At 71.3% G+C, this 57,247-nt stretch carries 44 protein-coding genes (2 of these 44 only partly in view); 21 read left to right on the forward strand and 23 right to left on the reverse strand.

The features are described from left to right. A protein-coding gene (locus G5B56_RS10475) for a magnesium and cobalt transport protein CorA (protein WP_009856803.1) crosses the window boundary here: on the reverse strand, positions 1-940 show its 5' portion. 29 nt of this gene lie to the left of the window's left edge; 940 of the gene's 969 nt are visible here — the first part of the coding sequence; the start codon lies at positions 938-940; its stop codon lies off the left edge, out of view. Positions 941-1,117: 177 nt separating this feature from the next. On the opposite strand from G5B56_RS10475, the gene G5B56_RS10480 reads away from it, so the two are divergent. Both G5B56_RS10480 and G5B56_RS10485 read left to right on the forward strand, forming a co-directional pair. Next, positions 1,118-1,453, forward strand: coding sequence for a ferrous iron transport protein A (locus G5B56_RS10480; protein ID WP_404947958.1), 336 nt, complete (start codon positions 1,118-1,120; stop codon positions 1,451-1,453). Further along, positions 1,450-3,333 (forward strand): ferrous iron transporter B, encoded by a 1,884-nt coding sequence (locus tag G5B56_RS10485; protein WP_009856801.1) that lies wholly within the window; start codon positions 1,450-1,452, stop codon positions 3,331-3,333. The genes G5B56_RS10480 and G5B56_RS10485 overlap by 4 nt, the downstream gene beginning before the upstream one ends. Before the next feature lie 156 nt (positions 3,334-3,489). On the opposite strand, the gene ureG is transcribed toward G5B56_RS10485, so the two are convergent. The 8 genes from ureG to G5B56_RS10525 form a co-directional block, all read right to left on the reverse strand. Further along, positions 3,490-4,137 carry an urease accessory protein UreG gene (gene ureG / locus G5B56_RS10490; protein ID WP_009856800.1) on the reverse strand — a complete coding sequence of 216 codons (648 nt, stop codon included), beginning with the start codon at positions 4,135-4,137 and terminating at the stop codon, positions 3,490-3,492. 31 nt (positions 4,138-4,168) lie between these two features. Beyond that, positions 4,169-4,933 (reverse strand): urease accessory protein UreF, encoded by a 765-nt coding sequence (locus G5B56_RS10495; RefSeq protein WP_240920691.1) that lies wholly within the window; start codon positions 4,931-4,933, stop codon positions 4,169-4,171. Next, on the reverse strand, positions 4,854-5,609 hold the full coding sequence (ureE, locus tag G5B56_RS10500) for an urease accessory protein UreE (protein WP_164963156.1): 756 nt from the start codon (positions 5,607-5,609) through the stop codon (positions 4,854-4,856). Before ureE ends, G5B56_RS10495 begins: the two co-directional genes overlap by 80 nt. Before the next feature lie 65 nt (positions 5,610-5,674). Next, complete coding sequence (locus G5B56_RS10505; protein ID WP_029718505.1) at positions 5,675-7,402, reverse strand: ATP-binding protein; 1,728 nt, start codon at positions 7,400-7,402, stop codon at positions 5,675-5,677. Between the two features lie 145 nt (positions 7,403-7,547). Then, positions 7,548-9,461, reverse strand: a complete 1,914-nt coding sequence (gene pabB / locus G5B56_RS10510) for an aminodeoxychorismate synthase component I (RefSeq protein WP_240920692.1) — start codon at positions 9,459-9,461, stop codon at positions 7,548-7,550. Positions 9,462-9,582: 121 nt separating this feature from the next. Further along, a complete protein-coding gene (locus G5B56_RS10515) occupies positions 9,583-9,972 on the reverse strand; it encodes a 4a-hydroxytetrahydrobiopterin dehydratase (protein ID WP_164963157.1) in 390 nt (129 codons plus the stop codon). 79 nt (positions 9,973-10,051) lie between these two features. Next, the gene (locus tag G5B56_RS10520; RefSeq protein ID WP_164963158.1) at positions 10,052-10,885 is read right to left on the reverse strand and encodes a phosphoenolpyruvate hydrolase family protein; all 834 of its coding nucleotides are present in this window, start codon (positions 10,883-10,885) and stop codon (positions 10,052-10,054) included. Positions 10,886-10,905: 20 nt separating this feature from the next. Continuing rightward, complete coding sequence (locus tag G5B56_RS10525; RefSeq protein WP_164963159.1) at positions 10,906-12,111, reverse strand: Tm-1-like ATP-binding domain-containing protein; 1,206 nt, start codon at positions 12,109-12,111, stop codon at positions 10,906-10,908. 93 nt (positions 12,112-12,204) lie between these two features. Here G5B56_RS10525 and G5B56_RS10530 point away from each other — a divergent pair, with 93 nt between their 5' ends. The 4 genes from G5B56_RS10530 to G5B56_RS10545 all read left to right on the forward strand — a co-directional run bounded on the left by G5B56_RS10530 (position 12,205) and on the right by G5B56_RS10545 (position 15,041). After that, positions 12,205-12,888, forward strand: a complete 684-nt coding sequence (locus G5B56_RS10530; RefSeq protein WP_164963160.1) for a TetR/AcrR family transcriptional regulator — start codon at positions 12,205-12,207, stop codon at positions 12,886-12,888. Beyond that, on the forward strand, positions 12,885-13,118 hold the full coding sequence (locus G5B56_RS10535) for a DUF1653 domain-containing protein (RefSeq protein ID WP_164963161.1): 234 nt from the start codon (positions 12,885-12,887) through the stop codon (positions 13,116-13,118). Before G5B56_RS10530 ends, G5B56_RS10535 begins: the two co-directional genes overlap by 4 nt. A gap of 67 nt (positions 13,119-13,185) precedes the next feature. After that, complete coding sequence (locus G5B56_RS10540; protein WP_009856792.1) at positions 13,186-14,265, forward strand: tartrate dehydrogenase; 1,080 nt, start codon at positions 13,186-13,188, stop codon at positions 14,263-14,265. A 176-nt stretch (positions 14,266-14,441) separates the two neighbouring features. Then, a complete protein-coding gene (locus G5B56_RS10545; protein WP_164963162.1) occupies positions 14,442-15,041 on the forward strand; it encodes an ORF6N domain-containing protein in 600 nt (199 codons plus the stop codon). Between the two features lie 179 nt (positions 15,042-15,220). Here G5B56_RS10545 and G5B56_RS10550 read toward each other — a convergent pair whose 3' ends face one another. Next, on the reverse strand, positions 15,221-15,694 hold the full coding sequence (locus G5B56_RS10550) for a DUF1854 domain-containing protein (RefSeq protein ID WP_164963163.1): 474 nt from the start codon (positions 15,692-15,694) through the stop codon (positions 15,221-15,223). Positions 15,695-15,703: 9 nt separating this feature from the next. Further along, positions 15,704-17,947: an ABC transporter ATP-binding protein gene (locus G5B56_RS10555; RefSeq protein ID WP_404947959.1), complete on the reverse strand. Its 2,244-nt coding sequence runs from the start codon at positions 17,945-17,947 to the stop codon at positions 15,704-15,706. A 119-nt stretch (positions 17,948-18,066) separates the two neighbouring features. On the opposite strand from G5B56_RS10555, the gene cphA (G5B56_RS10560) reads away from it, so the two are divergent. Both cphA (G5B56_RS10560) and cphA (G5B56_RS10565) read left to right on the forward strand, forming a co-directional pair. Continuing rightward, positions 18,067-20,220, forward strand: coding sequence for a cyanophycin synthetase (cphA, locus tag G5B56_RS10560; protein ID WP_164963164.1), 2,154 nt, complete (start codon positions 18,067-18,069; stop codon positions 20,218-20,220). Between the two features lie 7 nt (positions 20,221-20,227). Continuing rightward, positions 20,228-22,813, forward strand: a complete 2,586-nt coding sequence (gene cphA, locus G5B56_RS10565) for a cyanophycin synthetase (protein ID WP_164963165.1) — start codon at positions 20,228-20,230, stop codon at positions 22,811-22,813. A gap of 217 nt (positions 22,814-23,030) precedes the next feature. Here cphA (G5B56_RS10565) and ureC read toward each other — a convergent pair whose 3' ends face one another. From ureC to G5B56_RS10580, 3 genes are read right to left on the reverse strand one after another with little or no spacing between them, the layout of a single operon-like run. Then, positions 23,031-24,761, reverse strand: coding sequence for an urease subunit alpha (gene ureC, locus G5B56_RS10570; RefSeq protein ID WP_164963166.1), 1,731 nt, complete (start codon positions 24,759-24,761; stop codon positions 23,031-23,033). After that, on the reverse strand, positions 24,761-25,066 hold the full coding sequence (locus tag G5B56_RS10575; RefSeq protein ID WP_164963167.1) for an urease subunit beta: 306 nt from the start codon (positions 25,064-25,066) through the stop codon (positions 24,761-24,763). The genes ureC and G5B56_RS10575 overlap by 1 nt, the downstream gene beginning before the upstream one ends. Positions 25,067-25,074: 8 nt before the next feature. Continuing rightward, on the reverse strand, positions 25,075-25,377 hold the full coding sequence (locus G5B56_RS10580; RefSeq protein ID WP_009856784.1) for an urease subunit gamma: 303 nt from the start codon (positions 25,375-25,377) through the stop codon (positions 25,075-25,077). Positions 25,378-25,442: 65 nt separating this feature from the next. Between G5B56_RS10580 and G5B56_RS10585 the strand changes: the two genes are divergently transcribed. The 4 genes from G5B56_RS10585 (at position 25,443) to G5B56_RS10600 (ending at position 33,355) form a co-directional block, all read left to right on the forward strand. Further along, on the forward strand, positions 25,443-29,048 hold the full coding sequence (locus tag G5B56_RS10585) for an ATP-binding protein (protein WP_164963168.1): 3,606 nt from the start codon (positions 25,443-25,445) through the stop codon (positions 29,046-29,048). After that, positions 29,029-30,009 (forward strand): response regulator, encoded by a 981-nt coding sequence (locus G5B56_RS10590; protein ID WP_164963169.1) that lies wholly within the window; start codon positions 29,029-29,031, stop codon positions 30,007-30,009. Before G5B56_RS10585 ends, G5B56_RS10590 begins: the two co-directional genes overlap by 20 nt. Positions 30,010-30,157: 148 nt before the next feature. Further along, positions 30,158-32,059: an oligoendopeptidase F gene (gene pepF, locus G5B56_RS10595; protein ID WP_240920795.1), complete on the forward strand. Its 1,902-nt coding sequence runs from the start codon at positions 30,158-30,160 to the stop codon at positions 32,057-32,059. Positions 32,060-32,314: 255 nt separating this feature from the next. After that, a complete protein-coding gene (locus G5B56_RS10600; RefSeq protein WP_164963170.1) occupies positions 32,315-33,355 on the forward strand; it encodes a porin in 1,041 nt (346 codons plus the stop codon). 319 nt (positions 33,356-33,674) lie between these two features. Here G5B56_RS10600 and G5B56_RS10605 read toward each other — a convergent pair whose 3' ends face one another. Genes G5B56_RS10605 through guaD form a run of 5 tightly spaced genes read right to left on the reverse strand, consistent with a single transcriptional unit; the run spans position 33,675 to position 39,836 of the window. Next, on the reverse strand, positions 33,675-34,841 hold the full coding sequence (locus G5B56_RS10605; protein ID WP_009856045.1) for a BMP family ABC transporter substrate-binding protein: 1,167 nt from the start codon (positions 34,839-34,841) through the stop codon (positions 33,675-33,677). A gap of 47 nt (positions 34,842-34,888) precedes the next feature. Further along, positions 34,889-35,815: an ABC transporter permease gene (locus tag G5B56_RS10610; protein ID WP_164963171.1), complete on the reverse strand. Its 927-nt coding sequence runs from the start codon at positions 35,813-35,815 to the stop codon at positions 34,889-34,891. Positions 35,816-35,822: 7 nt separating this feature from the next. Continuing rightward, positions 35,823-36,902: an ABC transporter permease gene (locus tag G5B56_RS10615; RefSeq protein ID WP_029718500.1), complete on the reverse strand. Its 1,080-nt coding sequence runs from the start codon at positions 36,900-36,902 to the stop codon at positions 35,823-35,825. After that, positions 36,902-38,407, reverse strand: coding sequence for an ABC transporter ATP-binding protein (locus G5B56_RS10620; protein ID WP_164963172.1), 1,506 nt, complete (start codon positions 38,405-38,407; stop codon positions 36,902-36,904). Before G5B56_RS10620 ends, G5B56_RS10615 begins: the two co-directional genes overlap by 1 nt. Positions 38,408-38,411: 4 nt before the next feature. Then, positions 38,412-39,836 carry a guanine deaminase gene (guaD, locus tag G5B56_RS10625; RefSeq protein ID WP_164963173.1) on the reverse strand — a complete coding sequence of 475 codons (1,425 nt, stop codon included), beginning with the start codon at positions 39,834-39,836 and terminating at the stop codon, positions 38,412-38,414. Positions 39,837-40,092: 256 nt separating this feature from the next. Between guaD and xdhA the strand changes: the two genes are divergently transcribed. Genes xdhA through xdhC form a run of 3 tightly spaced genes read left to right on the forward strand, consistent with a single transcriptional unit; the run spans position 40,093 to position 44,680 of the window. Then, on the forward strand, positions 40,093-41,565 hold the full coding sequence (xdhA, locus tag G5B56_RS10630) for a xanthine dehydrogenase small subunit (protein WP_164963174.1): 1,473 nt from the start codon (positions 40,093-40,095) through the stop codon (positions 41,563-41,565). Between the two features lie 17 nt (positions 41,566-41,582). Beyond that, positions 41,583-43,898: a xanthine dehydrogenase molybdopterin binding subunit gene (gene xdhB / locus G5B56_RS10635; RefSeq protein ID WP_240920693.1), complete on the forward strand. Its 2,316-nt coding sequence runs from the start codon at positions 41,583-41,585 to the stop codon at positions 43,896-43,898. Beyond that, positions 43,895-44,680, forward strand: a complete 786-nt coding sequence (gene xdhC, locus G5B56_RS10640) for a xanthine dehydrogenase accessory protein XdhC (RefSeq protein ID WP_164963176.1) — start codon at positions 43,895-43,897, stop codon at positions 44,678-44,680. The genes xdhB and xdhC overlap by 4 nt, the downstream gene beginning before the upstream one ends. A gap of 63 nt (positions 44,681-44,743) precedes the next feature. Here the strand turns inward: xdhC and G5B56_RS10645 are convergent, their stop codons facing one another. Continuing rightward, positions 44,744-45,556 carry a Crp/Fnr family transcriptional regulator gene (locus G5B56_RS10645; RefSeq protein ID WP_230246335.1) on the reverse strand — a complete coding sequence of 271 codons (813 nt, stop codon included), beginning with the start codon at positions 45,554-45,556 and terminating at the stop codon, positions 44,744-44,746. Between the two features lie 295 nt (positions 45,557-45,851). On the opposite strand from G5B56_RS10645, the gene G5B56_RS10650 reads away from it, so the two are divergent. Further along, the gene (locus G5B56_RS10650) at positions 45,852-47,744 is read left to right on the forward strand and encodes an LTA synthase family protein (protein WP_081467586.1); all 1,893 of its coding nucleotides are present in this window, start codon (positions 45,852-45,854) and stop codon (positions 47,742-47,744) included. On the opposite strand, the gene G5B56_RS10655 is transcribed toward G5B56_RS10650, so the two are convergent. Next, positions 47,723-49,351, reverse strand: coding sequence for a 3-(methylthio)propionyl-CoA ligase (locus G5B56_RS10655; RefSeq protein ID WP_164963177.1), 1,629 nt, complete (start codon positions 49,349-49,351; stop codon positions 47,723-47,725). The two genes, G5B56_RS10650 and G5B56_RS10655, sit on opposite strands and share 22 nt — an antisense overlap. Positions 49,352-49,520: 169 nt before the next feature. Between G5B56_RS10655 and G5B56_RS10660 the strand changes: the two genes are divergently transcribed. Beyond that, a complete protein-coding gene (locus G5B56_RS10660; protein WP_240920694.1) occupies positions 49,521-51,053 on the forward strand; it encodes a hypothetical protein in 1,533 nt (510 codons plus the stop codon). After that, positions 51,050-51,976, forward strand: coding sequence for a hypothetical protein (locus tag G5B56_RS19860; RefSeq protein ID WP_230762780.1), 927 nt, complete (start codon positions 51,050-51,052; stop codon positions 51,974-51,976). The genes G5B56_RS10660 and G5B56_RS19860 overlap by 4 nt, the downstream gene beginning before the upstream one ends. A 113-nt stretch (positions 51,977-52,089) precedes the next feature. Here G5B56_RS19860 and G5B56_RS10670 read toward each other — a convergent pair whose 3' ends face one another. Then, positions 52,090-53,283 (reverse strand): urate hydroxylase PuuD, encoded by a 1,194-nt coding sequence (locus tag G5B56_RS10670; RefSeq protein ID WP_164963178.1) that lies wholly within the window; start codon positions 53,281-53,283, stop codon positions 52,090-52,092. A gap of 155 nt (positions 53,284-53,438) precedes the next feature. Beyond that, on the reverse strand, positions 53,439-53,792 hold the full coding sequence (uraH, locus tag G5B56_RS10675; protein ID WP_164963179.1) for a hydroxyisourate hydrolase: 354 nt from the start codon (positions 53,790-53,792) through the stop codon (positions 53,439-53,441). Between the two features lie 62 nt (positions 53,793-53,854). Between uraH and G5B56_RS10680 the strand changes: the two genes are divergently transcribed. The 3 genes in view from G5B56_RS10680 to uraD are tightly spaced (each overlapping or abutting the next) and all read left to right on the forward strand, a layout consistent with a single transcriptional unit that may run on beyond the window. After that, positions 53,855-54,586, forward strand: coding sequence for a GntR family transcriptional regulator (locus G5B56_RS10680; RefSeq protein WP_164963180.1), 732 nt, complete (start codon positions 53,855-53,857; stop codon positions 54,584-54,586). Further along, positions 54,583-55,548, forward strand: coding sequence for an allantoinase PuuE (puuE, locus tag G5B56_RS10685; protein WP_164963181.1), 966 nt, complete (start codon positions 54,583-54,585; stop codon positions 55,546-55,548). Before G5B56_RS10680 ends, puuE begins: the two co-directional genes overlap by 4 nt. Beyond that, positions 55,545-57,247 carry the 5' portion of a 2-oxo-4-hydroxy-4-carboxy-5-ureidoimidazoline decarboxylase gene (gene uraD, locus G5B56_RS10690; protein WP_164963182.1) on the forward strand. The gene runs 70 nt beyond the window's last position, so 1,703 of the gene's 1,773 nt are visible here — the first part of the coding sequence; it begins with the start codon at positions 55,545-55,547; its stop codon lies off the right edge, out of view. The genes puuE and uraD overlap by 4 nt, the downstream gene beginning before the upstream one ends.

A 57,247-nucleotide genomic window follows, 5' to 3' on the forward strand; every position in this document is an offset into this window, starting at 1 on the left:
GGTACATCAGGGCACAGACGCTGCCGATGACGGCGAGTGCCGCCGGATAACCCCAGCGCCAGTCGAGCTCGGGCATGTACCTGAAGTTCATGCCCCAGACACCGACGAAGGCGGTGGCCACGGCGAAGATGCCGGCCCAGGCCGCCAGGCGCTTGGTGGTCTCGCTCTCCTCGATCGTCACCATCGACAGGTTGACCTGGATGGCGGTGGCCACCGTCTCGCGCAGCGCGTCGAGCGTGCCGTTGATGCGCATGAGGTGGTCCGAGACGTCGCGGAAGTACTCCTGCGTGCCGACGCAGGCCGCCGGCGTGCGGCCGCCGTGCAGGCGCAGCACCGGGTCGATCAACGGCAGCACCGCGTGGCGCAGCACTGCCAGTCGGCGCTTGACGTCGTAGAGCTGCTCGATGCTGCGGCGCGCCGCGCCGGGCTCGAAGATCTGCGTCTCGATGCCGTCGACGAGGTTCTCCAGCTCCTCGACCAGCGGGAAGTAGCGGTCGACCGCCGCGTCCAGCAGCGCGTAGAAGACGAAGCCCGGCCCTTGTGCCAGCAGCGCCGGCGCCTGCTCGCAGCGTGCGCGCACGCCGACGAAGCCCTGGGTGCCGCGGTTGCGCACCGAGACCACGTAGTTCGGCCCGGCGAAGATCGCCAGCTCGCCGACCTGCAGCTCGTCGGTGGGGCCGTACTCGACGAGGTGCACGACGGTGAACAGCATGTCCCCGTATTCCTCGATCTTCGGCCGCTGGTGGCCGTGGCGCGCGTCCTCGACGGCCAGCTCGTGCAGGCCGAACTCGCGCTGCATCGCGGCCAGTTCGTCGTCGCTGGCGTCGCGCAGCGCCACCCAGACCAGGGTGCCGGGTTCGGCGAGGTGCTCGCTGATCGCCTCGACCGCGATGTCGGCGAGCTTGACGCCTTGGCGGTAGGCGACGCAGTTGATCAGCATGGACGCTCGGGGCAGGGCACGCGGAAGTGTCGCACGGCCCGCGGCGCCGTCGAGAGTTCACGCTGGCCGCTGCTGGCAGCGGCTGGCCTTGACAACAGTCAGGCCGGCAGACGGTTTTGCTTGTGTCAGGGTTTTGCCTGGGCTCATAATGAGAAATATTCGCATTTGATGCCGATCATGGGCTTTGGCAACTTCTTCCGCACCCCCTCGCCGGCGCTGATGCCGGTGGCGAGTTCGCCGGCGCCGGCGAACGGTCCCGGCGCGTCGCCTGCGGCCCAGTCGCTGGACGCCGCGGCCACCGGCCTGCCGTGCCGCGTGCTGTCGGTGACGCCGCCGGCGCTGGCGCCCGACTGGGCGCGCTGGCTCGCCGAGATCGGCTTCCTGCCCGGTGAACGTGTCACCGTGACCACGCGCAGCGTCTGGGGCGGCGACCCGCTGGTCGTGCGCGTCGGCCAGTCGACCTTCGCGCTGCGCCGCGCCGAGGCCGCCTGCGTGCGCGTGGAGCCGCTATGAGCGGCTGCCACGAGACCGTCGTCCACTTCCATCCCGGCGGCCAGCTGGTCGCCCTCGTGGGCAACCCGAACTGCGGCAAGACGGCGCTGTTCAACCTGCTGACCGGCAGCCGCCAGAAGGTGGCCAACTACGCCGGCGTCACCGTCGAGCGCAAGGAAGGCCTGCTGCGCACCGCCGCCGGCAAGACGCTGCGTGTGCTCGACCTGCCCGGCGCCTACAGCCTGCACCCGCGTTCGCCCGACGAACGCGTGACGGTCGACGTGCTCTACGGCCGCGCCAAGGGCGAACGCCGTCCGGACGTCGTCGTCTGCGTCGTCGACGCGACCAACCTGCGCCGCAACCTGCGCCTGGTGCTCGCGGTGCAGCGCCTGGGCCTGCCGTGCATCGTCGCGCTGAACATGGCCGACATGGCCGCGCGCCGCGGCATCACGGTCGACGCCGAGGCGCTGTCGCGCGAACTCGGCGTGCCGGTCGTGCCGACGGTCGGCATCAAGGCCGACGGCGATCGCGCGCTGCGCGCGCTGCTCGAGGACAAGAGCCTGTGGCGTGCGCCGCAGAAGGCGCACGACACGCTGCATCTCGACGGCGATCACCACACCGTGCAGGGCATCCTCGAGCGCCTGGACCTCGACAAGGCGATGCCCGAGACCGGCAGCGACCGCATCGACCGCGTCGTGCTGCATCCGGTGGCCGGCCCGGCGATCCTGGCCTTGCTGCTGTTCCTCGTCTTCCAGGCGGTGTTCGCCTGGGCCGAGGCGCCGATGGGCTGGATCGAGGAAGCCACGGCGGCCGCCGGCGAGGCCGTCGGCGGCTTCATCCCCGAGGGCGTGCTGCACAGCTTCGTCGTCGACGGCCTGATCGCCGGCCTGGGCGGCGTCGTCGTCTTCCTGCCGCAGATCCTGATCCTGTTCTTCTTCATCCTGCTGCTGGAGGAGTCGGGCTACCTGCCGCGTGCGGCCTTCCTGCTCGACCGCCTGATGGGCGGCGTCGGGCTGTCGGGGCGTTCGTTCATCCCGCTGCTGTCGAGCTTCGCCTGCGCGATCCCCGGCATCATGGCCACGCGCACCATTGCCGACCCGCGCGACCGCATCGTCACCATCCTGCTGGCGCCGATGATGACCTGCTCGGCGCGGCTGCCGGTCTACGCGCTGCTGATCGCGGCCTTCATCCCGGCGCGCCAGGTGGCCGGCGGGCTGGAGTTGCAGGGGCTGGTGCTGTTCGCGCTCTACATGGCGGGCATCGCGGGCGCCTTCGCGATCGCCTGGGTGCTCAAGCGTTTCGGCAGCGGCAAGAGCCAGGTGCGCACGCTGATGATGGAGCTGCCGGCCTACCACTGGCCGACGGTGCGCTCGGTGGCGCTGGGCCTGTGGCAGCGCGCGACGATCTTCCTGCGCCGCGTCGGCGGCGTGATCCTGGTGCTGACCATCGTGCTGTGGGCGCTGTCGAGCTTCCCGGCGCCGCCCGAAGGCGCGACGCAGCCGGCCATCGAGTACAGCCTCGCCGGCCGCATCGGCCAGGCGCTGGCCGTCGTCTTCGCGCCGATCGGCTTCAACTGGCAGATCAGCATCGCGCTGGTGCCGGCGATGGGCGCACGCGAAGTCGCGGTTGCGGCGCTGGCCACGGTCTACGCCGTCGGCGACGCCGGCGACGAAGCCGGCAGCGCGCTGGCGCCGCTGCTGGCGCAGGACTGGTCGATGGCCACCGCGCTGGCGCTGATGGCCTGGTTCGTCTTCGCGCCGCAGTGCCTGTCGACGCTGGCGACGATCAAGCGCGAGACTGGCGGCTGGAAGTGGCCGCTGGTCACGGCCGGCTACCTGTTCGTGCTGGCCTACGTGGCGGCCTTCGTCACCTACCGCGTGGCGCTGGCGTTCGGGCTCTGAGGTCTGCCGGCCTGGGGTCAGGTCTCTCGAGACCTGACCCCTTTTTGCGTGTGCAGCCTGGGCAGCCTGGGGTCAGGTCTCTCGAGACCTGACCCCGTTTTGCGCGTTGTGCGCGCCAGACCTGACCTCGTCGTTGTGCGTCCGCACGCCGCCGGCTCAGCCCTTCAGCATCCCCTTGCGCTCGATGAACTCGACGACCTCGGCCAGGCCGTCGAGCGTCTTCAGGTTCGTCATCACGAAGGGTTTCGTGCCGCGCATGCGGCGCGTGTCCTCGGCCATCACCTCCAGCGAGGCGCCGACGTGCGGCGCGAGGTCGGTCTTGTTGATGACGAAAAGGTCGCTCTTGGTGATGCCGGGGCCGCCCTTGCGCGGGATCTTCTCGCCGGCCGCGACGTCGATGACGTAGATCGTCAGGTCCGACAGCTCGGGGCTGAAGGTCGCGGCGAGGTTGTCGCCGCCGGACTCGATGAACACGATGTCGGCGTCGGGGAACTTCTCCAGCAGCCGGTCCACCGCTTCGAGGTTGATCGACGCGTCCTCGCGGATCGCGGTGTGCGGGCAGCCGCCGGTCTCGACGCCGACGATGCGCTCCGGGTCCAGCGCGCCGGCCACGGTCAGCAGGCGCTGGTCTTCCTTGGTGTAGATGTCGTTGGTGACGACGACGAGGTCCCAGCGCTCGCGCATCGTCTTGCAGAGCATCTCGAGCAGCGTCGTCTTGCCCGAGCCGACCGGCCCGCCGACGCCGACCCGCAGCGGCGGCAGCCGGCGCGTGCGGCCGGGGATGGAATGAAGCGTGTGGGTCATGCCGCAGATCATGCAGCAACCGTGCCCGCGCTCAGGACCTGAACAGCCGCGAGTACTGCGCCTCGTGCCGCGCCGACAGCACCGCCAGCATCGGCGCGAAGGCGACGCGGCCGGCGGCGTCGGCGGCCAGCGCACGGTCGGCGGCCGCCGGAAGCGCCGCGGCCAGCGCGGCGAGGATGCGCTGCGCCGCGGCCTGGCCCAGCGGCACGGCCTTCATCGCCGCCTGCACCAGGTTCTCGGCCCAGCCGAAGCCGAAGGCCAGCAGCGCCTCGCGTTCGGGCGCGTCGGCCAGCACCGCGGCGAGCGCGAAGCCGACCGGCCAGGTCGGTGCCGGCGGCAGCGCGGCCAGCGTGGCGATGCGTGCATCGCCGGCCTGTTCGCCGTTCTTCAGCCACTCGACCAGCGAGCGCCCCATCTGCTCGGCCTGCAGCCGGAACTCGGCGCTTTCGCGGCTGGCCTGCACCCAGTCGTTGAGCTCGCGCACACGCGCCGCGTCGCCGTCGCGCCACGCGCGCATCGCCTGCACCAGCGCGGGGCCGTCGGCACGCGCCAGCGTCAGCTCCAGCTGCGCCAGCAGCCAGTCGCGTGCACCGGCCTCGCCCTGCAGCCGGCCGGCGTCGACGGCCGCCTCCAGGCCTTCGGAGTAGCTGAAGCCGCCGACCGGCAGCGCCGGCGAGGCCAGCCAGATCAGCCGCAGCAGCGTCGGGGCCTGCACCTCAGCGGTGGCCGTGGTGGCCGCCGCCGCAGCCGCCGTGCCCGCCGCAACCGCCGTGGCCACCGCAGCCGCCGTGGGCATGCCCGTGGCCTGCCGCCGGCGCGTGTGCCGGGCCGTGGTCGTGCCCGTGATCGTGGCCGCAGCCGCTGCCATGATCGTGACCGTGGTCGTGCCCGCAGGCCGCCGCGTGCGCCGGCGCCGCGGCCTTGGCGTGGTGGTGCTCGTGGCCGTGATCGTGGCCGCAGCCGCCGGTCGCGTGGTCGTGGCCGCAGCCTTCGTGCGTGTGGCCGTGGGCGTGTTGATGGCCGTGCCCGTCCGCGGCATAGGCCCCGCCTTCGGGCTCGAACGGCTCGTGCGCCTCGGCGACGTCCAGCCCCATGCGGCGCAGCATCTCGGCGAGCACGTGGTCGGGTTCGAGCTTCAGGTGCTCGTGGCGCAGTTCCAGCGCGACGTGGCGGTTGCCCAGGTGGTAGGCGGCGCGCATCAGCTCGAACGGCGCGGCGGCGCGCACGACGAGCACCGGCTGCGCCGCCGCGCCCACGCGCACCAGCGAGCCGTCCTCGGCGACGAGCACGTCGCCGCCGCGCACCACGCTGCCGCGCGGCAGGAAGACACCGAGCATACGCCCGGCGCTGTCGGTGGCGTCGAAGCGGCTCTTCTGCCGCGTGTCCCAGTCCAGCTCGACGGCCGGGGCGCGTTTGAGCAGCGCACCGGCGAGGCCGCGGCCCTGGGGAATGATCTTGTTGACGGTGAGCATCGGGGGCAATCCAGTACGGGGCGGCCAGGCCGCCCGGAGACACGCAGTCTAGCCCCCGCCGGCCGTCAGGCCGGCTGCGCCAGCGTGCTGTCCTCGGGCTCGGGCAGCGTGAAGCGGAAGGCCGCGCCAGCGCCCGGCGCGCCGTCGGCCCAGACCCGCCCGCCGTGGCGCCGCACCACGCGCGCCACCGTCGCCAGGCCGACGCCGGTGCCCGGGAACTCGCGGCTGCTGTGCAGACGCTGGAAGGGCTGGAACAGGCGGTGCGCGTGCGCGGCGTCGAAGCCGGCGCCGTTGTCGCGCACGATGAAGATGCGCTCGCCGTTGAAGACCTCGGACGTCACCTCGACCACCGGCTCCTCGGCGCGCGAGCTGTACTTCCAGGCGTTGGCCAGCAGGTTGTGAAGCGCGATGCGCAGCAGCCCCGGGTCGCCGACGACGCTCATTTCCGGCTCGACACGCAGCTCGACGTGGTACTCCGGATCGGCGTCGGCGAGCTCGGCGGCGATCTCCCAGGCCATCGCGCTCAGGTCGACGGGCTGCGGCTCGAGCGTGCGCCGGCCGACGCCCGACAGCGTCAGCAGGTCCTCGGTCAGCCGCACCATGTTCGCGACGCTGTTCTCGGCGTGATGGAGGATGTCCAGCGCCGCCTCGGGCAGCGTCTTGCCGTGTTTGTGGCGCAGCAGCTGCATCACGCCGTGGATGCCGTGCAGCGGCCCGCGCAGGTCGTGCGAGGCCGAGTAGGTGAAGGCGCGCAGCTCCTCGTTGGCGTGCTCGAGCTCGGCGGTGCGCTCGCGCACCTTGTGCTCCAGCGTCTCGCGGTGCCGGCGCTCGGCCTCGGCGCTGCGGCGGATCTGCGCCAGCGCCGCCCACAGCAGCAACGTCAGCGCGGCGACGACGCCGGCCACGCCGAAGGCCAGCGTCAGCACCCGCTGGCGCCACGGCGCGAGCAGCGGATGCAGGTCCTGGCCGATGCCCACCAGCAGCGCCGGCTGCCCGATCTCGCGATAGGTCAGCAGGCGCTCGACACCGTCGATCGCGCTGGCCGCCTGCAAGGTCACCGGGCCGGCCAGCGGCCTGGGCGCGCTGAACACCGGCGACAGCGTGGACATGTCCAGCCCGGGGCGCATCGACGCGTACTGCGGGTAGCGCAGCAGCAGCAGGCCGTCGGCGCGTGTCAGCACCAGGCTGTGCGCCGGCGACAGCTCCAGCTCGCGGTAGAAGCGCTCGAAGTGTTCGCTGTCGAGCATCGCGACGGCGACCCCCAGCACCGTGCCGTCGCCGCCGACGATGCGCCGGGTCACCGGGATCACCGGTGCGGCGGCATCGCCCAGCGGCGGGCCGACGTGCAGGCGTTCGTCGCTGGCCCGCAGCGTGGCGGACAGCGTCGCGCGCAGCGCGGCCGCGTCACGCAGCACGTCGTCGTCGCCGCTGGCGCCCTGCAGCTCGAGTTCGGGGCCGTAGATCGCCAGCCAGCGCGCCTGCGGCAGCAGCGCCCGCTTGCGTGCCAGCTCGCGCGGCAGGCCGTCGATCTCACGCCGCGCCAGCGCGTCGGTCGCGATCGTCTGCAGGATCACGTCGACGGCGCCGACGCTGCGGCGGACATGCTCCTCGAGTGCGCGCGTCAGGGTCGCGGCCTGTTCGGTGGCGCTGTCGATGCGGTCCCGCCGCTCCTCGCGCCCGTAGAGGATGGCTGCCGTGCAGACCAGCAGCACCATCAGGAGAAAAGCCGCCATGAGGCTCTGTTCGAGCCGGCGGTGGAAGAGATCCCGCGCAGCGGCGGGGGAGTCGTTCATGGGCCTGCCTGTTCCGCGCGGTACTGCCTGGTCGCGCCGTCGATCTTCCCCGGCAGAGGGGTGCCATCAGCGGCCGGGATTCTGCCCGGCCGGCCGGAAGTCTAGCGAGCGCAAGGGGGGGTTGCCGAGCGGATCAGGCGGGATTTCAGCGGTCGAAGTTCACGCGCAGGCCGCTGGCCGCGGGCGAGGCCAGCGAGCCCGCTCCGGCCGGTGCCGCAGCGGGGTCGACGAAACCGGCCACCGGCAGCACGCCGCGCAGCGCGTTGCAGACGACGAGGGCTTCGGCGCGTTCGACGTCGGCGCGGGTCAGCGGCCGCTCGACGGCGTCCCAGGCCGGGTCGGCCAGCAGCGCGGCCCGCTGCACGCCGGCCAGCGCGCCGTCGGCCAGTGGCGGCGTGCACCAGCGGCCGTCGATCTTGGCGAACAGCGTGCAACGCCCGCCTTCGACGACGTGGCCGTCGGCGTTGCAGAACAGCGTGTCGAAGGCGCCGGCGGCTTCGGCGGCGCGCACGCCGGCGTCGTAGAGCGCACGCTCGGTGGTCTTGTGCGCGGCCAGCGGGCGCGGGCCGGGCAGCGGCGCCTCGGCCCAGCGCAGCCGCACCGGGCCGGGTGGCAACGGTGCCAGCGGCGCGCGCACGATCGTCAGGCGGCCGTCGTGCGCCAGCGTCAGCCGCAGGCGCTGCGGCCCGCCCGTGCCGGCGGCCGCGGCGGCCTGCAGCGCGCGCCGCGCCGCGGCGGCGTCGAGGGCGAAGCCCAGCGCGGCGGCGCTGGCCGACAGGCGCGCGAGGTGGCGCTCCAGCAGCGGCAAACGCCCGCCGGCTTCGGCGCGCACGGTCTCGATCAGCTCGAAACCCGGGTCCAGCCCGGTGAGGAAACGGGCCTTCAGCCGGCACTCGTCGTGTTCGTCGTCGGCGCGGCTGTCCTGCACGATGCCGGCGCCGACCCCCAGCGTCAGCGTGCGCGTGCCGTCGGCCGCGGGGGCCGCCAGCGTCAGCGTGCGGATCGCGACCGACCAGCACAGGTCACCGAGCACACGCCCGGGCGGTGGCGCGTCGACCCAGCCGATGGCGCCGCAGTACAGGCCGCGCGGCGTGCTCTCCAGCGCGGCGATCAGGTCCATCGTGTGCAGCTTGGGCGCGCCGGTGATCGAGCCGCAGGGGAAGATCGCACGCAGCAGCGCCGCCGGCCCGATGTCGGGCCGCAGCCGCGCCTGCACCGTCGAGGTCATCTGGAACACCGTCGCGTAGGGCTCGACCGAGAACAGCGCCGGCACCTGGACCGAGCCGATCTCGGCGACGCGGCCGAGGTCGTTGCGCAGCAGGTCGACGATCATCAGGTTCTCGGCGCGGTTCTTGACGTCCAGCGACAGCCGCCGCGCCGTGTCGCGGTCGCCTTCGGGCGCGCCGGTGCGCGGCGCCGTGCCCTTCATCGGCCGCGCGGTGACGACACCGGCCTCGTGGCGCACGAAGAGCTCGGGCGAACACGACAGCAGATGTGTCGCCGGCCCGCCCGGCGGCAGCACGACGTAGGCGCCGTAGGCCACCGGCTGGCGCTCGCGCAAGGCGCGGTACAGCGCCACCGGCGCGCCCCAGGCGCGGCCGTGCAGGCGCAAGCTGTAGTTGACCTGGTAGGTCTCGCCGGCGGCGATGGCCTCGTGGATGCGGGCGATCGCGGCGTGGAACTCGTCGCGCGTGACGCTGGGCTCGAGCGCACCGACGCCGGCCGCGTCGCCGGCGCCGGGCTGGGCCGTGAGCCAGGCGTCGGCCTGCTCGCGCGACAGGCGCTCCAGGCGGCGGAACATCAGCACCCGCAGGCTGGACCCGTCGTCGGCGGCCAGCCGCGCCGTGCCGGCACGCTGCAGCTTGGCGCCCCACTCGTAGTCGGCCAGCAGCAGCGCGTGCAGCCCGGCGCGCTGGTCGGCTGCGACGGCGTCCCAGGTCGTGTCCAGCGCCGCCGGGTCGGTGCAGCGGTGCTCGTGCACGAAGCCGGTGTAGAGCCGGCTCGTCGGCGACGCCGGCGTGGCGTCGCGGTCGTCGAGCAGGGCGCAGGGGAGGCTCATCGTGGGGGCAGGTACGGGCTCGGGTGTTCGTCGACCGACGGCGTGTCGTGACGCCCGCCGGCAGCGGCGACTCGTGGTCGCGTGGCGCGAGAGTGTGCCGTGCCCGGCACGCGGGCCGGCTTCAGTCGTGTTCGAGGTACTTGAAACGCGGGTCGTCGGGCGTGCCTTCGAACACCGGGTCGGCGTCGCGCCCGGGCTGCCACATCAGCACCTCGTCGATCTTCTTCGCCAGCGCGAAGTCCTTCTCGGTGATGCCCTGGGCGTCGTGCGTCTGCAGCTTCACCGTGACCGAGGCGTAGGACACCGTCAGGTCGGGGTGGTGCCAGGCGGCTTCGGCGAGGTGGCCGACGGTGTTGACGACCATCAGCGTGCCTTTCCAGCCGGCCGTCCTGTACGTGCGGCGGATCCAGCCGTCCTCGTGCTGCCAGACCGGCAGCTCGTCCTTCAGCCGGGCCTCGATCTCGTCGGCGGCGAAGGGCTCGTTCGCCGGTTTCCTGCGCCAGGTGCTCATCGTGCGTCCTCCCCGCCCCGGGGCAGGGCGGCCGGGCGCGACGATGGCACGAGGCCGGCGCCCGTGTGGGCGCCGAGGTTTATGCGCGCTGGATCGCCTTGAACTTCTTCGTCTGCTCGACGAGCGCACCTTCGACCGGCAGGCGTTCCATGCTGGAGGCGCCGTAGAAGCCGTTGACCTCGGGGCAGTGGTCGAGGATGAACTGCGCGTCCTCGGGCTGGGCGATCGGGCCGCCGTGGCAGAGCACGATGATGTCGGGCTTCACGCGCCGCGCGGCCTCGGCCCAGGCGTTGATGCGCGGCACGCAGTCGGCCAGCGTCAGCGCGGTTTCGGCGCCGATCGCGCCGCCGGTCGTCAGCCCCATGTGCGGCACGAGGATGTCGGCGCCGGCACGCGCCATGTCGGCGGCGCTGGTCTCGTCGAAGACGTAGGGCGTGGTCAGCAGGTCGAGCTCGGCCGCGGCGCGGATCATGTCGACCTCCAGGCCGTAGCCCATGCCGGTCTCTTCGAGGTTGGCGCGGAAGCTGCCGTCGATCAGGCCGACCGTCGGGAAGTTCTGCACGCCGGAGAAGCCGACGGCGATCAGCTGCTGCAGGAAGTGATCGCGCAGCATGAACGGGTCGGTGCCGTTGACGCCGGCCAGCACCGGCGTGCGGCGCACCATCGGCAGCACCTCCTTGGCCATGTCGAGCACGATCTCGTTGGCGTTGCCGTAGGCCAGCAGGCCGGCCAGCGAACCGCGCCCGGCCATGCGGTAGCGGCCCGAGTTGTAGATGACGATGAGGTCGATGCCGCCGGCCTCCTCGCCCTTGGCCGACAGGCCGGTGCCGGCGCCGCCGCCGATGATGGGTTCGCCGCGCGCGATCTTGGCGCGGAACGTGTCGAGGATCTGCTGGCGGGGAATGCGTGCCATCGTGTTCTCCTGCGCCGGCCTCAGCCGGCGATCTCCTTGAAGGCTTCGACCAGCAGGCGGGCGAAGCTCGGGTCGTTGATGTGCAGCGGGCTGCGGATCAGCCGGCGCTTGTCGGTGGCCTGGAACTCCTGCTCGATCGTGTCGAACAGCGCCGCGTCGGCGGCCGGGTCCCAGAACGGCAGGCCTTGCGCGTCGAGCATCGAGACGCCGCCTTCGGGCAGGAAGAAACGCACCGGCCCGTCCATGCGGTTGAGCTTGGCGGCGATGAAACGGCCCATCGCGACGTTCTCGTCGACGCTGGTGCGCATCAGCGTGACGTTGGCGTTGTGCTTGTAGAGATTGCGCTGGCGGTAGCGCTCGGGCACGGTGTCGATGGCGCCGAAGTTCACCATGTCCAGCGCGCCGCAGGAGCCGACGTAGGGCACGCGGCTGCGTGCGATGGCGTCGAAACGCTCGGGCCCGGCGCTGAAGACGCCGCCCATCAGCTCGTCGGCGACCTCGGTCGTCGTCGCGTCGATGACGCCGGCCAGCAGGTGCGAGTCGGCGAGCTTCTCCATCGACTGGCCGCCGGTGCCGGTGGCGTGGAACACCAGGCAGTCGTAGTCGGGCTCCAGCAGCGCGGTCATCGCCTGCACGCAGGGCGTCGTGACGCCGAACATCGTCAGCCCGATCGCCGGCTTCGTCGACGTGAACTCGGCGCGCTCGCGCACCATGCCACCCATCGCGTGCGCGGCGTTGGCCAGCACACGCTGGCTGATGCGGTTGAGGCCCTGCACGTCGGTGACCGAATACATCATGCAGATGTCGCTGGGGCCGACGTAGGGCCGCACGTCGCCCGAGGCGACGGTGCTGACCATCAGCTTGGGCACGCCGACCGGCAAGGCGCGCATCGCCGGCGTCGCCAGCGCGGTGGCGCCCGAGCCGCCGGCCGACAGCAGCCCGGCGACGTCGTCGCGGCCGCGCACCCAGTGCTCGAAGGCCTGCGCCATCGCGATCACCGCGCTGCCGCGGTCGCCGGTGAAGACTGCCGCCGCGCCTTGCGGGTGGCAGGCCGCCACCTCTTCGGCCGTGACGTCGACGCCGGCGCCGCGGCCCTGCGTCGAGAGATCCACGGTGCGCGTGGCCACGCCCATCGCGGCCAGGCAGTCGCGCAGGAAGACGAGTTCACGCGCCTTGGTGTCGAAAGTGCCGGCGACGACGGCGTAGCGGGGGGCGGTCGGGTCCATGCTGCTCCTCGGGAATGGAGACGTCAGGCTGAAAATGAGACGAGTGTCTCACCTCGCGACCTGTGTTGCAATCCGCGCCAACCCGAGCCCGAGATGCCCAAGACGACCCGCCCCGCGCTGCCCGCCCCGCCGCCCACCGTGGAGATCGAAGGTGGCATCCGCGGCGCGACGCGGCGCCTGCTGCTCGACGCGGCGATGGCGCTGATCCGCGAGGGCCAGGTGCCGACGCTGCCCGAGGTGGCGCGCCGCGCCGAGGTCTCGCGCGCGACGGCCTACCGCTACTTCCCCAGCCGCAGCGCGCTGATCACCGCGGTGATCGACGTCTCGCTCGGGCCGCTGCGCAGCTTCGATTCGGACGAGCCCGACGGCCGCCGCCGCGTCGCCGAACTGTTCGCCTCGACCTTCCCGCGTTTTCGCGAGTTCGAGCCGCAGATGCGGGCCGCGGTGCAGCTCTCGCTGGAGCACTGGGCGCTGGAACGCGCCGGCCGGCTGAAGGAGGAACCCTACCGCCGCGGCCACCGCGTCGGCATCCTCGCGCACGCGATCGAGCCGCTGGCCGCCGAACTGCCCGAGGCCTCGCTGGCGCGGCTGCACCGCGCGCTGTCGGTGCTCTACGGCATCGAGGCGCGGGTCGTGCTGAAGGACTTGTGGGGCGCGTCGGACGCCGAAGTCGACGCCACCGTCGGCTGGATGGCCGAGGCGCTGGTCGACGCCTCGCTGCGCGAGACCGCCGCCGCCGCGTCCAAGGCCGGCAAGACACGGAAGACCGCCCGATGAACGACGCACTGCCGCCGCTGCCGACGATCGCCCTCGGCCGCTGGCGCCACTACAAGGGCGGCGAGTACGAGGTGCTGGGCGTCGTGCGCCACAGCGAGACGCTGCAGCCGCTGGTGCTGTACCGGCCGATCTACACCAGCGCCGACACCTGGGTGCGGCCGTTCGAGATGTTCGCCGAGACCGTCGTCGTCGACGGCCGCGTACGCCCGCGTTTCGAGCGCGTCGGCTGAAACCCGCCCCGGCACACGCCGGCCGGCCGCCGATTAGCATGGCCGCCCCGACCGACGAGGCCCCCAGATGAGCCGCCCCTACCGCATCGCGCTGATCCCCGGAGACGGGATCGGCAAGGAAGTCGCCCCCGAAGGCCTGCGCGCCGTGCGCCGCGCGGCCGAACGTTTCGGCCTGGCGCTGGAGTTCACCGAGATCGGTTGGGCGAGCTGCGACTACTACCGGCAGCACGGCACGATGATGCCGGACGACTGGAAGCAGCAACTGGCCGGCATGGACGCGATCTATTTCGGCGCCGTCGGCTGGCCGGCGACGGTGCCGGACAACGTCTCGCTGTGGGGCAGCCTGCTGAAGTTCCGCCGCGAGTTCGACCAGTACGTCAACCTGCGCCCGGTGCGCCTGTTCGACGGCGTGCCCTGTCCGCTGGCCGGCCGCAAGCCGGGCGACCTGGACTACCTGATCGTGCGCGAGAACACCGAGGGCGAGTACACCAACCTCGGCGGCACGATGTTCGCCGGCACCGAGCGCGAGATCGTCATCCAGGAGTCGGTCTTCAGCCGCCACGGCACCGACCGCGTGCTGAAGTTCGCCTTCGAGCTGGCGGCCTCGCGCGCTCGCCGGCACCTGACGGTGGCGACGAAGAGCAACGGCGTCGCGATCAGCATGCCCTGGTGGGACTCGCGTGCCGACGAGATGGCGAAGGCCTACCCGCAGGTCGCCGTCGACAAGCAGCACATCGACATCCTGAGCGCGCGTTTCGTGCTGCAGCCGCAGCGTTTCGACGTCGTCGTCGCGAGCAACCTGTTCGGCGACATCCTGTCCGACCTGGGCCCGGCGACCGCCGGCACGATCGGCCTGGCGCCGTCGGCCAACCTGAACCCCGAGCGCCGTTTCCCGTCGCTGTTCGAGCCGGTGCACGGCTCGGCGCCCGACATCTACGGCCGCAACGTCGCCAACCCGATCGCGATGATCTGGTCGGGCGCGCTGATGCTGGACTTCCTGACCGGCGGCCAGGGCGCCGGCCGCGCCGCCCACGACGCCATCGTGCGCGCCATCGAAACCGTGCTGCGCGAAGGCCCGCGCACGCCCGACCTGGGCGGCAGCGCCAGCACCACCGAGCTCGGCGAGGCGGTGGCGGCGCTGATCTGAGCCGCTCCTTCGGGGGATCGTTTCCGCCTTGGCGGCGACCCCGGGCGCGCCGACAGTGCCGCCCAGGAGGATGGCATGGTGAAACTGTTCGACATGCGCCGGCCTCGGCCTCTGTTCACGTGCTGCGGCCAGGTCAAGGCCAAGGCCCATGACAGCCACGCCTGCGGCCCCCGCCCATGAGCACCCCGCTGCTGGCGACCGAGGCCATCGCGCTGCGCATCGCCACGGTTCGTGGCCGGCGCGTCCTGCTGGACGCTGACCTGGCGGCGCTCTACGAGGTCGAGACGAAGCGCTTCAACGAGGCGGTCCGCCGCAACCTGCCCAAGTTCCCGGCCGACTTCATGTTCCAGCTCACGACCGATGAGTGGGGAGCTCTAAGGTCGCAAATTGCGACCTTAGACGCGGTACACGGTGGCCGAGGCCGGCACCGCAAATACCTGCCGTACGCCTTCACCGAGCACGGAGCGATCATGGCCGCGAACCTGCTGAGCAGCCCGCGCGCCATCGAGGTGTCGGTCTACGTCGTGCGGGCCTTCGTCCGCATGCGTGAGCTGGCGGCGACGCACGGCGACTTGGCCAAACGTCTCTCGGAGCTGGAACAGAAGACCGAGGCGCTGGCGATCGGCCACGACAGCTTCAGCCGCAACACGCGCAACCAGCTCAGGCAGGTCTTCGATGCCCTGCGCGAATTGATGACGCCGCCCGACCCGCCGAAGCGGCCGATCGGGTTCGTGCACCCGGAGAACAAGAACGAGAAGGCGAGGGGAGCGGGGTAGCGCCGCCCGTCAAGGACGGCGGACGGCCCTGCAGGCCTCGCAGGCCGCGCAGCGATGTCAGCGAGCACCGGCAAAACAACTCGCGCTCCGCGATCAAGCTTCCCGCCACGGTCCGGCTCCGCCGGACCGTCGGCGGATGGCCCCCTCGGGGGGTAGCGAGCGCTAGCGAGCTTGGGGGCTCAGAGAAATCTCTCGAGCAGCCGCTTCGACCGCCGATCCAGCGCCTTCGCGTCGGCGATGCGGTAGCCGATGCCCTGGCTGTCGGTGATCAGCAGCGCGCTGCCGTTCAGGCGGCGGATGTCTTCCTCGCCCTTGAGCACCAGCGTCGTGCGGCCGCGGTCGGTGTCGACGGTCCAGGTGCTGGGCGTCGAGAAGGTCGAGACCTCCAGCAGGCGTTCGATGACCGGGGCGAACTCGCGCCGCGCCAGCTCTTCGTCGAGCACGGCCCGGGCCGCGGCCGGCAGTGCCTCGGGGCGATCGATCCACAGCCGTTCGCGGCCGTCGGTGCCGACCAGCGACACCGGGCCGCCGGGTTCGGACAGCGGGAAGGCGCGCACCGGCACGACGCCGACGTGTTCGACACCCTCGGTGTCGAGCAGCACCAGCCGGCCGTGGGCGTCGCGCAGCAGCGTGATGGACAGGGGAGCGTTCATCGCGTTTCCTCAGGCGGCACCGGCCGGATGCGCCGCCGGCGCGGGCGGCGGCAGCAGCGGGCGTTCGCTGTCGCTCTCGTCGACCTGGCGCAGCTGCGCCTCGTACAGCCGCCAGTACGCGCCTTCGCGCGCCAGCAGCTCGTCGTGCGTGCCGACCTCGACGATGCGGCCGCGGTCCATGACGACCAGCCGGTCGGCGCGGCGCAGCGTCGACAGGCGGTGGGCGATGGCGATCGTCGTGCGGCCCTGCACCAGGTTGTCCAGCGCCTTCTGGATCTCCTTCTCGGTCTCGGTGTCGACCGAGGACGTCGCTTCGTCGAGGATCAGGATGCGTGGGTCGATCAGCAGCGCGCGTGCGATCGAGATGCGCTGGCGCTCGCCGCCCGACAGCCCCTGGCCGCGCTCGCCGACCACCGAGTCGTAACCGTGCGGCAGGCGCAGGATGAACTCGTGGGCGTGTGCTGCGCGTGCCGCGGCGACGATCTCCTCGCGCGTCGCGTCGGGTTTGCCGTAGGCGATGTTCTCGGCGACTGTGCCGAAGAACAGAAAGGGCTCCTGCAGCACCAGGCCGATGTGGCGGCGGTAGTCGGCAACGCCGAAGCGGCGCAGGTCGATGCCGTCGACCTTGATCGCGCCGTCGGTGACGTCGTAGAAGCGGCAGATCAGGTTGACCAGCGTGCTCTTGCCCGAGCCGCTGTGGCCCACCAGGCCGATCATCTCGCCCGGGCGGATGTCCAGGTCCAGGCCGCGGATCACCGCGCGGCTGCCGTAGCGGAAGCCCACGCCCTGCAGCGACAGCCCGCCCTGCACGCGCTCGAGCTTCACCGGCTGCGCCGGTTCGGGCACGTTGCTGACGTGGTCGAGGATGTCGAAGATGCGCTTGGCGCCGGCGGCGGCCTTCTGCGTCACCGAGACGATGCGGCTCATCGAGTCCAGCCGGCCGTAGAAACGGCCGATGTAGGCGATGAAGGCGCTCAGCACGCCGACGGTGATGCTGTCGCGGCTGACCAGCCAGATGCCGAAGGCCCAGACGACGAGCAGGCCGATCTCGGTCAGCAGCGACACCGTCGGCGTGAACAGGCTCCAGGTCTTGTTCAGCTTGTCGTTGACTTCGAGGTTGGCGCGGTTGGCACGGCGGAAACGCTCGGCCTCGCGCTGCTCCTGGGCGAAGGCCTTGACGACGCGGATGCCGGGAATCGTGTCGGCGAGCACGCTGGTGACCTCGCCCCAGACGCGGTCGATCTTCTCGAAGCCGGTGCGCAGCCGGTCGCGCACCAGGTGGATCATCCAGGCGATGAAGGGCAGCGGCACCAGCGTGGCGAGTGCCAGCGACGGGTTGATGCTGAACAGGATCGCCGCCGTCATGCCGATCATCAGCACGTCGGTGGCGAAATCCAGTGCGTGCAGCGACAGGAAGACGCAGATGCGGTCGCTTTCGCTGCCGATGCGCGACATCAGGTCGCCGGTGCGTTTGCTGCCGAAGTAGTCCAGCGACAGCCGCAGCAGGTGCTCGAAGGTCGCGGTGCGCAGGTCCGCGCCGATGCGTTCGCTGACCAGCGCCAGCAGCCAGGTGCGCATCCAGCCGAGCGCCCAGGCGACGAGCGCCGAGGCCAGCAGCCCGGCCAGCAGCATCCAGACCAGGTGGGTGTCGATCTGCTGGCCGTTCTGGTACGGGATCAGCACCTCGTCCATCAGCGGGATCGTCAGGTACGGCGGCACCAGCGACGCGGCGGTGGAGGCCAGCGTCAGCACGAAACCGAGCAGCAGCTGCCACTGGTAGGGCTTGGCGAAGCGCCACAGCCGCAGCAGCACCCAGGTCGACGGCGGTGCCGCCGACTCGACGCCGAAATCGGTCTCCTCGGGCTCGGCGTCGTCGTCCGGGTCGGCTTCGCCGCTGGCCAGGCGGCGTTTCTGGCGCTCGAACAGTCCGAGCAGCTTCAGCGCCGCCGGGTCGCGGCCCAGCGTGTAGCGCCAGGCGGCCAGGCGGCCGTCGGCGTCGTGCAGCGAGAGCTGGCCGACGCCGCCGTGGTCGGCGTGCTGCAGCGTCAGCGACGGCGTCAGCGGCCAGGCGCGCCAGGTGTCGGTGCCCGCGTCGCGGGCCAGCAGCCGGCGATCGGTGAGAACTATTTCGCCGGACGCGAAGCGCTCCTTCGCGTCCAGGTCAACGTCCAGGCCGGCCAGCGCGTTCTCCCCTCGTTCGAGCGGTGCGGAGGGCACCGCGGCGAGCACAGGAGACGGATCGGTTGAAGGCATGAGAGGGTAGCGGCGAGCGCGGGATTGTCGCGTAACGCGCCAGCCCGGCTCCGCGCCGACCGGCCGCCGCCACGAATTCACGCCGCATGTCGCTCCGGAGCGAAAAACGCACGAACACGATGAAGATCTTCGACGACATCCGCCTGCTGCGCGTCACCTATCTGCGCGGCCCCAACCTCTGGACCTACCGCTCGGCGCTGGAGGTCTGGCTCGACCTGGGCGAGCTGGAACAGCATCCGTCGGACCAACTGCCCGGTTTCGTCGACCGATTGCTGGCGCTGCTGCCGGCGCTGGAGGAGCACCACTGCGGCGTCGGCGAGCGCGGCGGCTTCATCCAGCGCCTGCGCGGCGGCACCTGGATGGGCCACGTGCTCGAGCACGTCGTCATCGAGCTGCTGAACCTGGCCGGCATGCCCACCGGCTTCGGCCAGACGCGCAGCACGTCCAAGACCGGCATCTACCGCATGGTCTTCCGCGCCCGTGACGAAGCCGTCGCACGTTGTGCGCTGCAGCAAGGCCACGCGCTGCTGATGGCGGCGATCAACGGCCGCGAGTTCGAGGTCGCCGCCGCCGTGCAGGCCGTGCGCGACGCGATCGACCGCGCCTACCTGGGCCCGAGCACGGCGCACATCGTCGCCTCGGCCACCGAGCGCCGCATCCCGCACCTGCGCCTGAACGACGGCAACCTGGTGCAGCTCGGCCACGGCAAGCGCCAGCACCGCATCTGGACCGCCGAGACCGACCGCACCAGCGCCATCGCCGAAGGCATCGCGCGCGACAAGGACCTGACCAAGCGCCTGCTGGCCGCCGTCGGCGTGCCGGTGCCCGAGGGCCGCGTCGCCGCCAGCGCCGCCGACGCCTGGGACATCGCCGAGGACGTCGGCCTGCCGGTGGCCGTCAAGCCCAGCGACGGCAACCACGGCCGCGGCGTCACGCTGGACCTGCGCACGCGCGACCAGATCGAGGCCGCCTTCGCCGTCGCCGACGCCGAAGGCAGCGAGGTCATCGTCGAGCGCTACATCCCCGGCGACGAGCACCGCCTGCTCGTCGTCGCCGGCCGGATGGTCGCCGCCGCGCGCGGCGAGGCCGCCTGGGTCGTCGGCGACGGCCGCAGCACGGTCGTCGAGCTCGTCGAGGCCCAGCTCAACAGCGACCCGCGCCGCGGCGAGACCGAGGACCACCCGCTGGGCCGCATCCGCGTGCGCGAGGACGGCGCGATCCTCGTCGACCTGCGCCGCCAGAACCTCGACCCCGACGACGTGCCGGCCGCCGGCCGCCGCGTGCTGATCCAGCGCAACGGCAACGTCGCCATCGACTGCACCGACGAGGTCCACCCCGACTTCGCGCGCATCGCCTCGCTGGCGGCGCGCACCGTCGGCCTGGACATCGCCGGCATCGACCTCGTCGCGCAGGACATCACGCGCCCGCTGCGCGGCCAGCACGCCGCCGTCGTCGAGGTCAACGCCGGCCCCGGGCTGCTGGCGCACACCAAGCCGGCGGTCGGGTCGCCGCGCCCGGTGGGCCAGGCGATCATCGATCATCTGTTCCCGCCCGGCGACGACGGCCGCATCCCCATCGTCGGCATCGCCGGCGGTGACGCGGCGACGCCGGTCGCGCGCCTCGTCGCCTGGCTGCTGCAGCTGTCGGGCCACCACGTCGGCCTGGCCTGCCGCGACGGCCTGTTCCTCGACACGCGCCGCATCGACGAACGCGACGCGACACGCGGCGACATCTCCGAGCGCCTGCTGCTCAACCGCGAGGTCGACGCCGCCGTGTTCGAGAACGGCGCCGCGACGATCCTCGACGAAGGCCTGGTCTACGACCGCTGCCGCATCGGCGTCGTCACCGACCTCGACGGTGCCGCGGCGCTGGAGCGCCACGACATCCACGCCGCCGACGACCTGCCGCGGGTGCTGCGCACGCAGATGGACGTCGTGCTCGCCGACGGCATCGGCGTGCTCAACGCCGACGACGCCCGCATCGCGGCGCTGGCCGAACACTGCGACGGCGAGGTCACGCTCTACGCCACCGACGCCGCCGCGCTGGCCGATCACCGCGAACGCGGCGGCCATGCCGTGCTGCTGCGCGAAGGCCGCCTCTGGCTCTGCGAAGGCCACGCCGAGACGCCACTGAACGTGCGCGGCCGCTCGCCGCTGCCCGCCGCCGTGCTGCTGCCGGCCGTCGCCGCCGCCTGGGCCTTCGGCCTGGCGCCGGCGCTGCTGGCCGCCGGCCTGGACACCTTCGACCCGCAGACCCCTGCCGACATCCGCTGAGGACGCCATGGACGTCACCCGCATCCGCGCGCTGCGCGGTCCCAATCTCTGGAGCCGGCACACGGCGATCGAAGCCATCGTGCGCTGCACGGCCGAGGAGTCGGCGATCGAGGCCGGTTCGGCGCTCGAACGCCGGCTGCGCGAGGCCCTGCCCGAGGTCTCGCCGGTGCGTCCGGTCGGCACCCACGAGCCGGTGACGATGGCGCGCTGGCTCGAGCGTCTGGCGCTGGCGCTGCAGGCGCGCGCCGGCTGCCGCGTGTCGTTCTCGCGCACTGCCGCGGCGCCCGAGGCCGGCGTCTACCAGATCGTCGTCGAGTACACCGAGGAGAAGGTCGGCCGCCGCGCGCTGGAGCTCGCGCAGCAGCTGCTGGCCGCGGCCGTCGCCGGCGAGGCCTTCGACACCGAGGCTGCGGTGGCCGAGCTGCGTGCCATCGACGAAGACGTGCGCCTGGGCCCGAGCACCGGCTCCATCGTCGCCGCCGCGCTGGCGCGCGGCGTGCCGTACCGGCGCCTGACCGACGGCAGCCTGGTGCAGTTCGGCTGGGGCGCACGCATGCGCCGCATCTGGGCCGCCGAGGTCGATTCCACCGGCGCGGTGGCCGAGTCGATCGCCCAGGACAAGGATCTCAGCAAGCGCCTGCTGGCCTCGGCCGGCGTGCCGGTGCCGCGTGGCCGCCCGGTCACCGACCTCGAGGACGGCTGGGCCGCGGCGATGGAGATCGGCCTGCCGGTCGTCGTCAAGCCGCGTGACGGCAACCAGGGCAAGGGCGTGACGGTCAACGTCACCGACCGCGCCCAGTTCGAGGTCGCCTACCGCACCGCCGACGAGATCGGCGAGGTGATGGTCGAGCAGTTCCTGCCCGGCCACGACTTCCGCCTGCTGGTCGTCGGCGAGAAGCTGGTCGCCGCGTCGCGCCGCGATCCGCCCTACGTCATCGGCGACGGCGTGCACAGCGTGCGCGAACTCGTCGACGCGGTGAACGCCGACCCGCGTCGCGGCGACGGCCACGCCACCGCGCTGACGCGCATCCGCCTGGACGACGTCGCGCTGGCGCGGCTGGAGCTGCTGGGCCTGTCGCCCGAGGCGGTGCCCGCCAACGGCCAGAAGGTCGTGCTGCGCCACAACGCCAACCTCAGCACCGGCGGCAGCGCCACCGACGTCACCGACGACGTGCACCCCGAGGTCGCCGCGCGTGCGGTGGCCGCGGCGCGCATGGTCGGGCTGGAGATCTGCGGCGTCGACGTGGTCTGCGAGAGCGTCGGCGTGCCGCTGGAGCAGCAGCGCGGCGGCGTCGTCGAGGTCAACGCCGCGCCGGGCCTGCGCATGCACCTGGCGCCGAGCTTCGGCAAGCCGCGTGCGGTCGGCGAGGCGATCGTCGAGCGCCTGTTCCCGGCCGGCCAGGACGGCCGCATCCCGGTCGTCGCCGTCACCGGCACCAACGGCAAGACCACCGTCTCGCGCCTCATCGCGCACCTGTTCAACGCCGCCGGCTACAAGGTCGGCATGACCAACACCGACGGCGTCTGGGTCGACGGCCACCAGATCGACAGCGGCGACTGCAGCGGCCCGAAGAGCGCGCGCAACGTGCTCGCCCACCCGGACACCGAAGCCGCGGTGCTGGAGACCGCACGCGGCGGCATGCTGCGCGAAGGCCTGGGCTTCGACCGCTGCCAGGTCGCCGTCGTCACCAACGTCGGCGCAGGCGACCATCTCGGCCTGAACTACATCACGACGGTCGAGGACCTGGCGGTGCTCAAGCGCGTGATCGTGCAGAACGTCGCCGAGAGCGGCTACGCGGTGCTCAACGCCGCCGACCCGATCACGCTGCAGATGGCGCAGCACTGCCCGGGCGGCGTGATCCTGTTCGCCGTCGACGGCCACCTGCCGGCGATGGTCGCGCACCGCGCCCAGGGCGGGCGCACGGTGTTCGTCGACGGTGACGCGATCGTCGCCGTCAACGGCTCGGCACGCGCCCGCGTGCCGCTGCGCGAGGTGCCGCTCACCCGCAACGGCACGATCGGCTTCCAGGTCGAGAACGCGCTCGCCGCCGTGGCCGCCGCCTGGGGCTGCGGCCTCAGCTTCGACGCCGTCAGCGCCGGTCTGGCCAGCTTCGTCAACGACGCGCACAACGCGCCGGGGCGCTTCAACGTCATGGACTACCGCGGCGCGACGGTCATCGCCGACTACGGCCACAACGCCGACGCGATGCGCGCGCTGGTCGGCGCCGTCGAGGCGATGCCGGCTCAGCGCCGCTCGGTCGTCATCAGCGCCGCCGGCGACCGCCGCGACGAGGACATCCGCGAGCAGACGCAGATCCTCGGCGCCGCCTTCGACGAGGTGCTGCTGTACCAGGACGCCGCCCAGCGCGGCCGTGCCGACGGCGAGGTCATCGCGCTGCTGCGCGAAGGCCTGCGCGGCGCGCCGCGCACGCGCCGCGTCGAGGAGATCCACGGCGAGTTCGTCGCCATCGACCAGGCGCTCGCGAACCTGCAGCCCGGCGACCTGTGCCTGGTGCTCGTCGACCAGGTCGAGGAAGCGCTGGAGCACCTGGCGCGGCGCATCGCCGAAGCCTCGGAGCCGGTCGCGGCCTGAGACACTGGTCGGGGCCTGTCAGCGCGCACGCGTAGCCGCCGCTGCTTTGCCCATCAAGCTTCCCGCCACGGGCCGGCTTTGCCGGTCCGTCGGCGGACGGCCTTGCAGGCCGCGCCGGGCCAGTGGCCCGGCCCTTCGCCAGGCACGACCCGTCCACAGGACGGGTCGCGTCCGGGCTCAGCCCCCTGGGGGTAGCGAGCGCTAGCGAGCTTGGGGGCTAAAACAGGAAATAGCGCTGGGCCAGCGGCAGCACCGTCGCCGGCTCGCAGGTCAGCAACTGGCCGTCGGCCCGCACCTCGTAGGTCTGCGGGTCGATCTCCATCGTCGGCAGCCAGCCGTTGTGCACCATGTCGCCCTTCTTCACCTGGCGGCAGCCCTGCACCGCGGCCAGGCGCTTGGCCAGGCCGAGCTGCTCGCCGATCTCGGCCTGCAGCGCCGCCTGGCTGACGAAGGTCAGCGAGGTCGCGGCGCGGGCGCCGCCGAAGCTGCCGAACATCGGCCGGTAGTGCACCGGCTGCGGTGTCGGGATGCTGGCGTTGGGGTCGCCCATCGCCGCGACGGCGATGAAGCCGCCCTTGAGCACCAGGCTCGGCTTGACGCCGAAGAAGGCCGGCTTCCACAGCACCAGGTCGGCCCACTTGCCGATCTCGACCGAACCGACCTCGTGCGCGATGCCGTTGGCGATCGCCGGGTTGATCGTGTACTTGGCGACGTAGCGCTTGACGCGCTGGTTGTCGTTGCGGGCGTTGTCGCCTGACAGTGCGCCGCGCTGGACCTTCATCTTGTGCGCCGTCTGCCAGGTGCGGATGATGACCTCGCCGACGCGGCCCATGGCCTGGCTGTCGCTGCTCATCATGCTGATCGCGCCCAGGTCGTGCAGCACGTCCTCGGCGGCGATGGTCTCGCGGCGGATGCGGCTCTCGGCGAAGGCCAGGTCCTCGGCGATGCCGGCGTCGAGGTGGTGGCAGACCATCAGCATGTCCAGATGCTCGTCCACCGTGTTCGCGGTGTAGGGCATCGTCGGGTTGGTGCTGCTGGGCAGGAAGTTGGCTTCGCCGGCGACGCGCAGGATGTCCGGCGCGTGGCCGCCGCCGGCGCCTTCGGTGTGGAAGGCGCAGAGCGTGCGGCCCTTGGTCGCGGCGATCGTGTCCTCGACGAAACCCGACTCGTTGAGCGTGTCGCTGTGGATCGAGACCTGGGTGTCGGTCGCCTCGGCGATGTCCAGGCAGTTGTCGATCGCGCTGGGCGTCGTGCCCCAGTCCTCGTGCAGCTTCAGGCCGATGGCGCCGGCGGCGATCTGCTGGCTGAGCGCCTCGGGCCGGCTGGCGTTGCCCTTGCCGAGGAAGCCGAGGTTCATCGGGAACGCGTCGGCGGCCTGCAGCATGCGGTGCAGGTTCTCCGGCCCCGGCGTGCAGGTCGTCGCGAAGGTGCCGGTGGCCGGGCCGGTGCCGCCGCCGAGCATCGTCGTGACGCCCGAGTTCAGCGCCTCGTCGATCTGCTGCGGGCAGATGAAGTGGATGTGGCTGTCGATGCCGCCGGCGGTGACGATCATCCCCTCGCCGGCGATGATCTCGGTGCCCGGGCCGATGACGATGTCGACACCCGGCTGCACGTCGGGGTTGCCGGCCTTGCCGATGGCGGCGATGCGGCAGCCCTTCAGACCGATGTCGGCCTTGACGATGCCCCAGTGGTCGATGATCAGCGCGTTGGTGATGACGCAGTCGGCCGCCTCGTGGTGGCCGGGGCCGTTGACCGCCTGGCCCTGACCCATGCCGTCGCGGATGGTCTTGCCGCCGCCGAACTTCACTTCCTCGCCGTAACCGCCGGCGCGCAGCGTGTAGTCGGCCTCGACCTCGACGATCAGCTCGGTGTCGGCCAGGCGCACGCGGTCGCCCAGCGTCGGGCCGTACATCTCGGCGTAGGCGCGCCGTCCGATGCTCGTGCTCATCACAACGCTCCCTGGATTTCGGCCCGGAAGCCCCAGACGCGGCGCTCGCCGCCGTAGGGCACCAGCTGCACGGTGCGCTGCTGGCCGGGCTCGAAACGCACCGCGGTGCCGCTGGAGATGTCCAGCCGCAGGCCGCGCGCCGCGGCACGGTCGAAGCTGAGCGCCGGGTTGGTCTCGGCGAAGTGGTAGTGCGAGCCGACCTGGATCGGCCGGTCGCCGGTGTTCTCGACGACCAGCGTCAGCGCCGGGCGGGCGGGGTTGAGCGTGAGCTCGCCGTCGTCGATCAGCAGTTCTCCGGGGATCATCGCCGTCCTCATGCGATCGGTTGGTGCACGGTCACCAACTTGGTGCCGTCGGGGAAGGTCGCCTCGACCTGAATCTCCGGGATCAGCTCGGGCACGCCGTCCATCACCTCGTCGCGGCGCAGCACCTGCTTGCCTTCGCTCATCAGCTCGGCCACCGTGCGGCCGTCGCGTGCGCCTTCCAGGATGGCCGCGGTGATCAGCGCGATCGATTCCGGCACGTTGAGCTTCAGCCCACGCGCCTTGCGGCGCTCGGCCAGCAACGCGGCGGTGAAGATCAGCAGCTTGTCTTTTTCTCGGGGAGTCAGGTCCATGCGCGCCTCGCCTGCAAGTCCGGCGCCATGTTATGGCTGGTGCAGTTCTTGATTGCCAGTGCCCGATGAGTCCGCTGGCCGACACCGCCGCCACCCCTGCCGAAGCGCCGCAGCGTGTCGTCAAGACACGCCGCGACTACAACGCCTGGGTCGCGCGCGAGACGATCGAGGACTACGCGCTGCGTTTCACGCCGCGCTCGTTCCGCCGCTGGAGCGAGTGGCGTGTCGCCAACACGGCCTTCGGCGCCGCGTCCTTCCTGATCCTCGAAGCCGTCGGCGCGACGCTGCTGGTGCAGTACGGCTTCGTCAACGCGGCGCTGGCGATCCTGGCCACCGGCCTCGTGATCTTCCTCGCCGGCTGGCCGATCAGCGTCTACGCCGCACGCCACGGCGTCGACATGGACCTGCTGACACGCGGCGCCGGCTTCGGCTACATCGGCTCGACGATCACCTCGCTGATCTACGCGAGCTTCACCTTCATCTTCTTCGCCCTCGAGGCGGCGGTGATGGCCTACGCGCTGGAGCTGGCCCTCGACATCCCGCCGGCGCTGGGTTATCTGCTCTGCGCCTTGGTCGTCATCCCGCTGGTGACGCACGGCGTCACGGCGATCAGCCGGCTGCAGGTCTGGACCCAGCCGCTGTGGATCGCGATGCTGGTCGTGCCCTACGTCTTCGTCTTCCGTGCCGAGCCCGATCTGCTGGCCGGGCTCTCGGCCTATGGCGGCGAACATGGCATCACCGGCTTCGACGGCCTGGCCTTCGGCGCCGCGACCACGGTCGGCATCGCGCTGATCACGCAGATGGGCGAGCAGGCCGACTACCTGCGTTTCATGCCGGAGAAGGCGAACCGCGGTGGCTGGCGCTGGCATCTGGCGGTGCTGGCCGGCGGCCCGGGCTGGGTGCTGCCGGGCGTGCTGAAGATGCTCGGCGGCGCGCTGCTGGCCTATCTGGCGATCACGCGCATGGTGCCGCTGGAGCGTGCCGTCGACCCGAACCAGATGTACCTCGCGGCCTACGAGACGGTGTTCTCCGACTACGGCGTCGCGGTCGCGGTGACGGCGGCCTTCGTGCTCGTCTCGCAGCTGAAGATCAACGTCACCAACGCCTACGCCGGCTCGCTGGCCTGGAGCAACTTCTTCTCGCGGCTGACGCACGCCCACCCGGGGCGCGTCGTCTGGATGGTGTTCAACACCGGCATCGCGCTGGTGCTGATGGAGATGAACGTCTTCCAGGCGCTGTCGCACGTGCTCGGGCTGTACGCCAACGTGGCCATCGCCTGGATGATGGCGGTCGTCGCCGACCTCGTCGTCAACAAGCCGCTCGGCTGGTCGCCGCCGGGCATCGAGTTCAAGCGGGCCCACCTCTACGACATCAACCCGGTCGGTGTCGGCGCGATGGGCATCGCCTCGGCGCTGTCGGTGGCCGCGCACCTGGGCGCCTTCGGCGAGCTGGCGCAAGCCTATTCGGCGGCGATCGCGCTGGTCACGGCCTTCGTCTGCTCGCCGCTGATCGCCTGGGCGACGAAGGGCCGCTACTACCTCGCGCGCACCAGCACGCTGCCCACGCTGCCCACGCTGCCGGCCGGCGCGATCCCGATCGTGGCGGAGGACGCGCCGCGCCAGACCGGGGGCACGGAGTCTGCGAAGCCTGGGGTCAGGTCCCGCGCGGACCTGACCCCGGACTCCCGCGCGGACCTGACCCCGGACTCCGGCTTCGCGGCCGGCCGCTACGCCCGGCTGCGCCACCGCTGCACGGTCTGCGAACGCGAGTACGAGACCGAGGACATGGCCTTCTGCCCGGCCTACCAGGCGGCGATCTGCAGCCTGTGCTGCACGCTGGACGCACGCTGCCACGACCTCTGCAAACCGCGCGCGAAGCTGTTCGCGCAGTGGCGCGCGCTGCTCTCGCGGCTGCTGCCGGCGCGCATGGCGCCGCAGCTCGACGCCGGGCTGGCCGACTACCTGCTGCTGATGGGCCTCGTCACGCCGGCGCTGGCGCTGGTGCTGGGCATCGCCCACCGCCAGGCGCTGCGCCTGCTGGGCGATCAGGCCGCGGCGCTGGGGCCGACGCTGGCCCAGGGTTTCGTCAGCAGCTTCCTGCTGCTGTGGATCGCCGCCGGCGTCGGCGTCTGGTGGGGCGTGCTCGCGCACCGCAGCCGCGCCGCGGCGCAGGAGGAGTCCAACCGCCAGACGCTGGCGCTGCAGCGCGAGATCGAGTCGCACGCGCGCACCGACGCCGCGCTGCAGGCCGCACGCGAGGAAGCCGACCGTGCGCGCGGCCACGCCGAGGCCGCCAACCGCGCCAAGAGCCGCTACATCACGACCATCAGCCACGAGCTGCGCACGCCGCTCAACAGCATCCTCGGCTATGCCCAGCTGCTGGAGGAGGACGAGGCGATGCCGCCGCACCGCCGCCAGGCGGTGGCCGTGATCCGCCGCGGCGGCGACCACCTCTTGAGCTTGATCGAAGGCACGCTGGACATCGCACGCATCGAATCCGGCAAGCTGGCGCTGGACGTGCGGCCGATGCGTTTCGCCGACGGCCTGGCCGAGATCGCGCGGATGTTCGAGCTGCAGGCCGCCGGCCGCGGCCTGGCCTTCCGCTTCGCCGTCGACGGCCGCCTGCCGGCGGTCGTGCGTGCCGACGAGAAGCGGCTGCGCCAGATCCTCATCAACCTGCTGGGCAACGCGATCAAGTTCACCCAGGCCGGCCAGGTGACGCTGCGCGTGGCCCACCAGCGCGAGATGGCGCGTTTCGAGATCGAGGACACCGGCCCGGGCATGACGGCCGACGAGCTGGCGCGGGTCTTCGAGCCTTTCGAGCGCGGTTCGGCGGCCAGCGGCCAGTCGGTCGGCTCGACCGGGCTGGGGCTGACGATCGCACGCATGCTCTGCGAGCTGATGGGCGGCGAGATGACGGTGGCCAGCGAGCCCGGCCGCGGCACCACCTTCCGCATCCGCCTCTTCGTGCCCGAGGTCGCCGTCGCGGCGCCCGAGGTCGACGCGCTGCGCGCACGCCGCGTCGGCTACGAAGGCCGGCGCCGGCGCGTGCTGGCGGTCGACAACGAGGAGGCCGACCGCCGCCTCGTCGCCGACCTGCTGCAGCCGCTGGGTTTCGAGGTCGAGGGCGCCGCCACCGGCGAGGCCGCGCTCGCGCGCCTGGCCGCCGACGCGCCCTACGACGCCGTCTTCATGGACCTGGCGATGCCCGGCATCGACGGCTGGGAGACGATCCGCCGGCTGCGCGCCGCCGGCCACGTGATGCCGCTGGCGGTGGTCTCGGCCAACGCCTTCGACAAGAAGCTGGACAACGACGTCGGCCTGCCGGGCGAGGATTTCCTCGTCAAGCCGGTGCGGGTCGGCGAGCTGCTCGACTGGCTGGGGGTGCGCCTGGGGCTGGATTGGCGCTACGGCGCGCGTGGGCCCGAACCCGCGCCGCCGCCGCCACCGGCCGACGCACCGCTGCCGCCGCCCGAGCTGCTGCGCCCGCTGCGCGACGCGCTCGCCCTGGGCCACGTGCGCGGCGTCGCGCGCCAGCTCGCCGCCATCGAGGCCGCCGACCCGGCGCACGCCGGCTTCGCCGCCCGCATGCGGCTGCTGGCGCGCCAGTTCAACTACGAGACGATGAACGACATCCTGGACAAGGCTCTCGATGAACCCCGTGCCGCCTGACGCCTCGCCCCTCGACGAGCGCGACGCCGCCGACGTCGTGCTCGTCGTCGACGACGTGCCCGAGAACCTGGCGCTGCTCAACGACTCGCTCGACGAGGCCGGCTACACCGTGCTCGTCGCCACCTCGGGCGAGGCGGCGCTGACGCTGGCCGTGCGCGCCCAGCCCGACATCGTGCTGCTCGACGCGGTGATGCCGGGGCTGGACGGCTTCGAGACCGCGCGCCGGCTGAAGGCCGACCCGGAGACGGCGCCGATCCCGATCGTCTTCATGACCGGGCTCACCGAGACCGAACACGTCGTCGCCGCCTTCGGCGCCGGCGGCACCGACTACGTCACCAAGCCGATCCGCCCGCGCGAGGTGCTGGCGCGCATCGCCGCGCACCTGCACCAGGCGCGCAGCCAGCGCCAGGCGCGCAACGCGCTCGACGCCTTCGGCCACGCGACGATGGTCGTGCGCGAGCGCGACGGCCGGCGTCTTTGGCAGACGGCGCTGGCGCGGCGCATGCTGGCCGAACACTTCGGCGGCGAGGACACCGACACCCCGCCCGAGCTGATGGCCTGGGTCGCACGCGAGTCGCTGCGCCGCCGCGCCGGTGCCGAGCCGGCCGGGCTGACGGTGGCCCGCGGCGCGCGCCGCATCGCCTTCGCGCTGCACCCGATGCCCGACGACGGCGGCGAGCCGGTGCCGGGCGAATGGCTGGTCGTGATGCGCGAGAGCGACGACGCGGCGATCGTCGAGGCCATGTCGCTGGCGCTGGAGCTCACCGCGCGCGAGGCCGAGGTGCTGTACTGGGTGGTGCAGGGCAAGACCAACCGCGACATCGGCGACATCCTCGGCACCAGCCACCGCACCGTCACCAAGCACCTGGAGCACGTGTTCGAGAAGCTTGGCGTCGAGACGCGCACCGCCGCGGCGGCGCTGGCGATGGCCCGGGTCAAGCAGCTTGGTCGCGCCAACTGAGGCGTTCGTCGCACCACGCTTGACCTCCGTCGCGCCCGGCCCCAACACTTTGCAGTTCCGCCGGGCCGACCCTTGCCGCCGCCCCGGGTTCCGATCCACCGCAGAATCCCCGTGCGGCCGTCGAGGCCGCGCCCGCCACACCTTGAAGATGCACACCTTCGTCGCCGGCGCCGTCTGCGCCGCAGCCGTCTCGATGGCCGCCTCCGCGATGGCGGCCAAGCCCGCCAGCCGCGTGCGTGCCGACATCCCGGCGCAGTACCGCTGGGACTTCAGCCCGATCTACGCCAGCTGGGAGGCCTGGGAGGCCGGCATGCGCGAGATGGACCAGCGCATCGACGCCTTCGCCAAGCTGCAGGGCACGCTGAAGAACGGCCCCGATGCGGTGCTCGCCGCCTACAAGGCCTATGACGAGATCGGCCAGCTGCAGTACCGCATCTACCGCTACCCGCAACTGCAGCGCGACACCGACACGCGTGACCAGAACGTCGCCGGCCGCTTCCAGCGGGTCGGCGCGCTGTTCGCCAAGTTCGACGCCGCCAGCGCCTGGTTCACGCCCGAGCTGCTGACGGTGCCCGAGGCGACGATGCGCGAGTGGCTGGACAAGACGCCGGCGCTGAAGCCGTACCGTTTCCCGATCCTCGAGAACTTCCGCCGTCAGGCGCACGTGCTCGACGAGAAGGGCGAGCGCCTGATGGCGCTGGCCTCGCGCGCCAACCGCGCGCCGAACGCGATCTACAGCGAGCTCAGCACCTCGGACATCAAGTTCCCGACGATCCGCCTGTCCGACGGCAAGGAGCTGACGCTGTCGCCGGCCAACTACCAGGCCCTGCTGTCCGAGAGCACGGTGCAGGCCGACCGCGCCGCCGCCGCCGCCGCGCACGTCGGCACCTACGGCCAGACCGCGCACACCTACGCCGCGATCTACGAAGGCATCCTGCAGCGCGACTGGTTCGTCGCCCGTGCGCGCAACTTCCCGACGACGCTGGACGCGGCGCTCGACGAGAACGCGATCCCGCGCCAGGTCGTCGAGACGCTGATCGAGGTCGCGCGCCAGGGCACCGGCCCGCTGCAGCGTTACGCCAAGCTGCGCCAGCGCCTGCTGGGGCTGCCCAGCTACCACCTGTACGACCAGTTCGTGCCGGTGTTCCGCAGCGACAAGGCCTGGCCGTACGAGGAGGCGCGCCGCCAGGCCACGGCCTCGATCGCGCCGCTGGGCCAGGGCTACGTGCAGCGTTACCAGAAGGCCATCGCCCCGGGGCGTGTCGACGTCTACGAGAACGACGGCAAGCGCAGCGGCGCCTACAGCGCCGGCGTCTACGGCGTCGGCCCGTACATGCTGCTGAACTACAACGACACGCGCGACGCGATGTTCACCTTCGCCCACGAGGCGGGGCACGCGATGCACACGCTGCTGTCGACCGAGCACCAGCCGTACGCCACCGCTGACTACACGATCTTCGTCGCCGAGGTCGCGTCGACGACCAACGAACGTTTCCTGCTCGAGCACCTGCTCAAGCAGACCACCGACCCGAAGGAGCGTTTCCTGCTGCTGCAGGAGGCCGTCGACGCGATCGTCGGCACCTTCTACACGCAGGTGCTGTTCGCCGACTTCGAGCTGCGTGCGCACCAGCTCGTCGAGCGCGACGAGCCGGTGACCACCGAGGTGCTGAACAAGCTCTACGCCGGCCTGCTGAAGGAGTACTGGGGCGACGCGATCACCCACGACGAGTTCTACCAGTACACCTGGGCGCGCATCCCGCACTTCTTCAACTCGCCCTATTACGTCTACCAGTACGCCACCTGCTTCGCCTCGTCGGCGCAGCTGTTCAAGGCGATGACCGAGGGCCCGAAGGCCGGGCGCGAAGCCGCCGTCAAGCGCTACCTGGAGCTGCTGTCCTCGGGCGGCAACGACCAGCCGATGAAGCAGCTGCTCAAGGCCGGCGTCGACCTGACGCAGCGCCAGACCGTGCAGGCCGTCGTCGACCAGCTCGACGAACTGGTCACGCGCATGGAGGCCGAGGCCGCCAAGCTGCAACCGGCCGCCCGGTAAGCTGGCGCCGCATGGCTGAGCCGCCCCCCCCGGGGGCGGCTTTTTTCTTGGTTGTGCTTGTTCGGCCTGGTGCGCCCGCCCGGCTGTGGTGCCGCGCCCACGCCCATCGCGGTGCATTGCGGGAAAACCCCTGGAGCCGTCACCTCGCTGTCACACAATCACGCCGGACCGCAGACTTGTATACACCTGCGGCATAACGCTTGCTTCGTGACAAGTCGTTAGATCTTCCTGTTCACCACCCTCCCAGGAGTTTCCATGTCTCGTTCGCTGAAGGCGGTGGCCGGCGCTGCCGCCCTGCTGTGTGTCGGTCTGGCCCAGGCCCAGTCCAACGTCAACATCTACGGTCTGATGGACGCTGCCGTCGGCAGCTTCCAGATGGCCGGTGCCGACTCGACCACCAAGGTCCAGAGCGGCAACATGACCACGTCGTTCATCGGCTTCAACGGCAGCGAAGACCTGGGCAACGGCCTGAAGGTCACGTTCGCGATCGAGCACTTCCTGCAGGCCGACGCCGGCACCGCCGGCCGTTTCGTCGGTGACCGCTTCTGGGCGCGCAACGCCTACGTCGGCCTGGCCACGAACTACGGCGAGTACCAGTTCGGCCGCACGACGACGACGATGTTCGTCTCGACGCTGATGTTCAACGCGCTGGGTGACTCGTTCGCCTTCTCGCCGAGCATCCTGCAGGTGCTGACGCCGCAGACCGGCAACCGTCCGGCCGGCGCGCAGATGCTGTCCTGGTACGGCGACACGGGCTGGGCCAACTCGGTGCTGTTCAAGAGCAAGAGCTGGAACGGCCTGAGCGTCAACATCCAGGCCAACGCCGGTGAAGACGCGGCGAACTCCTTCGGCAACAACATCGGCGGCAACGTGCTGTACATGAACGGCCCGCTGGCCGCGACGGTGTCGTATTCGAAGGTCAAGAACGACGTCATCGGCGCCCCGGCCGGCTTCGAAGACCAGGAGACCAAGCAGGTCGGCGCCTGGTACGACTTCGGCGTCGTCAAGGTCTTCGGCCAGTACACCGCGGTCGACACCACCGCGACGGTCGACACCGGCACCGACATCTGGGGCCTGGGCGCCTCGATCCCGCTGGCCGGCGGCAAGGTCCTGGCCCAGTACGGCCACGCCAAGGAAGACGGCAACGCGGTCGAGAAGACCAACAAGACCTTCACGCTGGGCTACGACTACAACCTGTCCAAGCGCACCGACGTCTACGCGATCTACATGCAAGACAAGGTGACCGGCGCCGACACCGGCGACACCTTCGCCGTCGGCATCCGCCACAAGTTCTAAAACCCTGGCGGGGGCGCCCGCCACGGTACCTCAGCTTCAGCGGCACCCTCGGGTGCCGCTTTTTTTCGCCCGCGCGAACCTGAGTGGTCGTTGTGTTCGTCTCCCTCGGGGACAGACCGCCGAAGGCGGTCAGGGCAGCAGCCAAAGAAAAGACCACCGGGCGCGAACCACGGTGGTCTTCGTATTCGTCCCCCCTGGGGACAGACCGCCGAAGGCGGTCAGGGGAGCAGCGGTGTTAACGCGCCTGACCGGATCCGGGTCCCCCGGTCCGGTCAGGTTGCCCCCCTCGGGGGGGCGGCCGCCAGGCGGCCGGGGGCTCTCACTTCCCCGTCGGAACCTTACCCTCGACGCCCTTGACGAAGAAGTTGATGCCGCCCAGGAACTGGTCGTCGGCCACCTCGCCGGCCTTCAGCACTTCCTTGCCGGCGTTGGTGACGATCGGGCCCTTCCAGATCGCGAAGCTGCCGTCCTTCAGGCCGGCCTTGACTTCGTCGATCTTGGTCTTGGTCTCGGCCGGCACCTTGTCGCTGATCGAGACGATGTCGATCGCGCCTTCCTTGACGCCCCACCAGGTGGCGCTGCCGCCGGTCCAGGTGCCTTCCAGCGCTTCCTTGGTGGCCTTGATGTAGTACGGCGACCAGTCGATGATCGCCGAGGCCAGGTGCGCTTCCGGCGCGTAGGCCGTCATGTCGCTGTCCCAGCCGAAGGCGAACTTCTTGTTCTTCGCGGCGGTCTGCAGCACGGCCGACGAGTCGGTGTTCTGGAACAGGATGTCGGCGCCGCCGTTGATCAGGCTTTGCGCGGCTTCGGTTTCCTTGGGCGGGTTGAACCACTCGTTGACCCAGACCACCTTGGTCTTGATCTTCGGGTTCACGCTCTGCGCACCCAGCGTGAAGCTGTTGATGTTGCGGATGACCTCGGGGATGGGGATCGAGCCGACGACGCCCAGCGTGTTGCTCTTGGTCATCGAGCCGGCGATCACGCCGGCCATGTACGCGCCCTCGTAGGTGCGGCTGTCGTAGGTGCGGATGTTCTCGCCCTGCTTGTAGCCGGTGGCGTGCTCGAACTTCACGTCCTTGGCGTCGGCGGCGACCTTCTGGATCGGCTCCATGTAGCCGAAGGTCGTGCCGAAGACCAGCTTGTTGCCCTGGCCGATCAGGTCGCGGAACACACGCTCGGCGTCGGCGGCCTCGGGCACCTTCTCGACGAAGGTGGTGACGATCTTGTCGCCGAACTCGGCTTCGAGCTTCTTGCGCGCGTTGTCGTGGGCGAAGGTCCAGCCGCCGTCACCCACCGGGCCGACGTAGGCGAACGCGATCTTCAGCGGTTCGGGCTTGGCCGCAGCGGCCGAGGCCGGCGCCGACGCCGGTTCGGCCGTCGGTTGCGCCGCTTCTTCCTTCTTGCCGCAGCCGACGAGGGCGGCGGCCGCCGCGAGCGTGGACCAGCCGGCCAGCTTCAGCAGCGAGCGCTTCGATTCGAAAGACATCGGTCTTTTCTCCAGGGGGTGACGAAAGCAGAAATTATTGGCCCGGCTCACGAACCGGGGAAGAACGGTTTGCCGAGCGAGGCCGGCATGTTGATCCGGATCCACGCCGGATTGCGGGAAATCAGCACCAGCACGACGATCGTCGCGACGTAGGGCAGCATGCTGAGGAACTGGCTCGGGATCTCGACGCCCTGACTCTGCAGGTGGAACTGCAGCATCGTGACGCCGCCGAACAGGTAGGCCCCAAGCAGCACTCGTGCCGGGCGCCAGGTCGCGAAGGTCGTCAGCGCCAGCGCGATCCAGCCCTTGCCGGCGACCATGCCCTCGACCCACAGCGGCGTGTAGATCACCGACAGGTAGGCTCCGGCCAGCCCGCACAGCGCGCCGCCGGCGACCACGGCCGCCAGGCGGATCTTGCGCACCGGATAACCCAGCGCGTGCGCCGATTCGGGCGACTCGCCGACCGCACGCAGCACCAGACCGGCGCGCGAGCGGTAGAGGAACCAGGCCAGCGCCACGGCCAGCGCGATCGCCAGGTAGACCATCGGGTGCTGGCGGAAGAAGGCCGGGCCGAGGAACGGGATGTCCGACAGGAAGGGCACGGCGAACGACGGCCGCTCGCCGAGCTTGCCCTGCACGTAGCCGATGCCGACGAAAGCCGAGAAGCCGGCGCCGAACAGGCTCAGCGCCAGGCCGCTGGCGTACTGGTTGGTGTTCAGCCAGATGACCAGCAGGCCGAACAGCGCCGACAGCAGCGCCCCGGCGCCGATGCCGGCGGCGAAGCCCAGCCAGTCGCTGCCGGTGTGCATCGCGGTGGCGAAGCCGGCGATCGCGGCGACCAGCATCAGGCCTTCGGCGCCGAGGTTGACGATGCCGGCGCGTTCGTTGATCAGCAGGCCCAGCGCGGCGATGGCCAGCACCGTGCCGGCGTTCAGCGTCGCCGCGATCAGCAGGGGGAGGGTGGTGAAGTCCATCGCGGTCTCAGGCCTTGGCGCGCGCCGCGTGCCACCAGCGCACGCGGTAGTGGATCAGCGTGTCGCAGGCCAGCAGCGTGAACAGCAGCAGGCCCTGGAAGACGCCGGTCAGCGACTTGGGCAGGCCCAGGCGCGACTGCGCGAGTTCGCCGCCGATGTAGAACATGCTCATCAGGATCCCGGAGAAGACGATGCCCACCGGGTGCAGGCGGCCGACGAAGGCGACGATGATCGCGCCGAAGCCGTAGCCGGCCGGCACGTACGGCGTCAGCTGGCCCAGCGGCCCGGCCGCCTCCAGCCCGCCGGCCAGCCCCGCCATGCCGCCGGACAGCAGCAGCGAGGTCCACAGCGCGCTGCGCGACGAGAAGCCGGCGTAACGCGCCGCCGCCGGCGCCAGGCCGCCGACCTGCAGCTGGAAGCCCCGGTAGGTGCGGAACATGAACGCCCAGAAGCCGACCACCGCGACCAGCGCGATGACGACGCCGATGTTGGCGCGCAGGCCGTCGACGAGGCGCGGGATCTTGGTCAGCGCGTCGAAGGTGATGGTCTGCGGGAAGTTGTAGCCGTTCGGGTCCTTCCAGGGGCCGTAGACCAGCCAGCCGAGGATCATCTCGGCGACGTAGACCAGCATCAGGCTGACCAGGATCTCGTTGGCGTGGAAACGGTCGCGCAGCGCGGCGACGACGCCGGCCCAGACCATGCCGCCCAGCACGCCGGCGAACAGGATCACGACGACGATGCCGCGGCCCATCCAGGCCAGCGCCGGCGCCTGCATCGCCACCCAGCCGGCGGCCAGCGCGCCGATGACGAACTGGCCCTCGGCGCCGATGTTCCAGACGTTGGAGCGGTAGCAGACCGCCAGCCCCAGCGCGATCAGGATCAGCGGCGTCGCCTTGACGCTCAGCTCCGACAGCGCGTACAGGTTCTTCACCGGCTCGACGAAAAACACCTGCAGGCCGCGCACCGGGTCCTTGCCGAGCAGGACGAAGAGCACCACGCCGATCAGCACCGTGATCGCCAGCGCCAGCAGCGGCGAGGCGATCGACATCCACTTCGACGGCTCGGGCCGTGCCTCGAGCTTCAACATCAGGCCGTCTCCCGCGGCGCCCACAGGCCGCTCATCCATTCGCCGATCTTCTCGATCGTCGCCTCGGCGACGGGAATCGACGGCGACACGCGCCCCTGGGCGATGACGATCAGCCGGTCGCTGATCTCGAACAGTTCTTCCAGCTCCTCGCTGACGACGAGCAGCGCGCAGCCGGCGTCGCGCAGCTTCAGCAGCTCGCCGCGGATCAGCGCCGCGGCGCCGACGTCCACGCCCCAGGTCGGCTGGCTGACGATCAGCAGCTTCGGGTCGGCGTCGATCTCGCGGCCGACGATGAACTTCTGCAGGTTGCCGCCGGACAGGCTCTTGGCCGCCGCGCCCGGGCCGCCGGCCTTGACGTTGAAGCGCTGGATGATCGAGTCGGCCAGCGCCGTGACACGCGCGCTCGGGATCCAGCCGGCACGCGACACCGTCTCGGTGCGCGTCAGCAGCGTGTTCTGCGCCAGGCTCAGCGTCGGCACCGCGCCGCGGCCCAGGCGTTCCTCGGGCACGAAGTGCAGGCCCTCGTGGCGGCGCTTGCGCGCGCCGTGGTGGGCGATGTCGCGGCCGAACAGGCGGATGCTGCCGTGCGGCGCGCGCCGGTCCTCGCCGGACAGCGCGGCCATCAGCTCCTGCTGGCCGTTGCCCGAGACGCCGGCGACACCGACGATCTCGCCGGCGCGCACGTCGAAGCCGATGTCCTTCAGGTCGACGCCGAACTGGTCCTCGCGCGCCAGCGACAGGCCCTTCACCGCCAGCACCACGTCGCCCGCCGGGCGCGTGCCGTGCTGCAACTGCGGCGGCTCGGCGCCGATCATCAGCCGCGACAGGCTGGCGTTGCTCTCCAGCGTCGGGTCGACCTCGCCGGTGACCTTGCCGCCGCGCAGCACCGTGCAGTGGTGGCACAGCGAGCGGATCTCGTCGAGCTTGTGGCTGATGTAGAGGATGCTGGTGCCGCGCTCGGCCAGCTGGCGCAGCGTGACGAAGAGCTTGTCGACGGCCTGCGGCGTCAGCACCGAGGTCGGCTCGTCGAGGATCAGGAGCTGCGGGTCGGTCAGCAGCGCACGCACGATCTCCACGCGCTGGCGCTCGCCGACCGACAGCGTGTGCACCGGGCGCAGCGGGTCGACGTCCAGGCCGTAGGTGTGCGCGACCTCGGTGATGCGGCGCGTCACCTCGGGCAGCTTCATCGCCTTGTCCAGCCCGAGCCAGACGTTCTCGGCCGCGGTCAGCGTGTCGAACAGCGAGAAGTGCTGGTAGACCATGCTGATGCCCAGCGCACGCGCTTCGGCGGGGCTCTTCACCGTCACCGGCCGGCCGTTCCAGCGGATCGTGCCGGCGTCGGGCTGCACGGCGCCGTAGATCACCTTCATCAGCGTCGACTTGCCGGCGCCGTTCTCGCCGAGCACGGCGTGGATCTCGCCCGGCTTGACGCGCAGGCCGACGCCGTCGTTGGCGCGCACCGCGGGGTATTGCTTGGTGATGCCGTCGAGTTCGAGGCGGTACATGGACTCAGGAGTGCCGCGAACGGACGTCGGCGCCGTCGGCGTGTTGGGGGTCTCGTGGATCGGGACGGGTCGCAAGCGCCGTGCCAATGTCGACATTTTGAAGCATGCGGCCGCGTTCGAAACGCGGCACGCCGGCCACCCAGGCGGCGGCGACGTTGCGCTCGTCGGCCAGCGTCATCCAGGCGAAGACACGCGCGTGCAGGTCCTGCGCCGGCAGCGACGCCACCGCACCACGTGCCACGGCGTCGCGGTGCAGCGCGGCGGCGCCGTGCGCCCAGTCCCAGGCGACGACGTCGGCCGTGGCGCCGACGTCGAAGTGGCCGATCTCGGCGCCCAGGCCCAGCGCCTCGGCGGCGCCGCGTGTGGCGGCGTGCAGCGCGCACCAGGCGGTCAGCCGCGTGCCGCGCAGCGCCTGCACCTTGTAGCCCTCGGCCAGCGTGCGCTGCATCGACAGGCTGGTGCCGCCGCCGACGTCGGTGGCGATCGACACCTTGTGGCCGTGGGCCATCGCGGCCTGCCAGTCGAACAGGCCGCTGCCGAGGAACAGGTTGCTCGTCGGGCAGAACGCGATCTGCGCGCCGGTGGCGGCGAGCAGGCGGCGGTTCTCGTCGTCGAGCCAGATGCCGTGCGCCAGCACCGAGCGCGGCCCCAGCAGGCCGTGGCGGTGGTAGACGTCGAGGTAGCTGCGCGCCTCGGGGAACAGGCGCGCGACCTCGGCGACCTCGTCGCGGTTCTCGGCGACGTGGGTCTGCAGGTACAGGCCCTCGTGGCGTGCCAGCAGGCGGCCGGCCATCGCCAGCTGCTCCGGCGTGCTGGTGATCGCGAAACGCACCGTCACCGCGTAGGCGTTGCGGCCCTCGCCGTGCCAGCGTGCGATCAGCGTCTCGCAGTCGCGTTCGGCGCCGGCGACGTCGTCGGTCAGCGCCGGCGGCGCGCCGCGGTCCATCAGCACCTTGCCGGCAACGAGGCGCATGCCGCGTGCGCTGGCGGCGGCGAACAGCGCCTCGGCCGAAGCCGCGTGCACCGTCGGGAAGACGACGGCGCTGGTCGTGCCGTGCGCCAGCAGCGCGTCCAGGAACAGCCCGGCGCCGGCGGCGGCGACCTCGGGGTCGGCGAAACGCTGCTCGGCCGGGAAGGTGTAGGTGTCCAGCCAGTGCAGCAGCCCTGGGCTCCAGCTCGCGATGACGTCGAGCTGCGGGCAGTGCACGTGGGTGTCGATGAAGCCGGGCATCAGCAGCCGGCCGCTGTGCTCCTCGCGCCGCCAGTCCTCGCCGGGCGGCTCGCGGCCGGGCAGGGTGCCGGCGATGCGGCCGTCCTCGATCAGCAGCCAGTGGTCGGGGCGCCAGCGCACGCCGTGCAGCGCCGGGTCGCCCCAGGCCGGCGTGGCCTCGAAGTCCAGCAGGTCGCCGTGCAGCGCGAGTTTGTTCACCGGGCACTCCGTTCCGTGCTGGTGCACCGGGGCAGGCCCGCGGATTGCATGCAAAACAGCGCGCAAGCAGGCACGCGCATGCCGAGGGCAGCGCGCAGGTCGACCTCGGGGGCGCTGCGTTCGGGCTTCACGGTGGTGGTGATCTCGCGCGGGCCCTGTGCACCGGGCCGCGTCGCGGGTGGCGATATTCTGCCCGTGCTGCACGTTCGTGCGGCTTGCGCTGTACCGTGGTCCCACCGCATCCGATGCCTTGCCGATGAGCGAACCCCGTCCGATCCGCGTTTTCCACCGCCAGCGCATCGTCGAGATCGCCGACGCGCCGGCCACCCTCAGCGTGCTGGAGTGGCTGCGCCAGGAGCAGCGCCTGGTCGGCACCAAGGAGGGCTGCGCCGAAGGCGATTGCGGCGCCTGCACCGTGGTCATCGGCGAGCTGGGTGAGGACGGCCGGCTGAAGCTCGAGACCGTCAACGCCTGCATCCGCTTCCTGCCGACGCTGGACGGGCGGGCGCTGTTCACCGTCGAGGACGTCGCGCCTGGCGGCGTGCTGCATCCGGTGCAGCAGGCGCTGGTGGCACACCACGGGTCGCAGTGCGGCTTCTGCACGCCGGGCTTCGTGATGTCCTTGTGGGCGGCCTACGAGCGCCACCAGGCCGCCGGCACGCGGCCGACACGCCAGGAGCTGGCCGACGAGCTGGCGGGCAACCTCTGCCGCTGCACCGGCTACCGGCCGATCCTCGACGCCGGGCTGGCGATGTTCGACGCGCCGCCGCTGCGCCTGGACACGGCGCCGGTCGTCGCCGCGCTGCAGCAGATGCGCGCGGCGCCGCCGCTGCACACCGCCTCGGGATTCCACGCGCCGCGCACCGTCGACGAACTCGCCGCGCTGCACGAAGCGCGGCCCGACGCGCGCCTGCTCGGCGGCGGCACCGACATCGGCCTGTGGGTGACCAAGCAGTTGCGGCTGCTGCCCGAGCTGATCTGGACCGGCGACGTGCCCGAACTGCGCCGCGTCGAACGGCGCGAGGACACGCTGGTCATCGGCGCCGCGGCGTCGCTCGAAGACGCCTGGGCCGCGCTCGCCGCCGAGCACCCGCAGCTGGCCGAACTGTGGCGGCGCTTCGCGTCGCCGCCGGTGCGCCACGCCGGCACGATGGGCGGCAACGTCGCCAACGGCTCGCCGATCGGCGACTCGGCGCCGGTGCTGCTGGCCCTGGACGCGCGCCTCGTGCTGCGCCGCGGCGAACGTGTGCGCGAGCTGGCGCTCGCCGACTTCTACGTCGACTACCTGAAGAACCGGCTCGAACCGGGCGAGTTCGTGCAGGCCATCGTCGTGCCGCACGCCGCGCCGGGCACTGTCGTGCGCGGCTGGAAGATCTCCAAGCGCCACGACTCCGACATCTCGGCCGTCTGCGCCGCCTTCGCCTTGCGTCTGGACGGCGACACCGTGCAGCAGGTGCGCCTGGCCTACGGCGGCATGGCGGCGACGGTCAAACGCGCCGCGGCGGCCGAGGCGGCATTGCAAGGCCGGCGCTGGGACGAAACCGCGCTGCGCGCCGCGCAGGCGGCGCTCGACGCCGACTACACGCCGCTGAGCGATTTGCGCGCCAGCGCGGCCTACCGCATGCAGGTCGCGAAGAACCTGCTCGAGCGCCTCTGGCTCGAAACCCGGCCCGACGCGCCGTTGCCTGCGGCAGCGCTGGACGTCTGGCAGCGTGAGGTGCAAGTTTGAACGCGCCGGCGCATCCGTTGCCCGCGACGGCCGTCGTCGGCCGCTCGCGCCCGCACGAGTCGGCTGAGGCGCACGTCGCCGGCAGCGCGCCCTACACCGACGACCTGCCGGAGCTCGCCGGCACGCTGCACGCCGCGCTGGGCCTGTCGCCGGTGGCGCACGGCGTGCTGCGCAGCGTCGACCTGGCGCGTGTGCGCGCCGTGCCGGGGGTCGTCGACGCCTTCTGCGCCGACGCCATCCCCGGCGAGAACCAGTGCGGCTCGCTCGTGAAGGACGAGCCCATCCTCGCCGGAGGCCCAGGTGCCACGCTGCGCCACCTGGGCCAGCCGGTCTACGCCGTCGTCGCGACGACACGCGAAGCCGCGCGGCGCGCGGCGGCGCTGGCGAAGGAGGTCATCAGCTTCGATGCGCTGCCGCCGGTGCTGGACGCGATGCAGGCCCATGCCGCCGGCCAGCACGTCGTGCCGCCGATGCGGCTGGCGCGCGGCGACGCGGCGGCTGCCTTGGCCGCGGCGCCGCACCGTGTCGAACTCGACTTCGGCGTCGGTGGCCAGGAGCACTTCTATCTCGAAGGCCAGATCGCCTACGCCCAGCCGCAGGAGCAGGGCGGCATGAAAGTGCTGTGCTCGACGCAGCACCCGAGCGAGATGCAGCACCTGGTCGCGCACGCGCTGCACCGGCCGTCGCATGCGGTGCAGGTCGAGTGCCGGCGCATGGGTGGCGGCTTCGGCGGCAAGGAGTCGCAGTCGGCGCTGCCGGCCTGCGTCGCCGCGGTGGCGGCGGTGCGCACCGGCCGGCCGGTGAAGCTGCGGCTGGACCGTGACGACGACTTCCTCGTCACCGGGCGGCGACACGGCTTCCGCTACCAGCTCGCGCTGGGCCATGACGACGCCGGGCGTGTGCTCGGCGCCGAGGTCACGATGGTCGCCAACGCCGGCCACTCGGCCGACCTGTCCGGGCCGGTGGTGACGCGTGCGCTGTGCCACTTCGACAACTGCTACTGGCTGCCCGACGTCGCGATGCAGGGTTACGCGGCGCGCACCAACACCCAGAGCAACACCGCCTTCCGAGGTTTCGGCGGGCCGCAGGGCGCGTTCGCGATCGAGTACGCGCTGGACAGCGTCGCACGCCGCCTGGGCCGCGACGCGCTGGACGTTCGCCGCGCCAACTTCTACGGCGTCGGTGAACGTGACTTGACGCCTTACGGCCAGCGGGTCGAGGACAACATCGTCGCGCCGCTGGTCGACGAGCTGGCCGCCAGCAGCGGCTACGCCGCGCGCCGCGAGGCCGTCGCCGCCTTCAACGCCGCCAGCCCGGTGCTGAAGAAGGGGCTGGCGCTGACGCCGCTGAAGTTCGGCATCTCGTTCAATGTCGTGCACCTGAACCAGGCCGGTGCGCTGGTGCACGTCTACCTCGACGGCTCGGTGCTGGTGAACCACGGCGGCACCGAGATGGGCCAGGGGCTGAACACCAAGGTCGCCCAGGTCGTCGCGCACGAGCTCGGCCTGCCGTTCGAGGCGGTGCGCGTGACCGCCACCGACACGCAGAAGGTCGCCAACACCTCGGCCACCGCGGCCTCGACCGGCAGCGATCTCAACGGCAAGGCGGCGCAGGACGCCGCGCGCCGCATCCGCGAGCGGCTGGTGGCCTTCGCCGCGCGGCGCTGGGGCGTCGCCGCCGAGGACGTGAGCTTCGCCGACGGCCGCGTGTTGGCCGGCGGCCATTCGATGTCCTTCGCCGAACTCTGCAACGCCGCCTACCTGGAGCGGGTGCAGCTCTGGAGCGAAGGCTTCTACGCCACGCCCGGCCTGTCCTGGGACCGCCAGACGATGAGCGGCAAACCCTTCTACTACTTCGCCTGGGGTGCCGCCTGCAGCGAGGTGCTGGTCGACACGCTGACCGGCGAATGGCGGCTGCTGCGCGCCGACGTGCTGCACGACGTCGGCGCCTCGCTGAACCCGGCGCTGGACATCGGCCAGGTCGAGGGCGCCTTCGTGCAGGGCATGGGCTGGATGACGATGGAAGAGCTGGTCTGGCACCCGAAGACCGGGCGCCTGGCCACGCATTCGCCGAGCACCTACAAGATCCCGACCGCCAACGACGTGCCGCCCGAGTTCCACGTGCGCCTGTTCGGCCGGCCCAACGCGCAGGACAGCATCCACCGCAGCAAGGCCGTCGGCGAGCCGCCACTGTTGCTGCCGTTCTCGGTGTTCTTCGCGATCCGCGACGCCGTCTCGGCGGCCGGCGGCCACCGCGTCGACCCGCCGCTGTCGGCGCCGGCCACGAGCGAAGCCATCCTCGCCGCCGTGCAGGCGGTGCGGAGCGCGCCGTGAGGCTGGCGGCGACCGCCGCACGCTGGCGCCGCGAGCGCCGGCCGGCGGTCGTCGTCGAGCTGCGTGCGGTGCGCGGCTCGGTGCCACGCGAAGCCGGCACACGCATGCTGGTCGCGGCCGACACGACCGAAGGCACGATCGGCGGCGGGCACCTGGAGCTGAAGGCGATCGAACGAGCCCGTGCACTGCTGCGCGGCGAAGCCGTCGAGCCCGAATGGGCCGTGCCGCTGGGCCCGGCGCTGGGCCAGTGCTGCGGCGGCCATGCGACGCTGGCCTTTCTGCCGCTGTCTGACTGCCCGCCCGAGACCTGGCCGCTGCCGGCGCCGCGTTTCGTGCTGCAGCTGCACGGCGCCGGCCACGTCGGCCGCGCCATCGTGCGCGTGCTCGACGAGATCCCCTGCCGCGTGTCGTGGGTCGACGAACGTGAGGACGCTTTTGACAGTGTCGAGCTGCCGCCTCAGGTGCAGGCGGTGGTGGCCGCCGCGGCGGCCGACGAAGTGGCACGCGCGCCGGCAGGCGCCTGCGTGCTGGTGATGACGCACCGCCACGACCTGGACCTGGAGATCGTGCACGCGGCGCTGGCGCGGCCGGACCTGGGTTTCGTCGGCCTGATCGGCTCGCGCACCAAGCGCGAACGTTTCCTCGCCCGCCTGGCGGCACGCGGCCATTCGGCCGAGGCGCTGGCGCGCCTGGTCTGCCCGATCGGGCTGCCGGGCATCGCCGGCAAGGAGCCGGCGGTCATCGCCGTCGCCGTGGTGGCACAGCTGCTGGCGCGCAGCTGACCGCACAAAGAAAAAGCGGGGGCTTGAAGCCCCCGCGAATCTTCGACGTTCCTTGAGGAGGAATCAGCCGCCGGTGGCGATCTGGCGCAGCGCCGGTGCGTCGAGCACCTGGACGTTGTAGCCGGCCACCGAGATCACGCCCTGGCGGGTGAGGCTGCGCATCAGGCGCGACAGCGTCTCCGGGGTGATCGCGAGTTGCGACGCGATGTCGCGCTTGCGTTCGGTCAGGCGCACCACGCCGCGCAGGCCGGCGGCGTCGGTCAGCTCGATGCGCTGCACCAGCCACGCGGCGAAACGTGCCGGCGCGTCCTTGTGCATCAGCTCGTGCGTGTTCATCTGCAGCGTCTGCACTTCACGCGCGAGGCTGGCGACGAGGTGGCGGCCGAGCGCGGGGTACCGCTCGATCAGCGCCTGGACCGCGTCACGCGGCAGCTCGACGACGACCGCTTCGGTCGTCGCACGGGCATCGAGCGCGTGGTTCTCGTGCAGCCACGCCGAGCTCTGGTCCAGCCAGGCCGGGCCGCGCACCGGACGTTCGATGTGGAAGACGCCGTCGGCGCCGCGATAGCCCAGCGCGACGTCGCCGCTCTGCACCAGCACCAGCGCGTTGGCGCCGTCGCGACGGTCGAACACGGTCGCGCCGGCGGGCACGGTGCGCACGCGGGCGATCGAGGACAGCGCGAGCTGCTCGGCGGTGGACAGCGCCGGCGTGCCGAAGAGACCTTGCCAGGTGCGCGCGTCCGGACCACGGGTCTCGGGCCGGTCGTCTTCGCGCACCGGCGCGGCGCTCGGGCGAGCCGTCGTCGTCGGACGCAATGGCGGGCGCGCTGGTCGTTCAGCCAGGGCGCCGTCGGGCATCTGGAAACTGTGTTGCATGTTGTCACCCCTACCCGGCCTACAGGCGGGTGGAGGCACTTTCCAGTACCCCTACGGGGTGCCGATTGCGCCAGATCAAGCGGCAGGCGCGGTATGAAGCCGGGCAAAACGGCATCTGCGCCAGGACAAGTGGCTTGCCCATGCTCAGGTCGGTTACGAGGCGATTCCATCGCCTGCGAGGCCGCACGCGCTTGATGCGTGCGCGCGAGGGCGCTGCGGCCGGGCTTTGCACAGCAATGCACGTCCCTGGAGAGTTTGCCCTGCGGCCGGCGATGGCCGGGCCTACAGTGCCGCCATGTCCGAGCTGCAGCGCGGCCCCGAGCCGCCGCGATCAACCGCCGATTCCCCTCCGCCCGCCGCCAGCGCACGATGGCTCGCCGCGTTGCGCTGGCTGGCCGGGCCGGCGGCGGCAGCCGCCTGCGCCTACAGCGCCGTGCACTGGGCGGACCTGTTCGCGATGCGCTGGCCGCAGCGGCATCTCTGGCTCTTCAGCGCGCGCGACACGCTGGCCTGGGAGGTCGACCTGCTGAACGCGCTCTTCGGCCTGACGCTGTATGCGCTGGCGCGTCTGGTCTTCACGCCGCTGGCGGCGGCGCTGACGGCGATCACGCTGCTGGGCACGGTGGCGGTGGTCTCCGCGCGCAAGATGCTCGAGCTGGACATGCCGCTGCTGCCCTGGGACCTGTGGTTCGTCGGCAATCTCGCCGACTTCGCGGCCTTCCTCGGCTGGTCGCTCGCGGCGGTGGCGGCGCTGGCGGCCGCGGCGGCGGCGGTGCTGCTCGTGCTGGCGTGGCGCTGGCGGCATGCCGTGTTCCGCCGCCGCCGCGGCATCGCCCGCTCGGCGGTTGCCGCCGCCGGCCTGGTCGGTGTCTGCGCCTGGGGCGTGGTGCTGCCGCCGACGCCCCGGGGCCTGTCCGGGCAGGTGCACAACATCACCTGGGACCAGGGCGCGAACTTCGCCAACTTCGGGCCGTACTACGCGTTCGCGGTCAACCTGCCGTTCATCGGCATCCCCCGCCCGGCGGCCGACGACCTGGCCGCGGCCCGGGCGCTGGATGCCGCCGCGTCGCCGGCGGCGGGGCCTGGCGGTGAACGTCCCGACATCGTGCTGCTGCTGTCGGAATCCTTCACCCGGCTGCCGGAGCAGCTCTTCGGCAAGCCCTACGGCTGCCTCGCCGCGGCACCCGAGTCGCGCCTCGTGTCACCGGCCTGGGGCGGCTTCACGGCCAACGTCGAGTTCGAGCTGCTGACCGGCTACCCCTACGCGATGCTGCCGCCGGGCTCGGTGCCGTTCCAGATGTACCTGTCGCGGCCGGTCGTGTCGGCCCTGCCGCGTGTGCTGCGCGACCGTGGCTGGCGCACCCAGGCCGTGCACACCTTCCACCGCGACTTCTTCTCCCGTCCGCAGGCCTATGCCGCGCTGGGCATCGACGACTACGCCGGCCTCGAGGACCTGCCCGGTGCGGCCCGGCGCGGACAGTACGTCGACGACCGCGTGCTCTTCGACCAGATCCTGAAGCGCCTGGACGCCCCGGGCGCCGAGCCGCGCCTCGTGCACGCCGTCTCGATGATGGCGCACCTGCCCTACGACTGGGAGGGCCGCTTCCCGCTGGAGCCGGGGCTGGCCGCGCGTCTGCCGGCCGGGCTCGACGACGACGCCCTGGCGCTGACGCAGTACGCGTCGATGCTCTACGACCACGAGCGTGCGTTCTGCGGCTTTCTGGAGCAGCTGAAGTCGCGGCCGCGGCGCACCCTCGTGCTGTTCTACGGCGACCACTATCCGTCGTTCGGCTCGCTGGCGGTCTACGAACGCCTGAACCGGGTGCTGCACGGCGCCGACGCGCCGCTGAACCTGGAGCGCGACTTCTCCAAGCCGCCGCTGGCGCTGTTCGACAGCCGCGACGGCTTCGTCACGCTGCCCGACGAGGTGGCGGCCTACAACCTCGGCGCGCTGGTGCTGCAGCAGGCGGGGCTGGCGGCGCCGGGGCATTGGGCGATGCCGCACAAGCGCGACCGGGTGACGCTGGTGCGCCGGCTCTACGTCGCGGCCAACCAGTCGAGCGGTTCGCTGGCCGCCGCCGCGGCCGGCACGGACAGCCCGGAGCTGCGCACGCTGCGTGCGCACGCCTGGCGGCACCTGTTCGGGCCGGCCGTCGCCGACGACGATCAGGCCGCCGGCAGCCGGTAGTCCTTCAGCATCTCGCGCAGCTTGTTCTTTTGCATCTTGCCGGTGGCGCCGAGCGGGATGGCGTCGACGAAGACGACGTCGTCGGGTGTCCACCACTTGGCGATCTTGCCTTCGTAGAAGGCCAGCAGCTCCTCGCGCGTCAGGTCGGCGCCGGGCTTGCGCACGACGACCAGCAGCGGGCGTTCGTCCCACTTGGGGTGTGGCACGGCGATGCAGGCGGCGATGGCCACCGCCGGGTGCGCCATCGCGATGTTCTCCAGGTCGATCGAGCCGATCCATTCGCCGCCGGACTTGATGACGTCCTTGCTGCGGTCGGTGATCTGCATGTAGCCCTCGGCGTCGATGCGTGCGACGTCGCCGGTCGGGAACCAGCCGCCGCGCAGCGGGTCGCCACCCTCGCCCTTGAAGTAGCGCGACAGCACCCAGGGCCCGCGCACCAGCAGGTCGCCCGAGGCCGCGCCGCCCCAGGGCAGCTCGCGTCCGGCGGGGTCGACGATCTTCATGTCGACGCCGTAGACCGCGCGGCCCTGCTTGGCCATCACCGCGAAGCGTTCCGCTTCCGGCAGCGCCAGGTGCTGCGGCTTGAACGCGGCCACCGTGCCGACCGGGCTCATCTCCGTCATGCCCCAGGCGTGCAGCACGTGCACGTCGTAGTCCTCGGCGAACTTGCGCAGCATCGCCGGCGGGCAGGCCGAACCGCCGACGACGGTGCGGCGCATCGAGCTGAACTTCAGCTTGTTCGCGTCGACGTAGGCCAGCAGCGCCTGCCAGACCGTCGGCACGCCGGCCGAGACCGTCACCTGCTCGGACTCGAACAGCTCGTACAGCGACTTGCCGTCCAGCCCCGGGCCGGGGAAGACGAGCTTGGCGCCGGTCATGCAGGCCGCGTACGGCAGGCCCCAGGCGTTGACGTGGAACATCGGCACCACCGGCAGGATGCTGTCGTTGGCCGAGCAGTTCAGCGCGTCGGGCAGGGCGATCGCGAAGGTGTGCAGCACCGTCGAGCGGTGGCTGTAGAGCACGCCCTTGGGGTTGCCGGTGGTGCCCGAGGTGTAGCAGAGCGAGCTGGCGGTGTTCTCGTCGAACTCGGGCCAGTCGTAGTGGTCGTCCTGCGCCTCGAGCAGATCCTCGTAGCAGAGCAGGTTGGGGATCTTCGGGTCGGCCGGCATGTGCGCGCGGTCGGTCATCGCGACGAAGTGGCGGATCGTCTTCGTGCGCCCGGCCACCGCCTGCACCAGCGGCAGGAAGCTCAGGTCGAAACACAGCACCTGGTCCTCGGCGTGGTCGGCGATGTAGACGATCTGGTCGGGATGCAGGCGCGGGTTGATGGTGTGCAGCACCGAGCCGGCGCCGGAAACGGCGTAGTACAGCTCCATGTGGCGGTAGCCGTTCCAGGCCAGCGTGCCGACCCGCTCGGACGGTTTGACGCCCAGCGCCGCCAGCGCGTTGGCCAGGCGGCGGGCGCGGGCCGCCATCTCGCGGTAGGTATAGCGGTGGATGTCGCCTTCGACGCGGCGCGAGACGACCTCGCGGTCGCCGTGGTGGCGCTCGGCGTGCACCAGCAGCGAAGAGATCAGCAGCGGCTGCTGCATCATCAAGCCGTTCATTCTTGTCTCCTGGTCTGTTCTGGGGCTGGCGTCCGACGCGGTGCCGGCGGGGCTCGACCCATTCTGTCCAAGCCCCCGGCGCTGCCGCATGCGGGATGGCCCGCAGCGGTCGCCAAGGTGACTGGCGCCCGGAAGGGGCGGCCCACCCGCCGGGGCGATGCGGGGCGTGATGCCGGCGCGTATCAACGCGCCGATGTCCGACGCCAACCCCTTGGAGAACGCACTCGCCTGGTTCACCAGCGCGCCGGCGCGCTGGCGCAGCGACGCCGAGGCGGTGGCCGAATGGGTGTGGGTGGTGCTGCAGGGCGACTTCGCCGACAACCCGACGACGGCGCAGACGGTCACCGGCGGCCTGATCTCGATGATCCCGCTGGTCGACCAGCTCAGCGACCTGCGCGACCTGGTGGCCAATGTGCGGGCGCTGCGGGAGGACGAGAACGACCCGTGGCGGTGGGTGGCGCTGGCGTTGACGCTGGTCGGGTTGTTTCCGACGCTGGGCAGCCTGGTGAAGACCGGGTTGAAGGTCGTGGTCGCCGAAGCGCGGCGGGAGGTGTACAGAGTCGGGAAGCTGGGGCGGCGGGGCCTTCGGACTCTGGAGGGAGACGGCCTATGGAAGGCCACATCAGGCGCGGTCGACCGGGGCGTCGCCACGTTGAGCGTGTTCTTCTCCAGTCTCCCGATGCGAAAGGCGCTCGCAGCCCAACGTGTCGACCGAGTCTTTCAATACCTGGCGACCGAACTTCGAGAACTGGCTGCAGGCCTCGACACGGCAAAGCTGCGGGCTGCGTGCGAGGAAGCACTTGCCACCCTCGACGACATGCTGCGGCGACTGCAATGGTGGGGCGGAGCCATGCTCAAGAGGCCGTTGGGCGAACTGATCGACACGCTGCAGTGGGTGCATGGTCGCCTCGACCAAGGACTCAAGACGGTGACCGAGCCTTTGAGCTACTGGTTGGAGTGCGTAGCGCGGCGGCTGGAAGTCGAGGGGGATATGCAGTTCCGGGCGATGGTCAACGCTAAGACAAAGCACGACGATGTTCTTCCTCCCGCAAGGCTCTCGTCGTCAAGTGAGATCGAGTCAATTCGTCGGAGCTGTCCGGATTGGGTGACGATTCTGCCTCGCAGGCCGCCATACCCTGCTCTTGTCGTGCCGCCAAAGCCGCCGGCTGGTCATTTTGATATTGGTCCGGAAGAGTCGGCGGCTGTGAGGGGTGTATTTAAGACGTTCTCAGGGGTTGTGGTTCCTGATGTTCTGCCTCCGGGCGCGCGTCTGGTTCGCGTTGTTGATCCTCGCTCGCGTGATAACAGTCCGCACTGGATGTCGGAGTCCGAGTTTCATACGATGACAAGTAAAGAGGATTGGCGCGCCAAGTGTGCGGTGTGGCAATCATGGAATGGTGATGGCGAGTATGTTGTCTATGTGGTGCCTCCCGGTGACGGTTTGAAAGTTTGGCGCGGGCGCGCTGCATCTCAGCAACTCACTAATGCGAAGGGCGAAGTCGTGACTTCGGATTCTGGTGCAGGCTACTGGCTGACTGGTGGTGCTGAACAGATCGTGGTAAACCCGGCTGATTTGGATCCGGCCTTCATTGGCAAACGGATGAAGACGGGCTGGACGTACGCGGACGCTGATCGCGATGACCTGCTGCATCCGATCGGGGTCCCTGAGGTCCGCAACATGTGGGGAGTAGAAGAGCGATGAGTGTCGGCTTTGATCCTTGCGAAATATTTCTTTTGTCTCGGTACGCTTCGCTTGAATACTTTGGCGAGATGCGCGATGCCTATGCGGGCTGTGTCCATGCGGCGGAGGAGGCGCTTGAGTTTGCTATGCGCAACCTGCCGAGAAACTATCGCAGTCAACCTGTTAATGCACAGGTGGATGTTGTCTGGGGTGGGCTTGTTATCCCGAATCTGCAAGCTGTATTGGGTGGTCTGAATAGCGCATACATTGCGATATCTCACGGCGACGTGGTCGCGATTGCTCGCGCTTCTGGTGTCTCGGGGGCGTTTGCTGCAATTGCTCGAGACTATAGTTCGGATTGGATGCGGGCATCGTATCGAGGTCGTTATGAAATGGGGTGCCATAAGTCGTGGCTTATGGCGAGTAACGTCTATCACACGTATTTTTGTACTTGGACGCCAGGAGTTCTTTCGTGGAATTACCGGGCGGACTGTCGCGGACCGCTTGAGCCGCCGGATTCCTGGCCCGTCTACCGCCCCAATCCCCAAGTACGAGTCAAGACCGGCGACAAGATCGTGGTCAGCGGCGTCTATCTGCCCGCCGAAGCCGGCTGCGCGCAGTTCCTGATCGCGGGTCAGGAAGCGCTCGGCGCCTTGCCTCCGGACGATCCGAACGACCTGCGGACGACCGACGAACGCGCCATCCCCACCACCTGGACCCTCGTCGAGAAGATCGCCGACTCCGGCGGCGGCATCCCCGGGGCGTCGGACCCCTGGCTCGCCGGCATCCGCGAGCGTTGCGTGGCGGGCGAGGCTTGCCCGCGCACCGGCTGGTGGACGACACCGGCGGCGCCGGCGCGGCGGCGTTTCGTCGCGGGCACGGTGATGCCCGAACTGGGCGGCGACTGGGGCACGACGGTCTGGCAGCTCGACCAGCCGGACTGAACCCCGGCCCGCCGCAGGACGCCCGGGCATGGCGTGCCGGAACCACACGCCGCAGACACACGCCGGAGACACGCGCCGCAGACACACGCCGCAGCCGCGCGCAGCAGGCTGCGCTACTGGGCCCCGCCCTCGTACCAGCGCGCCAGCAGCACACGCTCGTCGTCGCTGATGCCCGTCGCGTTGTTCAGCGGCATCGCCTTCAGCACCACCGCCTGCTGGTAGATCGCTTGCGCATGCTGGCGCACCAGCTCCGGCGTGTGCAGCGCGACGTTCTTCTGCTGCAGCTGCGCGTTGTGGCAGACCACGCAGCGCTGCTCGACGACCGCCTGCACCTGCGCCAGCGTCACCGGCGCGGCGCTGGCCGCCTGCGGTGCACGCGGCGCCGGCGCCAGCCAGACGATCAGCGCGGCGATCAGTGCGACACCGGCCGCCGCGTAGCCCCACGGCGGCTGCACGCCTTTCAGCTTCGCCTTGTGGCGCGCGACGAAGAACTGGCGGATCGCCGCGCCGGCGGCCATCAGCACCACCAGCACGGCCCAGTTGTGCGTGCCCTGCGTCAGCCAGCCGTAGTGGTTGGACAGCATCGCGATCAGCACCGGCAGCGTGAAGTAGGTGTTGTGCACGCTGCGCTGCTTGGCGCGCTGGCCGTGCACCGGGTCCACCGGCTGACCGGCCTTCATCTGCGCGATGACGGTGCGCTGCCCCGGGATGATCCAGAAGAAGACGTTGGCGCTCATCGCCGTGGCCATCATCGCGCCGACCAGCAGGAAGGCCGCACGCCCGGCGAACAGCTGGCAGGCCAGCCAGGCGGCGAAGACGACGACGACGGCGATCGCCGCGCCGACGAGCTTGTCGCCGCCGGCGCGTCGCCCCAGCGTGCGGCAGATGAGGTCGTAGACGATCCAGAACACCGCCAGGAAGGCCAGCGCCGCGGCCACCGCGGCACCCGGCGCCCAGTCCAGCCGCGTGCGGTCGACGAGGAAGGTGCCGGCCTGGAACAGGTAGAGCACGGTGAACAGCCCGAAGCCGGTCAGCCAGGTGCTGTAGCTCTCCCAGAAGAACCAGTGCAGCTTGTCGGGCAGCGCCTTCGGCGCGACCAGGTACTTCTGCGGGTTGTAGAAGCCGCCGCCGTGCACTGCCCAGAGTTCGCCGTCGACACCCTTGCGCTTCAGCTCGGGGTCGGCGGGCGGCTCCAGGCTGCTGTCGAGGAAGACGAAATAGAACGACGAGCCGATCCAGGCGATCGCCGTGATGACGTGGGCCCAGCGCAGCAGCAGGTTGGCCCAGTCGAGAAGATAGGTTTCCATGGCAGGAATCGTCGCGAAGCGAGGGGGCTCACCACGGCGGGCGCTCTGAGCCGGTTCGTGTCGCGCCGAGGGCAGCCCGCAAGACCGGGCCGCCCGCCCACGGCGACTGCGGAAGACAGGTTAACGCGTCGGGTCTTGCAAGCGCCGTGCCCTATTCACGAGCCGCGGTAGGTCGAGTGGCTCCACGGGCTGACGAGCAGCGGCACGTGGTAGTGGCCGGCGGCGTCGGCAATGCCGAAGTCGATGCTCACGGTGTCCAGGAACGGCGGCTCGGGCAGCTCGACGCCACGCGCACGGAAGTAGGGCGCCACCGCGAACAGCAGGCGGTAGCGCCCGGCGGCCATCTCGTGGGCCGCCAGCAGCGGGCCGTCGGCGCGGCCGTCGGCGTTCAGCGTCAGCTGTTTGAGCGTCGTCGCCGTGCCGCCGTCCAGGCGCTGCAGCGTCACCGCCATGCCGGCCGCGGGGCAGCCGTGCGCGGTGTCGAGCACGTGGGTGCTGAGATGTCCCATGCGAGGTCCGTTCGTGTTGTCGACCAAAGTGTATACACTAATCGGCGACTCCCGCCACACCGATGCCGCGCCCGCCCGCCGACCCGTTACCGCTCGCGCCCGACGAGGCGCCCAAGCGTGCGCCCGGCGCCGGCGCGACGACGCAGCAGATCGTCGACACGATCACCACCGCCATCGTCGAGCGCCGGCTGATGCCCGGCACCAAGCTCGCCGAACAGGCGGTGGCCGACCTCTTCGGCGTCTCGCGCACGCTGGTGCGCGAAGCGCTCAACCGCCTGAGCCGCGACCGCCTGGTGACGCTGGAACCCGGCCGCGGCGCCTTCGTCGCCCGGCCCAGCGTCGACGAAGCGCGCCAGGTCTTCGACGCCCGCCGCCTGCTGGAGACCGGCATGGTGCGCGAGCTCTGCGCGCGGGCCGAGCCGGCCCACGTCCTGCGCCTGCGTGCCCACCTCGCCGCCGAGGCCGACGCCGTGCGCCGGCATGACGTCGCCGGCCGCACGCGGCTGCTGGCGCAGTTCCACGTCGTGCTCGCCGAGTGCCTGGGCAACGCCGTGCTCGCCGAGCTGCTGGCCGACCTGCTGAGCCGCTGCTCGCTGATCGCGCTGATGTACCAGTCGGCCGACGCCGCCGGCCATTCGCAGGACGAGCACGTGCTGATCGTCGACGCCATCGAGCGCCGCGACGCCGACGCCGCCGCGCGCCTGATGGCCGAGCACCTGGGCAACGTCGTCGGCAACCTGCAACGCCAACCGAGAGTCGGCGACCTCGCCGACCTGCTGAGACCCGCCGCATGAGCACACCTTACGCACGCGACCTGCGCGGCCACGGCCGCAACCCCCCGCACGCCCGCTGGCCGGGCGGCGCGCGCATCGCCGTCTCCTTCGTGCTGAACTACGAGGAAGGCGGCGAGAACAACCCGCTGCACGGCGACCCGGCGAGCGAGACCTTTCTTTCCGAGCTGATCAACGCCCAGCCCTTCCCGAACCGGCACATGACGATCGAGTCGATGTACGAGTACGGGTCGCGTGCCGGCGTCTGGCGCATCCTGCGCGAGTTCGACCGTCGCGGGTTGCCGCTGACGATCTTCGGCGTCGCCGACGCGCTGGAGCGCTACCCCGAGATGGCCCGGGTCTTCCTGGACCGTGGCGACGAGATCGCCAGCCACGGCCTGCGCTGGATCCACTACCAGGCGGTCGACGAGGCGGTCGAACGCGAGCACCTCGCGCTGGCGGTGCAGAAGATCCGCCGCCTGACGAACGGCCAGTGGCCGCTGGGCTGGTACACCGGCCGCGACAGCCCCAACACACGCCGCCTCGTCGCCGACCACGGCGGCTTCGCCTACGACAGCGACTACTACGGCGACGACCTGCCGTTCTGGCTCAACGTGCGCAAGAGCGACGGCGGCCTGGCGCCGCAGCTCGTCGTGCCGTACTCGCTGGACACCAACGACATGCGCTGCGTGCAGGTGCAGGGCTTCAACACCGCCGAGCACTTCTTCACCTACCTGCGCGACAGCTTCGACGCGCTGTACGCCGAAGGCGACCCGGCGGGCCTGGACCGGCCGAAGATGATGAGCATCGGCATGCACTGCCGCGTGCTCGGCCGGCCGGCGCGCATCGCGGCGCTGCAGCGTTTCCTCGACCACATCGGCCGCCACGACGGCGTCTGGGTCTGCCGCCGCATCGACATCGCGCGCCACTGGGCCGAACACCACCCGTTCGACGCGTCCACCGCCCACGTCTGGGACGGCCGATGACGACGCTGGCCGCACTCAACGCCGCATCGCGTGACGAGTTCGTCGCGCTGCTCGACGGTGTCTACGAACACTCGCCGTGGATCGCCGCGGTGGCCTGGGAGGCGAGGCCGTTCGCCACGCTCGCCGCGCTGAAACACGCGCTGATCCGGGCCGTGCGCGCCGGTGGCCGCGACGCGCAGCTCGCGCTGCTGCGCGCGCATCCGGAACTCGCCGGCAAGGCGATGGTCGCCGGCACGCTGACTGCCGAGAGCAGCGGCGAGCAGCAGCGCGCCGGCCTCACCGCCTGCACGCCCGAGGAGTTCGCGACGCTGCAGCGCCTGAACGCGGCGTACAACGCGCGTTTCGGCTGGCCGTTCATCGTCGCCGTGCGTGGCCCGCGCGGCAGCGGGCTCACACGCACCGAGATCATCGCCACGCTGCAGCGCCGGCTGGCTTCGCACCCCGAGGTCGAGTTCGCCGAGGGCCTGCGCCAGGTGCACCGCATCGCCGAGGTCCGCCTCGCCGAGAAGCTGGCCGCGCCGCCGCTGCGCGGCCGCGCCGTCTGGGACCGCGCCGCGGCGCTGGCCGCCTTCAGCGAGCCGCCGTACGCCGAACGCGGCGAGCTGACCGTCACCTACCTCAGCGCCGCGCACCGCGACTGCGCGCGCTTGCTCGCCCGCTGGATGCACGAGTGCGGCTTCGACTCGGTGCGTGAAGACGCGGTCGGCAACGTCGTCGGCGTCTACGACGGCGCCACGCCCGACGCGCCGCGGCTGCTGACCGGCAGCCACTACGACACCGTGCGCAACGCCGGCCGCCACGACGGCCGGCTGGGCATCCTCGTCGCGCTCGAAGCCGTCGCCGCGCTGAAGGCCGAAGGCCGGCGCCTGCCGTTCGCGATCGAGCTCGTCGCCTTCGCCGAAGAGGAGGGCCAGCGCTACGCCGCCACCTTCCTCGGCTCCAGCGCGCTCACCGGCGACTTCGACTCCGCCTGGCTGGACCAGGCCGACGCCGCCGGCATCACGATGCGCGACGCGATGCGCGCCGCCGGCCTGCCGGCGACGATGGACGCCATCGCCGCCGAACGCCGCGACCCGGCGCGTTACCTCGGCTTCGTCGAGGTCCACATCGAACAAGGCCCGGTGCTGGCCGAGCTCGACCTGCCGCTGGGCGTCGTCACCTCGATCAACGGCAGCCGGCGCTGGACCGGGCAGATCACCGGCCTGGCCAGCCACGCCGGCACGACGCCGATGGGCCGCCGCCGCGACGCCGCCGCCGCGGCCGCCGAGTTCGTGCTCGCTGCCGAACGCCGCGCCGCCGCCGTGCCCGACGCGGTGGCCACCGTCGGCATCGTCGAGGTGCCCGGCGGCTCGATCAACGTCGTGCCCGGGCGCTGCCGCATCAGCCTGGACGTGCGCGCGACGACCGACGCCGCGCGCGACGCGGTGGCCGACGCGGTGCTCGCCGACCTGGCCGAGATCGCGTTCCGCCGTGGCGTCGACTGCTCGCTGACGCCGACGATGCAGGCCCCGGCCGCGCCCAGTTCGCCGGCCTGGCAAGCGCGCTGGGAAGCCGCCGTCGCCGCGCTCGGCCTGCCGGTGCAGCGCCTGCCCAGCGGCGCCGGCCACGACGCGATGACGCTGCACCGGCTGATGCCGCAAGCCATGCTCTTCGTGCGCGGCGGTGAACTCGGCATCAGCCACAACCCGCTCGAAACCGT

Source organism: Rubrivivax sp. JA1026 (assembly GCF_011065555.1).
GTDB lineage: Bacteria > Pseudomonadota > Gammaproteobacteria > Burkholderiales > Burkholderiaceae_C > Rubrivivax > Rubrivivax benzoatilyticus.

Bases quoted from the DNA above. Each gene is read 5' to 3' on its own strand.
- G5B56_RS10480 (WP_404947958.1), top strand. From the start codon at position 1,118: ATGGGCTTTGGCAACTTCTTCCGCACCCCCTCGCCGGCGCTGATGCCG.
- G5B56_RS10485 (WP_009856801.1), top strand. From the start codon at position 1,450: ATGAGCGGCTGCCACGAGACCGTCGTCCACTTCCATCCCGGCGGCCAG.
- ureG (WP_009856800.1), bottom strand. From the start codon at position 4,137: ATGACCCACACGCTTCATTCCATCCCCGGCCGCACGCGCCGGCTGCCG.
- G5B56_RS10495 (WP_240920691.1), bottom strand. From the start codon at position 4,933: ATGCCCACGGCGGCTGCGGTGGCCACGGCGGTTGCGGCGGGCACGGCG.
- ureE (WP_164963156.1), bottom strand. From the start codon at position 5,609: ATGCTCACCGTCAACAAGATCATTCCCCAGGGCCGCGGCCTCGCCGGT.
- G5B56_RS10505 (WP_029718505.1), bottom strand. From the start codon at position 7,402: ATGAACGACTCCCCCGCCGCTGCGCGGGATCTCTTCCACCGCCGGCTC.
- pabB (WP_240920692.1), bottom strand. From the start codon at position 9,461: ATGAGCCTCCCCTGCGCCCTGCTCGACGACCGCGACGCCACGCCGGCG.
- G5B56_RS10515 (WP_164963157.1), bottom strand. From the start codon at position 9,972: ATGAGCACCTGGCGCAGGAAACCGGCGAACGAGCCCTTCGCCGCCGAC.
- G5B56_RS10520 (WP_164963158.1), bottom strand. From the start codon at position 10,885: ATGGCACGCATTCCCCGCCAGCAGATCCTCGACACGTTCCGCGCCAAG.
- G5B56_RS10525 (WP_164963159.1), bottom strand. From the start codon at position 12,111: ATGGACCCGACCGCCCCCCGCTACGCCGTCGTCGCCGGCACTTTCGAC.
- G5B56_RS10530 (WP_164963160.1), top strand. From the start codon at position 12,205: ATGCCCAAGACGACCCGCCCCGCGCTGCCCGCCCCGCCGCCCACCGTG.
- G5B56_RS10535 (WP_164963161.1), top strand. From the start codon at position 12,885: ATGAACGACGCACTGCCGCCGCTGCCGACGATCGCCCTCGGCCGCTGG.
- G5B56_RS10540 (WP_009856792.1), top strand. From the start codon at position 13,186: ATGAGCCGCCCCTACCGCATCGCGCTGATCCCCGGAGACGGGATCGGC.
- G5B56_RS10545 (WP_164963162.1), top strand. From the start codon at position 14,442: ATGAGCACCCCGCTGCTGGCGACCGAGGCCATCGCGCTGCGCATCGCC.
- G5B56_RS10550 (WP_164963163.1), bottom strand. From the start codon at position 15,694: ATGAACGCTCCCCTGTCCATCACGCTGCTGCGCGACGCCCACGGCCGG.
- G5B56_RS10555 (WP_404947959.1), bottom strand. From the start codon at position 17,947: ATGCCTTCAACCGATCCGTCTCCTGTGCTCGCCGCGGTGCCCTCCGCA.
- cphA (WP_164963164.1), top strand. From the start codon at position 18,067: ATGAAGATCTTCGACGACATCCGCCTGCTGCGCGTCACCTATCTGCGC.
- cphA (WP_164963165.1), top strand. From the start codon at position 20,228: ATGGACGTCACCCGCATCCGCGCGCTGCGCGGTCCCAATCTCTGGAGC.
- ureC (WP_164963166.1), bottom strand. From the start codon at position 24,761: ATGAGCACGAGCATCGGACGGCGCGCCTACGCCGAGATGTACGGCCCG.
- G5B56_RS10575 (WP_164963167.1), bottom strand. From the start codon at position 25,066: ATGATCCCCGGAGAACTGCTGATCGACGACGGCGAGCTCACGCTCAAC.
- G5B56_RS10580 (WP_009856784.1), bottom strand. From the start codon at position 25,377: ATGGACCTGACTCCCCGAGAAAAAGACAAGCTGCTGATCTTCACCGCC.
- G5B56_RS10585 (WP_164963168.1), top strand. From the start codon at position 25,443: ATGAGTCCGCTGGCCGACACCGCCGCCACCCCTGCCGAAGCGCCGCAG.
- G5B56_RS10590 (WP_164963169.1), top strand. From the start codon at position 29,029: ATGAACCCCGTGCCGCCTGACGCCTCGCCCCTCGACGAGCGCGACGCC.
- pepF (WP_240920795.1), top strand. From the start codon at position 30,158: ATGCACACCTTCGTCGCCGGCGCCGTCTGCGCCGCAGCCGTCTCGATG.
- G5B56_RS10600 (WP_164963170.1), top strand. From the start codon at position 32,315: ATGTCTCGTTCGCTGAAGGCGGTGGCCGGCGCTGCCGCCCTGCTGTGT.
- G5B56_RS10605 (WP_009856045.1), bottom strand. From the start codon at position 34,841: ATGTCTTTCGAATCGAAGCGCTCGCTGCTGAAGCTGGCCGGCTGGTCC.
- G5B56_RS10610 (WP_164963171.1), bottom strand. From the start codon at position 35,815: ATGGACTTCACCACCCTCCCCCTGCTGATCGCGGCGACGCTGAACGCC.
- G5B56_RS10615 (WP_029718500.1), bottom strand. From the start codon at position 36,902: ATGTTGAAGCTCGAGGCACGGCCCGAGCCGTCGAAGTGGATGTCGATC.
- G5B56_RS10620 (WP_164963172.1), bottom strand. From the start codon at position 38,407: ATGTACCGCCTCGAACTCGACGGCATCACCAAGCAATACCCCGCGGTG.
- xdhA (WP_164963174.1), top strand. From the start codon at position 40,093: ATGAGCGAACCCCGTCCGATCCGCGTTTTCCACCGCCAGCGCATCGTC.
- G5B56_RS10645 (WP_230246335.1), bottom strand. From the start codon at position 45,556: ATGCAACACAGTTTCCAGATGCCCGACGGCGCCCTGGCTGAACGACCA.
- G5B56_RS10650 (WP_081467586.1), top strand. From the start codon at position 45,852: ATGTCCGAGCTGCAGCGCGGCCCCGAGCCGCCGCGATCAACCGCCGAT.
- G5B56_RS10655 (WP_164963177.1), bottom strand. From the start codon at position 49,351: ATGAACGGCTTGATGATGCAGCAGCCGCTGCTGATCTCTTCGCTGCTG.
- G5B56_RS10660 (WP_240920694.1), top strand. From the start codon at position 49,521: ATGCCGGCGCGTATCAACGCGCCGATGTCCGACGCCAACCCCTTGGAG.
- G5B56_RS19860 (WP_230762780.1), top strand. From the start codon at position 51,050: ATGAGTGTCGGCTTTGATCCTTGCGAAATATTTCTTTTGTCTCGGTAC.
- G5B56_RS10670 (WP_164963178.1), bottom strand. From the start codon at position 53,283: ATGGAAACCTATCTTCTCGACTGGGCCAACCTGCTGCTGCGCTGGGCC.
- uraH (WP_164963179.1), bottom strand. From the start codon at position 53,792: ATGGGACATCTCAGCACCCACGTGCTCGACACCGCGCACGGCTGCCCC.
- G5B56_RS10680 (WP_164963180.1), top strand. From the start codon at position 53,855: ATGCCGCGCCCGCCCGCCGACCCGTTACCGCTCGCGCCCGACGAGGCG.
- puuE (WP_164963181.1), top strand. From the start codon at position 54,583: ATGAGCACACCTTACGCACGCGACCTGCGCGGCCACGGCCGCAACCCC.